The organism is Clostridium punense (genome assembly GCF_017874425.1).
Taxonomy (GTDB): domain Bacteria; phylum Bacillota; class Clostridia; order Clostridiales; family Clostridiaceae; genus Clostridium_J; species Clostridium_J punense.
Genome location: NZ_JAGGLL010000023.1, coordinates 1 through 57,671 on the forward strand (window position 1 = coordinate 1; position 57,671 = coordinate 57,671).

Below are 57,671 nucleotides of genomic sequence, written 5' to 3' on the forward strand. Positions count from 1 at the left end.
TAATCACATATTCATCTTAAACTACTTGTTTATAAATAATAAAATTCTATGAAAATAGAAGTAAATAAAAGATAAATTAAAATTATTGAGGTAGGAGGAATATAATGAAAAAACGTTGTTTTACTTTATCTCTAGTTTTACTTTTTCTTCTTACCTTAATACCATCAATTCCAAGTTATGCAAGTGAAATTTCTCATTCTGCTACTGAACTAAATTGCAAGAAGATCCTTGACTTTAAGTTAGCTAATCACAAGTTATGGGATGATCATGTTACTTGGACAAGAAACTATATTGTAAGTTATTTATCTAATTCAGAAAATAAGGACGAAACCTTGCAAAGGTTATTAAAAAACCAAGATGACATTGGAGAATCCTTTGGAGTTTTTTATGGAATTGAAAATGGGAAAAAAATATCTCAACTTTTCAGAGAACATATCTCTATAGCAGGTCAAGTTGTGGCTGCTGCTAAATCAGGTAATACAGCTGATTTAGAAAAGTACAATTCCCTATGGTTTAAAAATGCAGATGATATTACTAACCTTTTAAGTAGCTTAAATCCTAACCTTTCAAAGAAAGATTTAAAAGAAATGTTTTATAAACATCTTCAATTAGTTACAACTCAAGCAGTGGCTGAATTAAACAAGAACTGGAAGGAATCTATTTCCGCTTATGATGAAGGTGAAATACATATGCTCAAATTTTCAGATATGATTACTGACGCAATGATAAAACAATTTCCAGACAAATTTAGATAATTACTAGTTCTAAGGAGTTTAACCCCTAACTTTTCACAGTTAGGGGTTTCTTTATTACTATAGAAGTAACTCACTTTTTATACACATTTTAAAAATCTTAAAAAACTGTTGACATCATACCTTGTATATAATATAATATTCTTTGTCGGCGGGGTGTAGCGCAGATGGGAGCGCGCGTGGTTTGGGACCATGAGGTCGCAGGTTCAATCCCTGTCACCCCGACCAAAAGAGAATTACTTAATGTAATTCTCTTTTTTATTTTCTCTAGTTGGATTAATTAATATTAATATGGAGCAATATGAGAAGTATAGCTGCCAAAGCTCCTATGACATGGTATTGAGTAAATTTTCCACTCCTATTTCTATACATAAACTTGTTCATTATACCTATAAATATTGCAAACAGTAGTGCTAGAGCTGCTAGAAATCCACTAAGACTAAAGCCTATATTATTATACATTATAGTAGTATGCACCACTAAAGCTAGAAAAGCTCCCATTCCACATAACCCATGATTTTTTTCTAGTATCTTCATCAGTTTTTTAGTATTATCTATCAGTTTCCTACTACCTCTTTTAGATAAACCTCTTATGAAGTTGTGATAAAATATATGCACAATAAACTTTAAAAAACAAATACAACTCAGTACAATGCAAACTATGCCCCAAAACTTTCCCAAAGCTATCACTCTTTGACTCCCCCTCACAGTAACTTATTTTAATATATGTATATTATTTTATTGCAATAAGTTATTCCCATTATTTTTACTGAGATAACTGAAAATAAATAATAAATTAAAGATGTAGAGGATATTTTTGGTGAGTCATCATAAAAAATAAATAGTGAAAAATGCGAAATATATTTTTCCTAAGCCAAGGACACAGAACCTATTTATAGTTGAGCTCTTAATAGATTCTATAGATGTAGTACTACTGAAAATAGGACATTAGCTTGATTAGTTATTTTTCCATAGTGCCTAACCAAGCAAACAGTGGCCCATACTAACTTATTTATCTTTTCAAGATACCTTGTTTAAAATTAGTATAAAACTACTATTGCTTAGGTAAAATAGATAATGTTATAATTTAACAATAATTCGGAATTATATGCCACTGTCTAATATTAAGTCTATGACTGTAATAAATAAATTGTTTTAGGATGTGTTATGTGTGAAAGAACAATATAGTGAACTGTTTCAATGTTTAATAAAGGCTTATTATAATGGAAGATTAGAAGAAAAAGTAACTGAGCTATTTGAAGAAGATAATATAGATAGAGAACATTTAGCTGCTGTTATTTCTAGCCTTTGCGGTGTTGGGGTAAGTCTTAGCGATAATTACATAGAAGAATTAAAGGAAGCCATTAGAGCTTATGAACTTAATCATAAGGTAGTTAATAAGGTTAGAAAATGTGGCATGGACTGTAAAGTAGATAAAGATGGCAAAACCCGTTGCCAAGAATCCTGCCCTTTTGATGCCATATTAGTTAATGAAGAGGAAAACACAACTTATATAAGCAGTGAAAGATGTACAGATTGTGGTTTTTGTGTAGAAGGTTGCCCTACAGGTAGTATTTTAGATAGAGTTGAATTTATTCCTCTTGTGGATTTACTTCAAGGAAATTCACCAGTGGTTGCAGCGGTGGCTCCAGCTATTATGGGCCAATTTGGAGATGAAGTTAGTATTAATCAACTAAGAACAGCCTTTAAAACTATGGGCTTTACGGATATGGTAGAGGTTGCTTTCTTTGCTGATATGTTAACTTTAAAAGAGGCAATAGAATTTGATGCCCATGTTAAATCAAAAGATGACTTTATGATAACTTCTTGCTGTTGTCCTATGTGGGTAGCTATGCTTAAGCGAGTTTATGGAGACTTAGTTAAGCATGTTTCTCCTTCTGTTTCTCCAATGATTGCAGCTGGAAGAGTTTTAAAGCATTTAAATCCTACTGTTAAAGTGGTATTCATAGGACCTTGTGTAGCTAAAAAAGCTGAAATTAAAGAACCTGACCTTTTGGGCGATATAGATTTTGTATTAACTTTTGCAGAGCTTCAAGAAATCTTTAAAGCTTTAGAAATTAGCCCTTCAGTTCTTCCTGAAACTGAATCTGTAGAGTATGCTTCTCGTGGTGGAAGACTTTACGCTCGTACCGGTGGAGTTTCTACTGCCATTGCTGAATGTGTTGAGAGAATGTTCCCTGAAAAGCTTGAACTAGTTTCATCAGTTCAAGGGAATGGGGTTAAGGAATGTAAAGAAATGCTAAACAACCTTCAAAAGGGCATCCTATCTGGAAACTTTATTGAAGGAATGGGCTGTGTTGGTGGCTGCGTTGGTGGTCCTAAAGCAATTATTCCTAGAGATAAAGGTAGAGAAAGAGTAGATGACTTTGCCGAAAACTCTGCTATAAAGGTAGCTTATGATAGTGCTGTTATGAATGCAATGCTAGATAAATTAGGCATATTCACCATAGAGGACTATAAGGATCATAAGAAAACAGAAATTTTCCACAGAGATTTTTAAAAAACATCCCCACATTAAGTAATTCTTAATGTGGGGACTCTTTATATTATAACTTTTCAATGTGCACTCAGTTGCTAACTATGCACACTAAATACATCAATATGAGCTCTTTCTATTATAATTCTTTCAATAATAAGTTAAAGATACCTCAACAAAAGCTGCTAAAAAATCAGTCCTATGATTCCTCTTAATTAATATTAAGTAGGATATTCTATTCACCTACCACAACAACTAATTCATTTGCCATGTTATCAATCTCAATTACTGAAGCTGCAACAGTTTGCATTGCTGCAACCTGTTCCTCTACTGATGCTGTTATTTCTTGCATTTGAGCTGTTCCTTCTTTAGATAAAGTGTCTATATTTTTTATTATTTCTACAATGGTATTGGAATATTCGTTTGCTCTCTTATTTGAAGTTGCTATATTATTTAATTTTAAATACACTTCTTCACTAACTTTAGCTGTATCCTCAAACATTTTTCCAGACTTTTCCACCATTTCAAGACCATTGTCCATTTTGCTTATATTACTTTCCGTAGCTTCTATTGCCTTATTGGTATCTGCTAACACTTGCTCAATTAGCTGAGATATACTCTTTGCAGCTTCTGAAGACTTTTCTGCTAGGTTTCTAACTTCATCCGCAACAACAGCAAACCCCTTTCCCATTTCTCCAGCTCTAGCTGCTTCTATTGCTGCGTTAAGGGCAAGAAGATTTGTTTGGCTAGAAATACCACTAATAACCTGAGATATTTCACTTACTTCTGCTGAACGTTCCCCTAGTCTCTTAATCAAGAGTCTACTATTTTCAAAGTCCTTTTGAATATTTTTCATTTCTTCTACTGTTGCTTGAATTTCCTTTAAACTAATTTTAGAAGACTCAATGGCATTTTTACCTTCTTCATTTGCAAGCTCTGATTCAGTGCTTATATCCTTTAAGTCCTTAGAAATACTATCTATAGTTGTTGAGGCACTGTCAATATAATTTATAGTATCCTCAAAGGTCATTGAAGTCTTCCCTGCATTATCTGCAATAACTTCATTTGCTGCTGTGGTTTCCTCTGCCATAATTTTTAAGCTATCTGCTGATTGGCTTAAATTACCTGATACTGCTTTAACTTTTTCTAGGATAACAGATATCTTATCTAAAAGCTTTTCATTTTCTTCTGCCCCTGCTAACCCATCCATAAGAGCTTTTGATTTATCTACTACCTTTAAAACTGCATAAGTAACTACTAAAAAATTAATAAAGTTAGCTAAAGATGATACAATCCAAGCTTTTGTTAAACTTCTATCCCCAAAAAAACCATTAGTAATCATATCTGCTTGAACAAAGTAATCTACTCCAGTATAAATAATTGTAGAGAATATAAAGGCTACCTTTATGAATCTTATATCAAAATATAAAGAAGATAATATAATTGGAAAAGATAATATTATGTAAGCATTCCACTTAAAAGGCTTATAAATGGCTGCAATACCTATTACGCAACAAAATATTGCCACATATTTAAACCAAGGTTTATAGTGTAGTTTAAGTTTACTTAGTACAAAACTCACATTGAACACTAAAAATGCTACCAATAGTGGTACTTTCGATATTTCTAAAGAAATTGGAAATATCCTAAAGTAAATTAGCCCAAAGGTAATAGGCATAATTACAACTGCAGTGATAAAAAGTATAAATGCTACTTGTTTATTCACTTCATATTCATTCTTTATTAAATATTCTTTTTTCTCCATGATAATTCCTGCAAATGCAGTTCCCCCCTTTTTCTGTATCTTTCAACCTATTATACCATAATATACTATTTTATTCATTATTTTTACATAACTTATATATAAATACTTAAATATCAGCTAACTATAGTCCTAATTTTCTTTATCAATTATAAATCAATTTAATTCTTTATAACTATAAATTCATGAAATCTCAATTAACTTAGCTTAACTTAAGTATATCCACATTATAATTCTTAAAATATTACAATAATGAAAGCTTGCCTACAACTTTGTTAAGCAAATTATGTTTTATAAAATTTGAAGAATAGGATTTCAGCTTTAATTTCTTGTCCTTTTCTGTTATACTACCTCTCAGAGGTGATACTATGATGAATAATATAAAAGCTGCAATTTTTGATATGGATGGAACAATTGTTGACTCCATGTGGGTTTGGGAGCAAATTGATTTAGAGTACCTAGCTAAGCATAATGTAGAAGCTTCACCTTTCTTAAAACATGATATTGCTCACTTAAGCTTTGATGAGGTTGCATTGTATTTTAAGAATGCTTTTAAATTACCCTATGACGTAGAAGAAATAAAAAATCATTGGAATCAGATGGCTTTTGATAAATATAGTAATAGTGTAAAATTAAAACCAGGAATTGAGAGATTTTTAAAAGTGCTTAAAACTAAGGGAATAAAAGTTGCCCTTGCTACAAGTAATAATACTTTACTTTTAGAAGCTTGCTTAAAGGCTAACGGAATTTACGAATATTTTGATGTGATAACTCTAACTGATGAGGTTTCTAGAGGTAAGGACTTCCCTGATGTATATCTTTTAACTGCTGAAAGACTTCAGGTTAAGCCTGAGGAATGTGTGGTTTTTGAAGATATCCTTCCTGCAGTAAAAGGAGCTAAGGCTGCTGGAATGACTGTAGTTGGCGTATATGATGAGCATTCTAAGGATACTCATGAAGATATAAAACTTCACGCCGATAGATTTATTAATGAATATGATGAGATAAATAATGTTGTGTAAACACTCTAATTTAGAGTGTTTTTCTTTATTCAAATATTATAATAAACTCATAAATTTTTCTAGCCCTGCTATGTTGCATATAATTTTGTTAAATTGCTTATCTATGTAATTCATCGGAATACTGTATGAAATTTATTATTTATTACCTGTTACTTTTTAAAATTGTTCAATATTTCTCTCCTTGAAGAATACTATATTAGTAAGGCATCTTCAAAAAATAACTAAGTCAGTATGCTCGTCTATTTTGAGTTATACTGCGTCAACAGAACCCTTAGATAGCTCCACTATCTAAGGAACCTTTTTCCTTGTCAGCACAAGCTTGCTTGTGAACTCAAAATATTCTTCACATCTTTGACTTGTTATTTATTTTCAGATGCCTAATAGTATTTTATGGAGGTAGAAGTTTGACTACTTTTTTAATTTATCTTTTAATATTCACTTGTATTGGTCTTGGGATTTTTAACTATTTAAATATACAAAAGCTGAATACTCAACAGCTTAAGCTTAGAGTGCTAGCTAAGCAAAATAAAGACTTAACAGCTCAAATAAACACTTTAAATAGACCTATAGATAACTTGAAGATACTCTATCATCCTATTAACTGTCTTCATGGAGAAATAGCTAATAGAACTTCCCTATACTTAAGTCCCCTTTACAATAGTCCTGTATTAAGAATTATTCATAGTGGTGTAAGGCTAGAAATCTTAGATCTTTGCGAAAGCTATGATACCCTTTGGTACGAAGTTAGAATAATCTGTGATGAAACTGTTAATATTAAGGGCTTTGTTAGGAAAGAGTTTGTTAAAGAATTAGAAACTGTTGAGACGGGTATTATTTATAAACCTTAAAAAACTTTTAAAAAAGGTGCTATCCTATTTTATTTAGAATAGCACCTTTTTATATAATTTTCTATTAAAGTCTCACCAAGCAAAGTACTTAAGCTTACTACTTAGGAGATAATTTATCCTCAACAAACAGAACTTGTTCCAGCAAAGGGATTTTTAAAAACTGATTTCTCACTTATAGAGCCAAGTAGACTTGCCATTTTAAAAACCTTATTAAATAATAATCACTCCTTCTTGGTTATTAAAGATCTATCTTTTAATACTGTCCTAATACGCCTTTTTTCTTTGCTATCTTTGCACACTGATTAAAAACAATTATCCCTATTAAGAGATAAGCAAGGGAGTTTGCAATTACTAGTCCATAATACCCCAAGGATATATCTGCAAGAGTTTCATTTCCAAGGGTTATGTCATAGACTTTTTCTATAGTTGGTCTAAAAGGTAACACCATTGATAATATTGATCCCATTCCACTTGTTCCTACCATAACCAAACTTATTAAAAAGTATTGAACTAAGTTTAATAGGGATTGAACCTTTTTAAATATAAGAGCTAGCCCTGCAAGGACTAAGGAAATTCCTAACATACTAAAAATTCCTAAAAATATTACTAATAATATTGGTAGTAGATCTATGTTAAGCCAATAATTAGTAGTTGCCATAATGCTAAATAGCACTATAAAGGAAATTATCAAATTCACCAATAAGTTTGCAAGGCTTCTTACCACTAATACATTATGTAGTCCTAAGCTAGACATACTTATTTGTTCTAAGGTTCCCTTACTAGCATCATTTATCACCCCATAAGCAGTATCTGAATAAGCCGATACCATCACAGTCCATAAAAAGTATCCTATAACAAAGCCCTCTAAAGTCTGTCCTAAATCAAGGGGAGCTACCTTCATACTTGTGCCAAACAGCTTCATTCCAAAAAACATAGCAATGAATAAGGCGTAAAAAGTCATTATTTCTGAAAGAGTATTGAACTTATATCTCACCATCTCTTTTATGGATTTTTCAAAAGATACTTTAAACACATAAAATAACTTCCTCATTATTTTTTACCTCCACTAATAAGATTTAAGTACACTCTTTCAAAGTTAACTTCTTTTTGCTTTATTTCCTTAACCATTATTTCCTTTGCCTTTAAAGCATCAATGATATTATAAATTTCCTTTGAACTAAATATATCTATTTCAAGGAGGGAATCATCATTGGTAAAATAAAAGTCATATCCTAGATTTAGTAAGTAATTCTTATGTTCCTGTGAAATTGGCTCTACTAAAACAAATTCGTAGGTCATACTTCTAAACATTTCTAAAAGGTTTGTCATTGTATCTTGTGCTACCAGCTTTCCCTTATTGATAACAACTACATCAGTACAAATATCCTGTACTAAGCTCATATCATGGGTACTTAAAAGCACAGTTTTTTTCATATCTTTAGCTATATCTCTTAAAACTTCTTTTATATCCATAAAGCTTTCAATATCTAATCCTAAGGTTGGCTCGTCCAAAAGAATAATATCCGTATTGCAAATTAAGGTCATAGCTATGGCAGTTTTTTGCTGCATTCCTCTAGATAAATTATTAACTACTACATCCTTTTTTGCTGTAAGATTAAATCTTTCCAGTAGCTCATCTATATTTTTCTCCACAGCTTTTCCGCCTAACCCTCGTAGCCCTGCAAAGTAACGTAGGTTTTCTCTTGGAGTTAATCTCCAATAAAGATTTCTAGTTCCCTCAAACATTGCTGATATTTTATTTATGGATTTTTTATTATCTTGTCCTTCTAATTTAATTTCACCCTTATCTGGAATTAGTAAATTACAGATACTTTTTATTGTAGTAGTTTTCCCTGAACCATTTGGCCCCAGTATTGCACAGATATGTCCCTTTTCTACAGAAAAAGAAATATCATCTACTGCTGTAGTATTCCCATACTTTTTCACTAAATTATTAACTTCTATTGCTTTCAACCCAATACCCCCAGTATAATTTACATAACTTTTTAATTATAAAGAAACTACTTCAACATTAAATTATTACTCCGCAAAATAGTTTATTAATATAAATACAAAAATTTACTTTCCCCTTATTACTTAATTTTAACATTTTAATACACATAGTCAATATATTTACTTATTATGAATCTTATTACATACAGTTTGAATACGCAAGTTCCTTTTGTGATTTTAATAGGTCTATTTTGGTCCAGACATACCTTCATACAGTCTTGTTACTAAAATATAGCCTTTATCCTAAAGTACTTTATAGGTTTGGAAAAAATAAGAGTATAACTTACATATAGTAAAGTCATACTCTTATTACTTTTTATGATTTTGTAACTTTAAACTTAGCTATTTCCCCATTTAATTGCTCTGCTGTGCCTGTAAGTTCTTCTGCTGTTAAAGAAACATTTTGAATTGCACTGATCTGCTCATGCATTGATGCTGTTACTTCTTCAGAAGACGCAGCCGCTTCCTCTGTTATTGCAGATATATTTTGCATAGACTCTACTATAGACTCCTTGTCCTCATTAATCATATTGATAGACTCACTTAGCTGTTTTATAGAATCTGCTATAGTTTCTGTAGATTTATATATATACTCGAAAGAAGTATTAACCTTGTCTACAGATAAGGTTTGTGCCTCTGACATATCTTTTACTTCCTTCATTTTGCTTACAGTATTATTGCTTTGGTTTTGTATATCAACTATTATACTATTAATTTCTTTAGCTGCATTGTTTGAGCCATCAGCAAGTTTTCTAATTTCCTCAGCTACCACAGCAAAGCCTTTTCCAGCCTCTCCTGCTCTAGCTGCTTCAATTGAAGCATTTAACGCTAATAAATTTGTTTGTTGAGCAATTGAAGCTATGGTGTTTATAATATTGGATATTTCCTTACTTCTATCATTTAGTTCAACTATTGCATCTTCAATATTATTTATAGCATCTTCGTTTAGTTTGTTATTACCCATTAACTCTTCTACTACTTGTACAGCATCTTTGTTTATATTTATTACATCTTCAGTAGAATCCAGCATAGCATTAGTATTATACTGTAGATTGTTAAGCTTTTCCGATAGAGTTAACGTAAGGTTAGCAACCTTTTCAGTTTCTAAAGCTTCTTGAGATGCTCCTATGGCAATCTCTTCAACTGCATTGGTTACGCTTTGCGCTGAAGCAGAAGTCTCCTCCGCTACACTGGCAAGACCACTTGCAGATGTACCTAAGTTTTTTGATATATCCTGAATTTTATATATCAAGTTGCTTATTTCATCAAGCATTTTATTGAAACCTTCACCCAACTCACCTATCTCATCTTTAGTTTTTATATTGCACTTTGCTGTAAAATCCCCTTCCTTCATCTTAGTTATGGATGTTAAAAGGGCATTAATAGGTTTAGTTATTCCACTGGCAAATATTATGGAAATTACCATGGCAGCAATAAGTGAAACAACCCCTATTACCAAAGTATTATATAACATTTTACTTGTTTCTCTAGTTATCTCGTCAGTATAGGTAGTCGCAATTACTGTCCACCCTAAATCCTTAACCTTATTATAGGTAGCAATTTTCCTAACTAACCTATTGTCTTCCTTTAAATCGTATTCTTTATACCCCTCTTTATTATTTTTTATAGCCTCTTCAACTTCCTTTTGCTCAAGAGGTTTTCCTATAAGCTCTTGGTTCTTATGAGTCATAACATTTAGGCTATTATCTAAAAGAACTACATAACCTTTTTCTCCAACCTTTATATCATTTATGTTGTTAGATAAAGCTTCTAGACTTATATCAATCCCAACCACACCTATAAACTCATCATTATTAAAAGTGTTATATACAGGAATTCCCACAGAAACTACTAGCTTGCCTGAAGATGCTGCCTTATAAGGCTCTGTCCATATTACAGATTTCTTCTCAACAGCTTGCTTATACCAAGGTCTAGCTGTTGGGTCATAATCGTCAGCCATCTTCTTTTCTGGATATCTGTAAAACTTCTTATCTGTTGTACCCAAATAAATAGCTTCAACTTCTTTATGAGACTCTGAATAAGCCTTAAAAGTTTTCATCATCAGTTCTATGTTGTTTGGATTTGCTTTAATCTGCTGAATGTTGCTATCCTTGCTCATTTGTAAGGCAGAATTATCGTATTGGTTTTTATAGTACAAAATTGATTGCTGAACTTGCTGTACAGCTTCCATATTTGAACCTTTTAAAGCTTCCTCCATTATAGCACTAGACTTTAAAAATGAGGTAACTCCTAAAATTGCAAGTGGCAATAATATAAGTACTGTAATAACTGATATAAGCTTGAATTTTAGCCCACCGCTTTTAACCTTAATCTTTTTCACTTTTTATCCCTCCCTATTTCCAAGTTAATATATGTATCGACATTTTACTTTAATATTTTACACTATTTTTACAATTTTAAAAGTTATTATTTTCACATTAACATTATTGCAAAAAATCCACTATATTGTAAACTTGTTTGTTTTTATTGTGAAAACTAATTCTCAACAGGTATTCACTCTTACTTATATAAATTAATAAAGCTAAATACTTGTTAAGAGTATAACAAAGTAAAATTAAAAGACCTTCACTAAGTACAAGGTCAATATAATCTTACAAGTTACATGTGTCTTGAAATTATTTTATTTCGCCTTAAATTTTCTATAACCCAGCTAATTAGCCCTTTCCAAGAGATATTCAGTAGGGGTACCCTGGCTTTCGGTGTTGTATTAGGTATGAACCAGTATTAAAATAAGTATTATAGAACAAATTGTGAAAATTCACAAAATAAATATGAGGAGGGGAGCTCTTATGGCCTCTCAAAAGCGCAATATAGATATGAGTAGTGGACCTCTGCTTAGTAAAATGTTAGTCTTCGCATTGCCAATCATGGCAATGAATATGTTGCAATTGCTCTTTAATGCTGCAGATATGATAGTTGTAGGTCGTTTTTCTGGTAGTCATGCTTTAGCTGCAGTGGGCGCAACAGGCTCTCTAATTAATCTTATTGTCACCTTATTTATGGGTTTGTCTGTTGGTACAAATGTTATTGTAGCCCAGGATTTAGGTGCTGATAAACAGTTGGAGGTAAGTCAGTCTGTCCATACTTCTATCGCTATAAGTATAATTGGCGGTGTCATTGTCATGGTGGTAGGTCTTATTTTTTGTAGACCCCTACTTAGGCTCATGGGTACCCCTGCAGATATCTTTGACCTGTCAGTACTGTATATGAAAATCTTTTTCCTTGGTATGCCTGCCAGCATGGTGTACAACTTTGGTGCAGCCATACTAAGAGCTGTAGGTGATAGTCGCCGTCCTATGAACTATCTTCTCATTGCTGGTGTGGTGAATGTGGTATTAAACTTGTTCTTTGTAATAGTTTTGCACATGAGTGTTGATGGAGTTGCCTGGGCAACAGTGATTTCCCAGTATATCTCCGTGTTTCTAATTATGTTATGTTTACTTAAAAGTGATGGAGCTATCCGCTTCATTCCTCGTAAGCTACGTATTAACCCTGAGAAACTGAAGGCTATTTTGAAAATTGGGTTACCTGCAGGACTACAAAGTATGTTGTTCTCTATTTCTAATGTGCTTATTCAGTCAGCAGTAAATTCCTTTGGTTCCACTATGGTGGCAGCAAGTTCCGCTGCCAGCAACGTAGAGGGCTTTATTGGTACTACAATGAATGCTTATTACAATGCTGCTCTTTCCTTTAGCGGACAGAACATGGGGGCGAAAAAATACCATAGACTTGACTCCATTGCCAAGGTGTCCGCTATATTTATTTTTGCAACTTGGATTCTTTTAGGCAGCGCTACCCTAATTTTTGGCAGACCATTGCTTGGTTTATATACTGATAATCCTGAGGTTATTGATTTAGGAATGCTACGAATGAAAGTTATGATGGTTGCATACTTTACTTGTGGCACAATGAACGTATTCCCAGGAATAACCCGTGGCATGGGCTATTCAATACTACCTATGCTTTGCACCCTTGTAGGTGCCTGTCTTATGAGAATTCTTTGGCTGGCTACTGTATTTGCTTGGCACCCTACTATGGTTACCCTTTTTGTATGCTATCCTGTAACCTGGGGATTAGCAGGTCTTGGTCAGGTAGGAGTATTCTTCTACGCACGGCATGAGGTTAGAAAAAAGGCTATGGTAGAAGTTGAAGCTTTGCAGGTATAAAGCTTTAACTGAATTGTATTTTCTTACACATAAGTGGTAAATAATAAAGCTCTATGAAGATAGTAAAATTCTTTTTTAAAATAAAATAGTGTATATAAAAGTATGCAAAATACCTTTATATACACTATTTTTATATGATTTGCTATTTATCCTTACTAACTAGTTCCCCATCAGTGAAAATTTCTTTTAATTTACTACTTTCCTTATCATCATAAAAGAAATAGGACTTAATTCCTTCATAACCTGCTTCTCCTGGAATTGTATGATAGCCTATTTCCTCTTTTTCCATCTTGGCTAAACTCATAGAATATTTCATTATATCAGCAGCATTTAAATCTGTTTCAATATACTTTGGAAGCATTGTTAAAATACCTGGAATTTTTGGTATTATTGATGGACTTTGAACCTTACCTATTACCGTATTAAAAAATCCCTGCATATGTTTAATTCTATCTAAATCCCCATTTAAGTATCCTGTGTCATCATTATTTTTTCTCCATCTAATAAAGTCTTCTGCTTGTTTGCCATCAAGTAGTTGTGGTTTATCACTTTTACTAAGGTTTATATGGAGGTTTTGAATTTTGTCATCGTAGAACATATCCCTATCCACAACTACTTCTATACCACCTAGAGCATCTATAAACTTTCTAAAGGCTATAGTATCAACCTTTACATAATGATCTATTTTAATACTTAATAAGTCTTCAACAGTCTTTACAGCTAAAGGAACTTTTCCTAGAAAATGAGCATCATTGATTTTCTTAGTGCTTCCATTAATTTGAACTTTAGTATCCCTTGGAATTGATATAACATCATACTTTTTTTCTTTGTGATTATAGTGAACTACCATCATTGTGTCAGTTCTTCTTGGATCATTTTTATTATTTTCATCTCCGTCTCCATTATCTACCCCTACCACTAGAAAATTAGTAGATTTATTTATTTCATCTTCCTTATTTTTATTACTACTGTCTTCACTATTTTGTCCTAATCCATCAGAAGCCTTTTCTTCCTTCAAGGCAACCGAGTTATTACTAAAGCTTTGTAAATAAGCATATCCTCCTGCGGTGAGTACTGCTAAAGCAACACCTAAGGCTAATACTACTTTAAAAAATATAGATTTTCCTTTCTTTTTTATTTTTACATCTTCTTGATTTTCATCTATATGCTGGTCATTGAAATTATTATGGTTTATATCTTTACGATTCATCTCGCCACCCCAATTATAAAAATTAATTTTCCAAGACTTTTCTCCATGAAAATTACTTCATATAAAAACCTTGAAATAAGAAATATACACTCTACACTAACAAGCCTATCTACCACTTTTAGATAAGCTCCATAATTACTATTTAAATTCTATTTTTTATTTATAATATTTATCCTCTTATACCTCCTCTAATAATTAGACGGTTAACTTGGACAAAAGGTTCCATACTATAAAAAGTTTATTGTTTGTTCATATATATTCATCAGTGATTCTAACTTAGATTTAAAGTGAAAATAAAAAGAGAATATGAAATTAATTCCACATTCTCCCTTAAAGCTCATATCGTAAATTGTTCAATTAACTTTAGCTACAAAACTATTATCGACTGTTATTGTTTATTAATTTACCAAGTTATTGCCTCATTGACTTCAAAACAAAATCACTTCTTAATTCTCCACTTTTAAAGACTTTTTATATTTTTTATATTCTCTTATTGCTGAACTAACATACCATATACCTAAAATCAGCCCAACTGGTCCCCATCCCTCTTTATCCATTAAATCTACTATTCCTGTAGCTAATAATACCAAACCTGAAAACCCATATATCTTCCACATACTTTTACTACTTATCAATTCACTATTACATTTGCCATACTTTTTCATTTGTTTAATCCTAGAATTATAGGCTATATAAGGCATGAAATTGAAAATAAATATAACAAAATTAACTAATAACAATAGCTCAAGAATTATAAATATGGGTTTTATAAAAATAGCAGAAAGTACTAATAAAGCTATTAATACTAGGCCTATTACGGAAGATACAATTGATCCCTTTTTCATTTGGTTTCTCATTTTTATATACTTATCTATTTCAGTTTTGCTATCGCTGTAAATAGGCTTAGTACCTTCCTGTGCTGAAAAAATGTACATTTGATTTTCTACAGAAACCACAGGAGTCCAGCCTGCTTCCTTAAAAATATCAAAATACTCTTCATTTGCTTCATTTTGATAATCTAAACTATACACTATATTTTGAGGCTCAGCTTTTCTTAGTTTATAGAAAAATCCCCCTACTATTTTATCTAGTATCCAGCCTTCCTTTGCATAGTTTTTAAGTTTTTCCATATCACTCTCTTCAGTGAAGGCAAAGCCTCCAATCATTACATATTTATTCTTCATAAAAATACCCCCTTTTTCTACCCTAAAAAATTCTCTGCAAATTTAATCATTTGCTTTTTTCTTTCAATTTCCTTTTTCAGCATTTCTGTGCCCTTGTCCGTAATTTTGTATACTTTTTTACTTTCATCAGTGTCAGAACTTAATTCTACTAACTCTGCTGCTAAAAGTTTTTTTAATGTGGTGTAAAGTGATGCTGGTCCAATGACAACTTCATTATTAGTAAACTTTTCAATAGTTTTCATAATTAAATAGCCATGCTTTTCTTCAATAACACTAGATAGGATGTAAAAAGCTGAATCTGTTAATTCCCCAATATCAATTGAATCTTTTCTTGGCATAAAATTCTCCTTAATCTTTTATATCATTAAATAATATATCATTAAATATAATATATCATTTAATGATATACTTGTCAAATACTTACACAATTGTTTTATTATTATATTTGTTAATTTTTTATAAGATTACTTTTATATTTACCTTTATAAATTAGAACCCACTCACATTATTCCGCAATCTATACAGATAATTATTTTCTAAGTCCAAATTGTTTTGAAGTTATATTGTCTTTTAATTTTAAGACAATTTTATCCATACATTTACAATCCTTAGAAATACTGCGCAACAATTTATCTTCTCCCTTTATTCCCTTGCATCTATTACTAACTTTCTTCATCTTATAAATTTATAAAAACTAAATTGAAGACTTACTTAAATCTAATCCTTGCTTAGTTTCATTAAAATTTTTGAGACTGAAGAAAATTTTTTTGCTTTGGAAGTCTTTACAGTGGGAAAAAATTTGTGGTAAAATTAAGTTAGATATCTAACTATTAGATGTATAACTGTTTGAGGTCTAAGTATTAAATATTATATTTGGAGGTACTTATGAAAGATTTACATAAAGCAATTATAAAACTATCAAAAACTCATAGAAAGCTTGCTTTCAGGGAGTTTGCTAAGATTGACTTAACAGAAGGACAGCCTAAAATACTAAGTTTTCTTGCGAAAAATAATGGATGTATTCAAAAGGATATTGCTGACAATTGTAGGATTAAACCTGCAACTGTAACCAGTGTGCTTTCTAACATGGAAAAAGCAGGCCTTATTTATAGAAGCCAAAATAGCGAAAACCGAAGGATATTAAACGTTTTTTTAACAGATAAGGGAGTAAAGGCTCAAAAGCAGGTTGGAGTGATATTTAACAAAATAGATGATCTTTGTTTTAAGGGTTTTTCAGAAGAAGAAAAGCTTCAGGCTATTGAATTATTAGATAGAATTCAAAATAATTTAGATGGAAGTGAAGATGATAATGATTAAGCTATTAAGATTTTTAAAAGGTAGTGCAATTCTTTGCGCAATTATTGCACCTTTAATGATGCTCCTAGAGGTTTCTATGGATTTAATGCAACCAACTTTTATGTCTCAAATAATAGATGTTGGTGTAGCTGGTAGCAATACCCCCTATATTTTATCTATAGGAGGCAACATGCTTTTAGCTGCATTTCTTGGATTAATAGGTGGCAGTGGCTGCTCCTTTTTTGCGTCTATTGCTACCATGAAGCTAGGGCAAAATTTAAGACAAGGGTTGTTTAACAAAATTCAAACCTTATCCTTTCATGAAATTGATACCTTAAAAACTTCCTCACTAATTACCATGTTAACCAATGATGTAACACAAGTTCAAAACATGATGCTCACTGCCTTAAGAATAATGGTTAGAGCACCCTTTCTTTGCATAGGCAGTATTATAATGTCCTATTACCTTAGCCCAAAACTTGCAACCATATATTTAATAGCCTTACCTATAATAATTCTTGCTATAATTTTTATACTAAAGTATTCTTATCCCCTTTTTCTATTGCTCCAAAGCAAACTTGATAACATAAATCTTGTTATGAGAGAAAATATCTTGGGAGTAAAGGTAATAAAGGTATTCAATATTATAGATAAGCAGCTTCATAGATTTAACCTAGCTAATGAGGAGCTAAAAAATGCAAATATTAAAGCACAAAATGTAAATATGATTCTCTGGCCAATTGTATCCTTTGTAATGAACCTTACTGTAATAGCTGTTATTTGGTTTGGGGGCATTATGGTGAGTAAAGACCTTCTTCAAGTGGGAATTATAATGGCTTTTATAAATTATATTACTCAAACCATGAATTCTCTTATAGCCTTAATAACCATAGTAATCAACTATTCTAGGGCAAAGGCCTCTGCAGATAGAATCAATAAAGTATTTTCCATGGTTCCCTCTATTAAAAATAAGGAGCAGGCTAAAAACTTTGATAACTATGAAATAGAATTTAAAAATGTTTCCTTTAAATATAATGAGACTAGTGAATACGTACTAAAGAATATTAATTTTAATATTAACCAAGGAGAAAAAGTAGGCATAATTGGAAGCACAGGTTCTGGTAAAAGCACTTTAGTAAGCCTCATTGCAAGGTTATACGATGCTACAGATGGGGAAGTGCTAATAGGCGGAATGAATATAAAAGATATAAACCTAACTCAACTTAGAGAAAATATAAGTCTAGTTTCTCAGGAAAACACTATCTTCTCTGGAACCATAGAGGATAACATAAAGTTTGGTAATCTATCCGCGGATGAAAATCTACTCATTGAAACTTCCAAGGATGCAGAAGCTTATGACTTTATAATGAAGAAAGAAAAGGATTTTCAAAGTAATATTGAGCAAAGAGGTCACAATCTTTCTGGTGGCCAAAAGCAGCGTATTTGCATAGCTAGAGCATTGATAAAAAATAGTAAAATCTTCATCATGGATGATTCAACTAGTGCACTAGACATGGCAACAGAAGCAAGGCTTCAAAACTCCATAAAGAAAAGACTTAAGGATAAAACCATGATTGTTATTGCTCAAAGGATTTCAGGAGTTATGGATGCAGATAAAATTATTGTAATTGATAATGGTGAAATTAGCGCCATTGGTTCTCATGACTATTTAATGAATAACAATGAAATTTATAGAAGTATAGCTATTTCACAGCTAGGAGAGGATGTGAAGAAGATTGGCTAGTCAAAAGGAATTTTCAATACAAAGACCTGGAGTTGACCACAGCAGTAGATTCAATAGAAAAAAAGAAAAACTAAAGGATCCTATAGGAACTACCTGGCGAATTCTTCGATATTTAGGTAGTAAAAAGTGGGCTCTAGCTATTATCTTTACCCTTTCTTTCATAGTAACCATAACTTCCATTGTGGGAACAAGGATTAATGGCTATGCCATAGACAAATATATTCAAAATAAAAATTTAACTGGTCTTGCGTATATTTGCTTGGTTTTAAGTATCATATACCTGGTAAACATTGCAGCTACCTTCTTCCAAAATAGATTAATGGTTTATATTTCTCAACTTACCTCTTCAAATATTAGAAAGGATTTATTTGTAAGCATTCAAAGTCTTCCATTAAAATATTTTGATACCCATTCTAGTGGGGATATTATGAGTAGGTTAACTAATGACGTAGACAATATTAGTATGACCCTATCCCAAAGTGTAACTCAATTTTTCTCAGGAGTTATAAATATAGTGGGAATGCTTATTGCTATGCTTATATTAAGCCCTTCTCTTACAGTGGTTACCCTTATTACCACTCCACTTATGCTGATTATTACAAAAGTCCTTGTGGCAAAAACTCAACCTTTCTTTGTAAAACAACAAAGGGAGCTAGGTAATCTTAATGGCTATATTGAAGAAATAATTTCAGCACAAAAAACTGTAATTTTATTTTCAGAAGAGGAAAGAGTAAAGGAGCAATTTGCAGAGATAAATAAAAGATTGACTAATAGTGCAATTTTTGCTCAAGGCTTTTCTGGATTTATGGGACCAGTAAATAACTTTATAAATAATTTATCCTATCTTATAGTTGCAGTCTTTGGTGGGTACTTAGCTATCTCTGGCAAGGGCGGTCTAACTGTAGGAATCATTCTAACCTTTATTATTTATATGAGAAGCTTTACTAGACCAATCAATGAAATATTAAATCTGTTTAACACTATACAAAGTGCCTTAGCAGGTGGGGAACGAGTTTTTGACATTATAGATGAGGATAAGGAAAAAGATGCTTTAAATGCTGAAGACATTAAGTCTCTTGAAGGTAATGTGAAATTTGAGAAAGTAAATTTTTCTTACACTAAGGATAAAAAAATCTTAGAAAACTTGAGCCTAGAGGCAGAAAAAGGGAGCTTAGTTGCAGTGGTAGGACCTACTGGCTCTGGTAAAACCACCATAATAAACTTATTAACCAACTTTTATGACATCGATAGCGGAAGTATATTTATTGATAATAAAGATATAAACACTATTAAAAAGGAAAGCCTACGACGAAATGTATCCATGGTACTACAAGATACTTTCCTATTTTCAGAAACAGTTATGGAAAACATAAGATATGGAAATATTACAGCAAGTGATGAAGAGGTTATAGAAGCAGCAAAGCTAGCAAATGCTCATAATTTTATTATGCAGTTGCCTAATGGATACAACACCGTCTTATCTGACAATGGCAATGATTTATCCCATGGTCAAAGACAGCTTTTAGCTATTGCTAGAGCAAGTTTAGCTAAGTCTTCTATATTAATATTAGATGAAGCCACCTCCTCCATCGACACTCGTACAGAGATGGAAATCCAAACGGCTCTACTGAATCTAATGAAGGGGAAAACTACTTTTGTTATAGCTCATAGATTGAGTACTATTAAGAATGCTAATAAAATAATAGTTCTCATGGATGGAAAAATTGTTGAAACAGGAACTCATAATGGGCTTATTGAAAAGGGTGGCTTCTATGCGGATTTATATAATAGTCAGTTTAGAACAGGGTTAGCTTAAAAAATAGCCACACTTATATTCAAAGTAAAACTTTATATACTAGTGAAAACTTCTGCACTACTTAGTGTAATAAACTTAAAGGAGAAATACGTATGACGGAATTCTGGGAAGCAAGTTTTATAGAAAAGCAAATGATGTGGGGCCTTGAGCCTTCACACTCAGCTATCCTAACAAAAGACCTTTTTCATAAAGAAAAGGCTAAAGATATATTAATACCAGGCATTGGTTATGGAAGAAATGCAAAGATCTTTTCTGATAATGGAATGAATGTAACTGGTATTGAAATATCAAAAACAGCCATTGATTTAGCAGAACAAAATGGACTTGATGCTAAGATTTATCATGGTTCAGTAACAGATATGCCTTTTGATGACAAACTTTATGATGGCATATTCTGTTATGGGCTTATCCACTTACTAAATGAAGATGAAAGAAGTAAACTAATAAAAGATTGCTATAATCAGCTAAAACCAAATGGGTATATGATATTCACAGCGGTTTCAAAAAAAGCTCCAATGTACGGAAAAGGCACACAATTAGCCAAAGATTATTTCGAGACCACCTATGGGGTAAAACTATTTTTTTATGATGCTGACTCAGTAAAACACGAATTTGGAAAGTATGGATTAGTAGAAGTTTCAGAAATTGACGAGCAGGATGGTCATAAAAATCATAAGCCTCCAATGACCTTTACTTTTATAAAGTGTAAAAAGCAAAGCTAAAGATAACTATTTAGTTAGTTTTACTACAGCCCTATGGAGTTTATTACAAGGATTATAAGCTAGGTGCTAGCTTATAATCCTTGTTTCTTTATAAAAAATTATTATCATTAATTCAAATTAGCTAAAGTAAAAAAATCAAAGTTTGTATAAATATCCTATACCCTCACAGTAGACTATAATCCACTATACCTGGCCTATTTGCAATAAATTTCCTTAAATGTTAAAATGCTTATAACACAAATAGTTAATTTGATAGTGTTGAAAGGATGATGAAATTTATGAAGGTACTTATTACAGGAGGAGCTGGATATATAGGAAGTACAATATGTTCTGCAATGGAAGATAAGGGTTACACCCCCATAATATTGGATTCACTTGTAAATGGAAGGATAGAATTCACAAAAAATCGCATATTTTATAAGGGAGATATAGCAGATGAGCAGCTGCTAGAAACTATATTTAAGGAGCATAATGACATAGTATGCACCATTCATTGTGCTGCACTTATAGTTGTTCCAGAGTCTATGGAGAAGCCTTTTGAGTACTACACTGAAAATGTTGCTAAATCAATTAAATTATTTAAAAAGCTAAATGAGCTTGGATGTAAAAAAGTAGTTTTTAGCTCATCTGCATCTATATATGATGATGTTGATAATTTTATGGTAACAGAAAGCTCACCATTAAATCCAAGAAGTCCATATGCAAGATCAAAATATATGATAGAAATGATATTGCAGGATTTTTGTAATGCGTATAATATGAAGGGCATTGCATTAAGATATTTTAATCTTATTGGAGCTGATCCAAAATTAAGATCAGGAATATACATTCAAAACCCTACACACATTTTAGCTAAACTGGTTAGTGTATATACTGGTAGAGAAGCAGAATTTAAACTTACAGGTGTTAACTGGCCAACAAGAGATGGTTCTGGAATTAGAGATTACATACACATTTGGGATTTAGCACAGGCCCACATTTTAGCAGTAGAAAACTTTGATAGAGCCTTTGAAAAACATGATGAGAACACTTCCTATATTCCTATTAATTTAGGTACCGGTGAAGGAGTAACTTCTAAAGAATTAGTAAGTGCATTTGAAAAAGTTACTGATTCTAACTTAAGAAAAGTAGAAACTGAACCTAGACTTGGAGATGTTGGTGGAGCTTATGCCAATATAGACTTAGCTAGAGAACTGCTAGGATGGGAACCTAAGTTATCAGTAGAGGATGGTATAAGAGATACTTTAAGATGGGACGAGTTCCGCAAAGAAATATTAAAATATTAAGATGTATCTATATTCTAATATAGTAAAATAGGCCTTTGTTAGAGATTATTTATATTGCTAATATCATATATCCTACAATGGCATAGCATATAATGTATCACTAAGTATTATAAAAGTTTCTAACTGAATAAAGTTCCGAGAGGCTACCTCAAAATAACTAAAATGGGTGTTTTGAGGTAGCCTCTTTTTGCTTATTATCATATATAAAAGTGAACATCTTCTTAAATTAATACCTTCAGAAAACCTACTCCTTTTCTATCAGTTATGTAGTTTTAATTGTATTCTCTGTAAGTTTTATCTCATTTTAAAAAATATCAGTTATTCTCCCTTTAAATCTGCTAACTTTTCAGACATCTTAAAGCTCCAAAAAACATTATTACCACCTTTTATGATGCTTTTTAAATTGTTAATTTAAACTTAACAACACCAACCTGAATTTATAGCGATAATTATGTTTAAGCACAGTTATAACTCTAAATTTCCACAAAAAAATTGATTATGTGGTTGCGCTAAATGAGTATCAAGTACTCCTTTACTATATAAATGGTTTTTTTGGGGGTATTTGTAATGATTTCACTATATGAATTTATAAAAAGAGCTAAATTTGGGGATAAGGAAAGCTTGGAATATTTAATACTAAAATTCAAACCAATAATTGGTAGTATATCACGGAGGCTTAACATGGAATATGCGAAAACTGATATGATTATATTTTTTATAGAATTAGTTAAAAACATGAACATAGACAACATTAAAAATTTATCTGATGGAGCATTAGTAAAATATATAGAAAAATCTCTACGTAGAAAATACATCAATTTGAATAAAAGAGGATTGATTGTTGAAGTAGAATTAGATGATGTATTTAAGTCAAGTACAGATGAATATACAGAAATTGAATTTAAAATGTTTCTTAATGAAATTAAAAATAAAAGAATTATAAATGAAAAACAAAGTTACGTTTTATTTGCAAAGTATTTCAATTTGAATACAGATCAAGAAATTGCATATGAATTAGAAATAAGTAGACAAGCTGTAAATAAGATGCATAGGTTGGCAATTAAGAATATAAGGGAATACTTATATTCTAGTAAAGGAGTTTGTTAAAATGGAGAATGAAATTATGAGTGCTGCATTAACTCAAGGGGTATGGGCAGTATTAAGCGTATTCTTATTATTTTATATATTAAAAGCACAAGATAAAAGAGATCAAAAACAAGAAGAAAGAGAAAAAAATTATCAAGATATAATTTCAAAACTCACTGATAAACTTGGCATAGTAGATGATGTAAAAAAAGATGTTGAATTTATCAAAGAACATGTAATGAGAAATAAATAAAAACTTTCGAATTTAAGTTTACAAATTAAAATTGAATCTCTCCTTTATAAATGTAATTACTTAATCGATTAGGAAATTAAAATATAAAATAGGGAGGAATTTAATTATGGCTAATATTGATGTAACCTACCAAGTATACTCAGGAGGGAAATGGTTACCAAATGTAACAAATTTAAGTGACTATGCTGGAATATACGGACAAGCAATACAAGGGGTATATGCAAACCTAAGTAGTGGAAGTATTAAATACAGAACACATACTCAAGGAGGAGATTGGCTACCTTGGGTAACTGATAGAAGTGATTATGCTGGTTCTCTTAGCAAAAATGCGGATGGAATACAAATGCAGGTAAGTGGTTTATCTGGATATACTGTTAAGTATAGAGCATATGTAGGAGGAAGATGGCTACCTTGGGTAATTGGATTAGAGGATTATGCTGGAATATTTGGACAAGCAATAGAGGCAATTCAAGTAGAAATAGTATCTGGTAGCTCAACAGGTTCAAGTGGTGGAGCTATTGATGTAACCTACCAAGTATATTCAGGAGGTAAATGGCTACCAAATGTAACAAATTTAAGTGACTATGCTGGAATATACGGACAAGCAATACAAGGGGTATATGCAAACCTAAGTAGTGGAAGTATTAAATATAGAACACATACTCAAGGAGGAGATTGGCTACCTTGGGTAACTGATAGAAGTGATTATGCTGGTTCTCTTAGCAAAAATGCGGATGGAATACAAATGCAGGTAAGTGGTTTATCTGGATATACTGTTAAGTATAGAGCATATGTAGGTGGAAGATGGCTACCTTGGGTAATTGGACTTGAGGATTATGCTGGAATATTTGGGCAAGCAATAGAAGCAATTCAAGTAGAAATAGTGTCTGGTAGTTCAACAGGTTCCGATGGAGGGGATCCAATATTACCACCAGTAACTGGAGCAAGAAAGGTATTTATAGACCCAGGACATGGTGGTAGTGACCCAGGCGCAATAGGAAACGGATTAAATGAAAAAGATGTAGTTTTATCTATCTCAAAGAAAGTTGGTAATATATTAACATTAAATGGCATATCTGTTGCATACTCAAGAACTAGTGATAATTATGTAGGTTTAGAAAATAGAGCTCAACAAGCAAATAATTGGGGTGCCTCACTATTTGTATCTGTTCATGCTAATTCTTTTTCTGGTAGTGCTCGAGGAACAGAATGTTACACTTATCCTAATACAGATGCAAAAAATATAGAATTATCTAGAAATGTTGCGGGTGCTGTAAGTAATTCACTTGGAATTCCAAACAGAGGCCATAAGACTGCCGATTTTGCTGTTTTAAGATTAACTAATATGCCTGCAATACTTGTTGAAACTGCATTTATAAGTGATTCTAGTGATGCATCTTTATTAAGGAATAATCAAGATGCCTTTGCAGCTGCTATAGCAAATCAAATATTAAAGTACTTTGGAGCACCTACTGATGGATCGGGAACTACTGATTATAGTGAATTTTACAAATATGCTAGTAATGCAGGTTTATTTAAAGGATTAGGACTTAGTCTTCAGGGTGATAAAAAAGTATTAATTGCAGATTTAGGATTATCTCCAAGAATAAAGGTAGAAGCTGAACTTGCTCTTAATGCTAAGTTGCCACATAATGGGGCTGCTAATCATATTAAAATCTCAGATGGACCTGAAAAAATATCTCAACAATTAATAAATCAGTTATCAACAGCTAAAGTTAAGATACCATTTACGAAAACAGAGTTAGCACTAACACTAAATAGTCTATGTATGACTAATGAAATAAATGATAATATTTCTTACTCAATAAAAAACACGGTAAAAGAAAATGTAACTATAACAGAAATAACACTAGAAGCCTCAATTAAATATCAAAATATAACTGGTTATCAAAGGTTAATAGTAACACTTGAAAGAAGAAAAGGAATGGATTTTGTTACTATACCTATACTTACCAATATTCCTGTATCAGAATATAATAAACTCCCTTCATATCCTACAAATGGAGATTTAGCAGGGGTCACTGGTAACAGATTTAAAGACGTTGATTGGGGAAAGATAGGAAAGGGAGTACTGACTGGTTTAGTAATAGCATGTATTTCAGTAATCGTGGTTGCAGCAGTTGTGTATTTGGCCCCTATAGTGGCAGGTTTCGGTGCAAGTCTCGGTGTTTATGCATTAATGTTAAAGGAAATTTTTGCACATTAATTTCATCTGAAAAATAAGTTATAAAAATACACCTCTTATATATTATAAGAGGTGTATTTATTTACATCAATACCAATAAGTGGTACTATATAAATAGATAAACATTCTAAAATAGTCTTAGGAGGGATTATGATTTCTATCGAAATAACCTATAATTCAAAGGATACATTTGAATTAACACAATTCATTTGTAAAAAGCTTTATAAAAGTAATATCATTGCAGTAAGAGTAGTTCAAACCATTTTTTCACTTATAATGATGTATATGAGCGTATTATATGTAAAAAATAAAATGATCTTTAGTTTTATTTTAATTATATTATTACTACTTTATATTTTAGTATGGAATATTTTTTTAATTCGGAATTATTTTTATAGCAAAAAATATAGTGCTGCTCATCAAAGTATTCAGATTACATTCGAACAAGAAAAATTCATATTAAAATCTAATAGTAAAGAAAAATATTATTGTTTACAATATAACTATTGTAAAATAAAAGAGATACATGATGAAAAAAATAATTTATTCATCATGCTAAATAATCCAGTTGAATTCATATTAATTCCTAAACGAGAACTTGGTGTAAGAGATTATGATAAATTAATTGATTATTTGACATCAAAAATTGATAATGATCTTATTTATACAATGTAATTAAAATTAGGGGGGCACAATATGAACGAGAATATAAAATTTCAAGTTACTTCGAAAATTGATTTATCTGATATTGTACAACTATTCTTAGTTTCACGTAAAAAACAATATTTAACGCTTAAAATTGCTACTATAATTGGGATGTTTATTATTTCAATATCTTTAATTATAGATTTGCAGGATTGTCTGCTTGGAGATTTCTCTAGACTACCATTCATGATATTTTGTTTGATTTGCTTAATAGTTTTTTCAGTAACCGCTATTAATTTTAATAAAATTCAAATGAAACTTTTTTCAAAAAAATTCTTTGGCAACAATAAGGAAGTTCTTAGTATTAACAAACTGCGCTTTTATGATACTTATTTTACTATTGAAAATGATGAAAATGAAATGACGATGAGTGCTTACATAACAGTAAGCTATACTGATGTTAATTATTTTGTTTTACATAAGAATCTAATTATTTTCGGTGATAAGACTAAAGCAAAATCAGTAACTTGTATTAAACAAAATACACAATTTGAAATAGGCACATTAGAAGAGTTTTTACATTTCTTTAAAAATAAAATTAACATATAGGATAAAGTATGGTTTTAGTCTTAAAATATTGCTAAAGTAAACCCAGCAACAATATTAGCAGATAATGTTGCTGGGTTTTTAACATTTATGATATTTTCCTAATTCATTTAAATCTCTCATCTCAATTTCTGTACCTTTTGGCACTTTAAATTCAAATCAATAGCCTTCTTCAACCTTATACAATACTTCTTCATTTTTTAACTTCAAGCTTATTTTACCCTGATTTTTTTGTTCTATAAATTTGGAAAATAAACATTATGCCTAAACCATATTGTAATGTAAATTGAAAATAATAATAGAATTTCTTCTCATCTAACTTCTTCATAAATATATATCTGAAAACTCTACATTTGTCACCTGTACAAGACGGTTATCCATTAAATTTATCATTTCATTATTATCTTCTTCAATGACAACTTCATCTGGAAGAAGAATAGTAAACGTACTCCCCTTTCCCACAGTGCTTTTAACAGAAATGCTTCCTCCTAATCCTTCAACAAATCTTTTTACTAGGGATAAGCCTATACCAGTTCCTTCAGCCTGTCTTGATAAAGAACTATCTACCTGCCCAAATCTCTCGAAGATAATATTTTTCTTATCCTTAGGTATTCCAATTCCTTCATCCTGTACTTGAATACATATGTTGTTCTTCCTTAGACTAATCTTTACAATTATTGACTTACCCTTTGGCGTAAATTTTATAGCATTGGAAAGCAGATTTAGAAGTATTCTCTCGTATTTTTCATCATCTATTCCTATAACTCTTTCCGTAAATGCAGAGGTAAATTCTACTGCTATTTCTTTTTGAGAAGCATAGGTTTGTACTGATTCTGTTATTGCCTTAGTTATAAAAACTATGTCTAGATTTTTTTTGTTTATTTTAATTCTCCCAGCATCAGCTCTTGTAATATCAAGTAGATTATTTACCAGTCTTAACTGCCTGAAGGTATTAAGTTTTATCATATCCAAATACTTCTTAGCCTTCTCAGGTAAATCATTTATGCAAAAATAATTTATAGCCTGAATAGCAGTATTTATTACATTAAGAGGAGTTCTAAACTCATGTGAAATTAGGGATAGAAATTCGTCCTTGATTTCCAGTGTTTGCTCAAGGGCTTTATTCTTTTCAAGCTCCGTAGCTAAAAGCTTTTCTTGTGCTTGCTTTAATGCTTTCTCACTTTGAATAATATTACTTATATCTCTGGTGCTTATAACCGCATACCTTATATTTCCTTGCTCATCGAAAATGGGGGTTCCGCTAGTAACAATATCTATTTCCCTTTCATTAAATATATAATGATAAACCTCATTTTTTATTGTTTCACCACGAAAAACACTATATGCTGGTAGCTCTTCAATTGTTAGTCTCTTTCCATTTGAGTCATATATCTCAGATAAATTAAAGCTTTGTTCAATTGTCTCAAACACTGTTAATAACCTTTCTTTTGATAGCTTATTAGAGGTTATGTAATTACCATCCCTGTCAACAACGTAAAGGGACTCCTGCATGGTGTCAATTATGGTCTCAAGCAGCTTCTTCTGCTGCTCCAAAGATCTTTGTGTTTCAATATCCTTTGTTATATTTCGGCAGCTTAAAACAATAAACTTTAAATTACCTTCCTTGTCATAAATAGGTCTTCCATTAACACTCATGTGTTTGGTTTCTAAGTCATTTTTAAAGGTCATCTTATAGTTAGTGACAACTTCCCCCCTTGAAACCCTTGAAACAATTAAGTTATCAGCAGTTATCTCATTACCGTTTTCATCATAGTATTTAAATGGATCTTTATTTCTCAAATTTTGAAAGTTACTAAATTCATGGTCTTTATAAAGCTCTTTTGCAGCCTTATTAACTAGATAGAACCTTTTATTGGAATCATAAATAAAAATTGCATCGTCTATACCTTGAATGATTTCCTCAAGTTCATTCTTCTGCTGTTTTATCTGTTCTTCTGCTCTGGCAATTTCAGTTATATCTCGATTTATCTCAACGACAATTTTCTCTGCATTATCATTTGTAACTATTTGGTGACTAGTAGAAACTATAAGCTTTCTGCCATCCTTACAGGCATGCTCAATTACTCCCCTCCAAATTTCATTATCCTTCAAAATCAACTGTAATTCATTAATATCCAATGGGTATTTAGTCTTAAGAAGTTCATGACAGATACTTCCTAAGGCTTCTTCACTGCTGTAGCCATATAATTGTTCTGCGCCCTTGTTCCAAGAAGTAATTTCACCATCTAATTTCCATGTGCATATAACCTCAGAAGAAAGGTTCAATAAATCCGCCTGCCATTTCAGCTTTTCGTTTTGCAGCCTTATAATTTCTGCCTGCTCCTCTATCTTCCTTCTTTGCAGTACCTGCTCTGTTATATCCTTAGTCACTTCAACGCAGTACTTTAACTTACCTTCTTCATAAATTGGGGTAATAGTACTTTTCCAATAGGTGATACCTCTTTCAAACCTATCAAACATATATTCATCGGTATAAAAAGTTTGTCCAGTTTCAACAATATCTTCCCATATCTTTTCTGAGGTACTTCCTTCAAAACCAGTTACAAATTCAGAAACTCGTTTTCCAATACAATTTTCTAATTTATTGAAGGGCTCATCAAAGAAACTGACGAAGGTTTCATTAGCCTTAAGTAGCGTTATATCCGGCAAGCTAAATATCGCAACCCCATCATAATTATCTGAGCAAAACTTGCTTATGAATGGATATTTAGCATCAATACTTGATCCAGGCTGCAACTTAAAGAAAAATAATTTTTCATTTCTTTCTTCTACAACCTCAATATTAACCATCCTCACATCAAGGGATTTGGTGAAAATAAAATAGTCCTTCTCCCCACAAATACTATAAGGATTGATATTAGGACCAGCTCTCAAGATTTTAAATAAATCTTCTATACTTTTACTTAATAAATCATCGCAGGTAAACTCCGTCATATTAATAAATTGCTGATTAACCTCATTTACTATTCCATCTTTCACTAATATGAACGGTAATTTATATAAACTAGCTGATAAACCTTCAGTATTCATAGTTAACCCCCATTGCTTCTAGCTATTTCAATTTTGTTAATATTCTCTAAACTATCTTACCATTTTATGATTACCTCTTCCACATTTTTCTATATTATAAAGTACTTTATAGTTTATATAATTATCTTATGATTTATAATAGAAACCCCTTAAAGCTATTAGCTTTAAGGGGTTTCTTAATTATACTATACTATTTTAGTTGTCCAATCTTCACAGTTCCACACTTCAGTTACTACATCTCTATAGAATTCTGGTTCGTGGCAAACGATTAGTATTGATCCTTTATATTCTTTTAATGCTCTTTTTAGTTCATCTTTTGCATCTACATCTAAGTGGTTAGTAGGCTCGTCAAGTATTAAGATGTTTGTTTCATTGTTTATAAGTTTTGCAAGTCTAACCTTTGCAGCTTCTCCTCCAGAAAGCACCATTACCATGCTTTCAATATGCTTAGTAGTAAGACCACACTTAGCTAGCGCTGCACGAACTTCGTATTGAGTATATCCAGGAAACTCTTTCCAGAATTCATCAATACAAGTGTTATTGTTTCCTTCTCTGCTTTCTTGCTCGAAGTATCCAATGTGTTGGTAATCTCCAAGTTCTACTTCTCCGCTTATTGGTTTTATTTGACCCATTAAACTCTTAAGTAGTGTAGTTTTCCCAAGACCATTTGAACCTACAAGGGCAATCTTTTGACCTCTTTCCATGTAAAGGTTAAGAGGTTTTGTAAGTGGACTATCATATCCTATAACTAAATCCTTAGTTTCAAATATCATCTTTCCTGAAGCTCTTGCTGGCTTAAAGTTAAAGGTTGGTTTTGGCTTTTCTTTTGAAAGCTCGATTCTATCTATTTTATCTAGCTTCTTTTGTCTAGACTTAGCCATGTTAGCTGTTGCAACATTAGCTTTGTTTCTAGCAACGAAGTCCTCAAGTCTTGCAATTTCTGCTTGCTGTCTATCATAGGCAATTTCTAGCTGTTTTTTCTTAACTTCATATATTCTTTCAAACTCTTCATAGTTTCCAACATATCTTGTAAGCTGTCTATTTTCTACATGATATATTAAGTTAATTACTGAATTTAAGAAAGGTATATCATGGGATATTAATATGAAAGCATTCTCGTAAGCATTTAAAAATCTCTTAAGCCACTCAATATGAGCCTCATCTAAGTAGTTTGTAGGCTCATCTAGAAGTAATATATCTGGAGTTTCAAGAAGAAGCTTTGCAAGTAAAACTTTAGTTCTTTGTCCTCCACTTAAATCTGTAACATCTTTATCTAATCCTACATCTAAAATACCTAAGCCTTTAGCTGTTTCTTCAATCTTAGCATCAATAACGTAAAATCCATTATGGTCAAGCATATCTTGAATTACTGCTGTTCTTTCAAGCATCTTCTCAAGTTCTTCAGGAGTTACCTCTCCCATTTTTCCATAAAGTTCATTCATTTCAGCTTCAGCATCAAATAGATACTTAAAAGCACCTCTTAAAACTTCTCTAATTGTCATACCTTTTTCAAGAACTGCATGCTGGTCCATGTAACCTACTCTTACATTGTTTGACCAAATAACTTGCCCTTCATCTGGCATAAGCTTGCTTGTGATAATGTTCATGAAGGTAGACTTACCCTCTCCGTTAGCTCCAATTAGTCCAACGTGCTCCCCCTTTAATAATCTAAAGGAAACATCTTCAAATATTGCTCTATCTCCAAAGCCATGGCTTATGTTCTTAACTGTTAAAATACTCATTTGTTATCCCCCTATCTTCTCTTTTTATATAAATAAACTCTTATAATATAAGTGAATTACACTATCAGTTATTATTTAGTTATTTCTTTTATAAAACCTAAATTTTCTTCAACATTGAACCTAAAAGCTCCTATCTATAATAAATACATTTCAATTTATTGATTATAGCCTTAACTTTAAGTACAAGGTTCCAATTAAAATTCAAAACAATAATATTATACTTGAAGATAAGAATTTTTTCTATTAGAAATTTTATGTATCTACTTTAACAACATTTTGAAAGTTTGAAAGCTGACATCTTCACGAAAGGGAAGTTGCCCAGCACGGGTACGGTGCTTTGATGTAGCAAGTTTTTTATTCACCTAATAGCTTAATTTATATTTCTCTAACGTTCCATTTTACAAATCTAACTACTCCCACACTTAAAATAAAACTTAAAGCTAAAATGATATAAAGGCTTAAGTTTATTTCTATAAGTTGTCCATATATTAGCTGACCAGGTGCAACACTTGCTGTTGCAATAGCAGTAGAGAAGGCACTTACCTTTCCAAGCATGTCTTCCTTTACTTGCTGCTGAATATAGGTTAAAGATACTGTGTTAGATAGGGCTAAGGATAACATTATTCCAAGCCCTCCTATGGAATATAGTCCTAAGGCAAAAAACTTATTTGACCTAGTTAAATAGGTAGCTATGCCCATAGCCATAATAGCTATTACCATAGGATACATAGTTTTATCTATGTTTTTCATTTTGAAAAGTTTAGGTTTAAAGGTTATTAGTAATCCTCCTAATATCATGCCTAAAACAAATACTGCTTCTACAAAGCCATAGATAGAGGCAGACATGTTTAGTTTTAACTTAATAAAATAGGGCGATACCACAGTTAAAATTGGAACTACAAAGATATTAGTTAATCCATAGGATACTATGATTCCAAGTACTATTTTCTTCTTTTCTTTTAAGTATATAAAGCTCCTTTTCATCTCTTTAAAGGATTGTAAAATAGGATTCTTAAATTTCTCTTTTACTTCTAAATCTGGAATACGTAAGAATAGTTCTAAGATAGCTGAAAGTAAAAAGCTAAGAGCATTTATTATTACTATTACCTTTATATCAACAAGGCTATATAATAATCCCGCAGCTATTGGCCCAACTAAGTTCACTATTGATCCAACTTGCTGAATTATGCCATTTGCTGAGGCTAACTTTTCTTTTTTAACGATTTGAGGAATAGAGGCTGTAACTGAGGGACTATATAAAGTATAAATAATAGATAGGATGAACATGACACTTCCTACTATCAGGGTATTGTCCCTTCCATTGATTAGTATTATTGAGTACGCCCCAAGTAAAGCAGCACTGAAAAAATCTAAGCAAACCATTATCTTTTTTCTATTTACTGTATCAGCTAATAGTCCAGCAATTGGGGCAAATAATATGTAGGGAATAGTTGAAATTGCAAGTATAGTTGAAAAAACAGCAGCACTACCTGTTAAGTCTAATATATACAAAGACATACAAAACCTTTGAATTGCATTTCCAAATAAAGATATTATCTGTCCAATGACTACTATAATAAAGTTTTTATTTTTCATTTTATCCCCTTATAAGCTCATAATCTACGCAAATAGGATAGGCTTTATTTTCACTTAATTGGAGTTTACCATCGATTCCATAAATCTCTTTTAAGTTCTCTTTAGTAATAGCCTCCTTTGGAGCACCCTGGCATATGATTTTCCCTTTTTTAAGTCCAATTATATTACTAGCAAATCTACAAGCATTATTTAGTTCATGCAATACCATAACTATAGTAATATTTTTTTCTTTGTTTAATTTCTCTAGCACCTGTAGCACTTCAAGTTGATAAGACATATCTAAATAAGTGGTTGGTTCATCTAGCATAATTATGTCTGTTTCTTGAGCAAGGGTCATGGCAATCCAAGCCCTTTGGCGTTGTCCCCCAGATAAATTTTCAATTTCCCTATTCGCAAAATCCTTAAGACCCGTTTCCTCTATTGCCCAATCAATGATTTCCTTGTCATGGGCATTGAGACCTCCTATAAGTTTTTGATGCGGAAACCTTCCAAAGGCAACTAATTCCTTAACCGTAATTCCACTTGGACAGACAGGTCCTTGAGGTAAAAATGCCACTTGAGTTGCCAAGCTCTTTTCCTTTTGAATTTTTATATTTTTCTCATTTACAAAGATATCTCCACCTAAGGGCTTTATTACCCTTGCTATGGTTTTCAGAAGAGTTGACTTTCCGCATCCATTTGCTCCAATAATTATGTTTATCTTCCCCTTTGGAATGGAAAGGTTCATATTATCTATTATGAGGTTATCTTCATAAGCCACTGATAAATTCTTTACGCTAATAGCTTCCATTTATTTCTCCTTCATCATTAAATAAATAAAATATGGTACTCCAAGAATAGAAATTGTAATTCCTACAGGTATTTCAATTGGAGAAAATAAGTTTCTTGAAATCGCATCTGCAAGCAAAACTATAACTATGCTTATAACTGCAGATACCTTTAAAAAGTTTTTATGATAAGGCCCTACTAGCTTTCTTGCTATATGAGGGCAGATTAATCCAATGAATCCAATGTTTCCTGCAAAAGCTGTAGCCCCACCAGCAAGAACCACTGCATAAAGTAAAAACCTTTTTCTTTCTTTGTTTAAGTTTAATCCAAGGGCAGTTCCATGTTCATCAGATAAATTAAGAACATCCAGCTTTTTATGATTCAATAACACAATAACAAACATTAGTACAACTAACGGAATAATTATTTTTGCATAGCTCCACCCTGCTCCCCAAAGACTACCTGAGGTCCAAGTTAATACTCTATTATAATCTCCAACTCCACTTCTAAAGGTAAAGAAGGTAATAAAAGCATTTAATCCTGCATTTAGACCAAGACCTATAAGAAGCAGCCTCTTTGGCTTAACTCCAGTTCTGCTAGATAAAAAGTAAATTACAAAGGCTGATACTCCAGCACCTATAATAGCAATAAAAGGTAGCACATAAACGGATAGAGTGCCCAGAGCTGTATAGTAATTTACAGTCTTAAATGAAATAAATATAACTGCCGCAACTGCTGCTCCAGCATTGATTCCAATTATTCCTGAATCCGCTAGTTCATTCTTTGTTATAGTCTGTAAAAGGGCTCCTGCAGTAGATAGGGCTATGGCCACAGAAATACCAACTAGCATTCTTGGAAGTCTAAGGTTTAGAATTGCTGCATTTTGAAGCTTTGTACCCTGCCCTAATAGAGTTTTTATACTATCTATTGGAGAGATTTTGTAAGTTCCCCAAGATAAATAAGTAATTAGCGATACTAGTACTAAAATAGCTAATACTACGGTTATTATCTTAAGCCTTTTTCTTTTCATACTACCCCCTCTCCCTTCTTGCTACAGCTATAAAGAATGGAACTCCTATTAAGGCAGTGAATATTCCAATGGGAGTTTCATAAGGCGCATAAACCATTCTTGCAGCTATGTCCGAATAGGTTAAAAGAACAGCCCCTAATAAAAAGGATAATGGTATATTCTTTCTGTAGTCTTCTCCAAAAATCTTTCTTACTATTTGAGGAACTATAAGCCCAACAAAGCCTATATTTTTACCAACTGCAACTGCTGCCGCACACATTGGTATCATCACAAGAAAAGTTATTAATCTTATTCTTTCTGGCTTTTCTCCAAGGCTGATTGCTACATCATCTCCTAGGCTTAGAAGATTTATTTTCTTCGATAACAAAATAGCAATTATTAAACCTAAGCTTCCAATTAGAGCAACCAGTTTAAAATCTTCCCAAGTGGTATTTCTAAAACCTCCTGAAACCCAAAAGGCAATAAATTGAGATTTATTTGATAGAAGCCCTACAATAGTTGTCAATGAAATAAAGAAGGTGCTCATAGCAGTACCTGATAAAAGTATCTTTGCAATAGATCTATTATTTGACTTTCTTGAAGTAAAGCCCATAACTATAAATCCACTAAAGATTGCTCCAAGCAATGAAGCTAACATAACATTTGTAGTATTGATGGAAACTCCTACAGCATAAAATATTGCTATAACCAAAGTAGCTCCTTGGCTTACTCCAAGAAGAGAAGGTTCTGCTATAGGATTCCTTGTAACTCCTTGAATCATAGCTCCCGCAACCCCTAAAATTCCTCCAGTGAAAAGTACACTAAGAGCTCTAGGAATACGTACGTCTCTAATTAACATAAGTTCCAAGGTCTCACTATAATTAAAAATACTATTAAAGATTTCTGAAATCCCAATATGGGTTACTCCTAGACTTATAGCTAGAAATAACCCACTTATCAGAACAAAAATACTACAAACTATAAAAGTTATTGTATTTCTATTATTTTTTTTCATTTAACATCTCCACAATTTCATCTAAAAGTACTTGTCTTCCAATTGAACTATATCCTTGTGTAAAATATGGTGAAGCAGGTAACTTAATAACCTTTCCTTCTTTTACTGCAGGTAAGCTATTCCATATTGCATTAGCTTCTAGTGGCTTTAAATCTTCATCTGTTGCAACTACAAATATATAATCTGCTTTTATTGACGCAAGTCCCTCATAAGTTACCACTGGTAAACTTATATCACTTTGTGCTGGCATTCCTTCTGGTTTCTTTAGTCCCATGTCTTGATATAAAACATTACCAAATCCAGCTCCATCAAACACGTAAAATTGACCGCCACTAGCTAAGAAGGATAAGTAAGTTGTATCATTACCTTTAGCCTTTTTAACTTTTTCTCCAACTTCCTTTGCTTTTTTCTCATAATCTGCTAGCCACTTGTTTGCTGTTTCCTCTTTATTAAATACTTTTGCTAATGACTTAACATCTTCTTTCCAATTTAAAGCTTCTAATTTAACCATTACCGTTGGGGCAATTTCCTTTAATTGATCATACATTTTTTCTTGTACTGTTGATATTACAATTAAGTCTGGCTCTAAACCCATTATTGCTTCAACATCCATGGTATCCTGCATGTTGTATCCTAATATTTTCGCACCTTTTAATGTGTCTTCTAAATATGTAGGGAACTTTGTGTAATCATAGGCATCACTATTGGCAGTTCCTGCTACCTTATATCCTAGAATTGATAAAATATCACTATTTCCACTTAAATCAACAATCATTTTAGGACTTGCTGGAATTTCAACCTGCCCTCTAACATCTGTTACTGTCACTGTTTTGCTTTCTTCTTTTACTGCACTAGTATTTCCACAGCCTACAAGCATAATTGACGCTAAGCAAGTAGCTATTATTGTTTTTAATATTCCTCTTTTTCTCATTATTTATCTTCCTTTCAAAATAATTTAATTAAATTTATGTACCTAGAAACTTACAGCAATATGTGCTTTACATATTGTTTTTTACAAATAACTCTTCTACTGGTTAAAGGGTTCCATGATGAAATTTCAATTTATTCCCTATGAATTTTATTCACCCTAATATGCCTTCAATTTAACTAGGATAGGGCTCATGTATAAGTTAAGTATTAAATCTAGCTCCCTATAAACAGCTAATTGATATTGATTCTTAATATCTCTCATTGAAAGTAATTGTATATGATAATCATTATCATATCAATAGTAGCATCTAATTTAATTATTTTTACATCTGATTAAATTATTCTCTTGAATAAGAATTAAATTCTTTATATAATATTGTTCATTATAAGGAGGGGCTTTATGATAGTAAAATCTAGTGAAGAGTTCAAAGCAGCAGTTTTAAATGCATTATCCTTTAGTAAATATGAAAATGAAAACTACACTTTATATACAAATAAAAAAACACCTGAACTAGGTTATTTCATTAATTACTCACGAGAGGGTTACTACAATTTAGGTATTGCAGACTATACCATACCTAAAAACTTTTCTATTTCTTTTAATAACCCTGAACATTTAGTACGTTTTGGCTTAGTTTATAAAGGCATTACTGAGTTTAAGCTTGAAAATAGTCCAGTATCCTCTTTTACTCCCTCTTCTTTTTTTGTTGTTGAAAAGGATTTAAAAGGTGAACAGCATTGGAAAAAGGGGCAACATTTTCATGGAACAGAAATAACTATTTATGAAAGATACTTTACTGAGGTTATAAAACCTAACTTTGCAAATATCATAGATTTTGAAACCTTTATTAAAAATTATACCTATATCTATCTTCCCTTAAAAATCGTTGAAGTTATTCATGACCTCCAAAGTTTAGCTCATGAAAATTCTTTAAACAGCCTCTATCTGGAGAGTAAGATTTTGGAGTGTCTAGGTATTTTAATAAATGAAGTAACTAAATCTCCTGAAAATGCTTTTACAAATCAAATTAATTATGGAAATATTAATATTGGTACAAACAGAATAATCAAACTAACTTCTTCTGATATAAATGCTATTCAAAAGGCTCATGATATTTTAGAAAAGAATTATGTAAGTCCTCCTAATATTACTGCTTTAAGTAAGATAGTATTTTTAAATGAACAAAAATTAAAAGCAGGCTTTTCAAAGCATTATCATATGTCCATTGGTGAGTATATCAATCATATTAAAATGACTGTTGCAGCTAATCTTTTATCTACAACAGATTTAAGTGTAGAGGACATAGCTAGTAAAGTTGGCTATAATTACTCAGCAAACTTTTCTAAAATGTTCAAAAAAACTTATGGAAAAACTCCGTTGAAATTTAGAAAAACAAAGTAATTATATATTCTATTTTTTTAAATTTGGTATCAACTTGAAAGTTATATGAGTGCTATAGTCTATACAATAAAATTATTATCTATTTAGAAATAAAAAACTGGAGTTTTCCTCTAATTAGGAAAACTCCATTTAAATAATCCAATATTTATTTCTTTGCATTCTTATAAATTTCCCAAGGTATGCTAATATAAATAGGTGCTTTTTCTGTAACCCTTTCATAATTACATTCCTTATGTCTTTCTGTTAATTGCTGAAACATTTTTCAATGCTTAAAACACCAAAGCCTACTTCTTCATTTGGGTAAGTTTTCCCCCGTTCTCTTATAGCTCCTTGAATAAGATAACTTTTTATTTTAGCAGCATATAAACTTAAATCATTCATTTCTACTATACCCCATTGATATAAAAGAGCCACTACGCCAGTTAAAATTGCTCCAGATACTGCTGAACCACTAACTACAATTGGATTATTATTTAAATCTACAGATAATACATTTTTGCCTGGTAATGATATAGTTGGAATTATTCTATTATCTGCTGTGAAGCCTCTTCCTGAGTCCTTCATTATAGTATTTGCTGCTTCATCATAAGAAGATGTAACTATTATGTTGTTTGCTGTGGCTGGTGTCATTAGAGTTGTATAGGGGGTAGACTCCACAAGTCCTGTACTACCTACAGAGAATTCCTTTTGCTGAAGCCAAATATTTACCGTTCCATAAACGGAATACCTCTTTTTTACTTTTATTTTCCATACCCCACCTACCACATTTCTCATTACAAAATTAAACTCCTGGGTTCCTGTTATTCTTCCTTCTAAAAAATACTGAACAAAAATCGAAGTGCCTCCTAGCTCAACAGTTACCTCTTCACCATTAATAGGTTCAAGGGGAATGTTAGATATAGTTTCTCCTGTAGGTGATGTAATTCCAATAGAAACTTTATCTGGTATAGAATAATATATGGAGAAAAATATATTTCTTTGATTCTCATCTACATTTATTGATATTTCCTTTTCTAAATCCTTATCTGAGAGAGTAACTTTAAAACAGATAGGACTTGCCCCCTGATTTGCCGTGCTTGTCACCACTGAAAATGTCCTTCTTTGTGTAAAAAAGTCAACATACCGCTCTCCTAGAGTACTTCCATCATGAGCTCCAAGATTAGTTCCTATGGATAAAAACATAACTAGTGGTTTATTTATCAGTTGCTGCATTTGATTTAAATACCTTCCTGAAGCAGCTATATCAACACTATCATACATGAGTCCTTTATAATCCTCTAACCCCCAATGAATTTTATTTATCATCCGAGACTCCTTCAGTTTTACTACGATAAATTCGCAGTTTGGTGCAACACTTTCTACCAAATCATCACCATTAAGCTTTCTTCCCCCTATTATATTAGCTATAGTGGTGCCATAACCAACTTCATCCTTATGCCTCACTATATCATAGGGATTTTGCCCTATCTGGCTCGCTAGTATTGCTCTGTCTATTTCTTCTCTATTATATTCAGTACCATAAAGGAAGCTTTTAGGAACTGGTCCGACGCTTATACTTTGATCCCAAATGGATATGATTCTAGTCTTCCCTTGCTTATCCATAAATCTTGGATTTAAGTAATCTATCCCTGTACCAATTAATCCTACTACAACTCCTGAACCATCCAAAGGAACATTTCCTTTGCTTATAGCAGTTAAGTCAGGGGTCTCATCACTTTTCTCCAAATTTAATAAAGTATATGGAAAGCTTCTTTCTATGTTTGTTATCTCAGGAAACTCCTTAAGAAGTTGACTCAAAGTTCCTTTTCTTACAAAAATAACTGTAAAAAAAGCATTTATCAAAAAAGCACGAGCATAATCTGTAGCATTAACTTTTCTAGCAAAGTCACCAATGTATTCAGCAAAATAGGTTTCATAGTCTTCGCCATAAAGCAGTTGTTTACCCTCTTCTACAGTAAGTACATTCTCATTAACAGGTTCCCCTGCTTCCCTATAAATTACCTTAGAAAAAGCCCTATCATAATCTTCCATACTTTTCATCACCTCTTTATTTTTTAGCATTGTTTTTAAATCTTTATAGTTTTATCTTATATATGCTATGATGCCTAAGAGGCTTTTGTTCAATATTTATGAAAGTTGCTACCTTAGTGGAAATTCCCCTGTAACTTGAGATAATGGCATTTATTCACACATTTAAAAACCTTTATTAGAGCTCTTTTAAGCAAAAGTCTGCATTTTTAATATAAATAAGAAATACCCATAGGAAAAAGGCATTTACCTTTCCCTATGGGTATAATTTTTCTACATTAATCTATCATTTATAAAAAGTTCATCATAATTGCAAAGCCCTTTATTTAAAGCATTTTGTCTTAGTACTAAATATAACTCTGCTTCTGTAGCATCTTTATATGGATTAACAAATAAACCACCTAGTCCAAAAGCTAATGCACCTAATAGGTACCAACCTAAAAATGAAAGATCAAATACAAATATATTAAACTTTTCACCATCAGTCATTTGTACACTTAGTTCTACTGCACGTTTATATCCGATATTAGGATTATCAGCTAAAATATAAGGTACCATTCTATAAGCATAAGCCTTTATAATTCCCGGAATTATAAGCAGTAAGAACCATAAGAAGTTAAGGAAACCTCTCCATAACATGGTTAGCACTATTCCTTTATATCTTTCACTATTAAAAGCATAGCCGATATTATTCATGTCAGCATTATTTTGTGCCCCTTGCACAAAGTAACGTCTTCCCCCAACCTCAAGTGGTGCTCCAAGAAACACTCTTAAAGCTAACATAACTAAGAAAACGATAAGTCCAACACCTAAAATAATAGCAATTATAGCCATTATATTGCTGTCAAAATCCATATTAAAGTTGAAGTCTCCATTAAAGTCTGTACCAAAGTCTCCAAAATTACTGAAATCTCTTCCATCAAATCTTGACTTAAAGTTTGATTTCATCTTATAGCTGCTGTCTCCTCCAACCACAATAGCAATGACTAAGCTAACTATAAATGCCTTCCAATATGAAAGCTTCAGCACCTGCTTTGCCCTGTCTTTTAAATCTGCTCTAGTCCACATAATTTTCCTCCCCATATTTTTACATGAATATCATTTTATTATATGAATTCTTCCCTTAAGATAGAATAACAATAATCATCATAAGTTTCTCCACTAAAATGAGTACTTGCTTTTCTTAAGATTCCTTCAAATTTAAAACCACTCTTTTCAATAACTCTTTTAGAACGTAGATTAAAAGGATAGTGATAGCAGGAAACCACCTTTACTTCTGTTTCAGTAAATAAATACTGCAAAACTCTTTTTACGGCTTCCACCATAAGACCTTGGCCCCAATAATCCTTTGATAGTACATAGCCTATCATTTTGCTATTCATTCCTCTTCTCTTTGAGTCATCATGATGTCCTAAGGAGCCAATGACCTTCCCACTTTCTTTATCTACTATGGCCCATACTTCCTTTTTTTCTATGAAACTTTTAAGTATGGTTAGTGTAAAATCTTTATTTTCATGAGGTTTCCATCCTGCATTAGGTCCAACTTCTGGATTTCTTGCATACTCATAAAAATCTTCCAAATCCTCTAATTCCCATTGCCTAAGAATTAGTCTATTAGTTTCTAGAGTCTTCATAAATCCTATCCTCCTTTCTTTAGCCATGTTTTAATTGACATGACTTTAAATTTATCTTTAAGTCACATTGCTCATTTTAAAATATAGGGATCCAGAGTTAAAACTTAACTTATACAGGAGTCCTACACTGGTTCCCTTAAGGGTTTATCATGATGAATAAGTTAAAATTCTATCATGGAACCCTATAGCACTTAAAAAAATTAACTATTTACTTGAAAATCATTAACTAAACCTATAGAGATTAAAAATTTCCTACTTACCCTCAAAGCTCTTAAGTACTTCTTCTAATTCATATAAGGATCTTATTATTGGATACTTACTTTCTATAGAATAATCCTCATATCTATCAATAAGTACTGGAATCATTCCAAACTCTTCAGCCGCCACTAAGTTACTTTCACTATCATCAATAAACACAGCTTCATTAGGTGATATACCAAGCTCCTCCACGGCTAGTTTAAATAGCAGTTTTTCTGACTTGTAAGAACCATAAACAGAGGACATTATAAAGGTTTTAAAATGCTCCCGTAAATTCTTATTTATAAAAACTCTCTCTAAGGATGGCCAGGTATCTGATACTATACCTAACAGGTAATTCTCACTTAATTTCTTTAACATTGGTTCTACATCTTCAAAGAATAAGAACTTCTCATCATTTTGTACATTATCTTTAGTTAAGCTATGAATTATGTCCTCTGAAATTTTCTCATAGTTTGATTCCTTTAAAAGAATTGTATAAAACTCTTTAAACAGAGCATATTCCTCTATTTCATCTTTAACTACTTTAACTGAATCAACATAGGCATAAGCTTTATCCATTGCTACTTCAAAGCTGGGCACTTCAGCATCCTCTTCTTTAGTTCCTAAGATTTTGTGAAAGTTTGGTGTTATAAACCAATGTCCTGTTGCTGGCACATTTAAGGTTCTGCCAGAATCAAATAATATCCCCTTAATCATAAATCCCACCCCAAAATTAATTTTTACTTATATTTTTATTTTCTATGTTTTATTTCATATGACTTAAATACCGCATAAGGCAGTAATGCTAGTAGAAAAATAAATTCTTTATTCATGTAGGAATTTACTTTACCATCAAATCCAAATTGTCTTGGGATTTGTGGTGGTAAAAACCCATATGCTATGGCTGCAATTACTATTGGTATAGCTATAACTAGAATGTCTCTTTTATTAATTTTCAAAATACTCCCCTCCAGTAATTATTTAAATCTAGGTTCACTAGAAAATTTACAAAAACTAATTTATAGAATGCACTAAAGGCACTTTATAAATATATGTAGCTCTATTTTTATTCTCTTTAATATAAGCTTCTTAAAACTATCTTATAACTCATAAGTAATATTACAACTTATATATATCATTAATTATTTCCTAAAAAGCTCAGCATCTATATTATTTAAGTTTTAGAATTTGTACCTAATGTAAAATTTCACGGATAACTCTCTAATATCTAAAAGCTTAATAACACATTCTAAAATTCTGCAACTTAAAAATATAAATAAAATTATATACATTATACCATAAATTAACAAAAACTGCATCAAATATTCATTTTATTAGATTATTCTACAATATTTTACGTTTTAATATTTAGCTACCATTTTTCACACTTTTCTAGCAACTCAAATCTATATTATTAATACATTATTATTTTAAATATTGTAGAAATATACAAGTAAACTTTGCATATTGCAATTTTAAAACGTATTTACAGCATATTCCTGTGTTATAATAAGTCTAGTTTGGTTAAAGGGACGGTTCACATTTATGGGGAAATTATTTAATAAGTTGAAGATTAATTTAAATATGTACAATGTGTCAAACTATAAAAAAGAAATTGAAAATATAAACTGTACCTTAGGTTTGCAGCACATAAGAATCCTTTCTTTATCACTGTTAGTTGTAGCCTTACTTTATTTTTATGCAGATTGCGTGATTTTTATTGGTGTTGAAGATAAGATTTTTAAAGTAAACTTATTCTCAATTCATATCATAAGTGTTATTAGCTCTATATTATTTCTGGTTTTTTACAAACAATTATTAGCTCATCGTTGGGGGATAAGATTCTCCATGTTAATTGTAAGAAGCTATATCTTTTTTACCTTGCTCATTTCTGCATTAGCTTCGTTAAACAGTCAAAGGCTTACTGGTAATATAGATGCCTATATAGTTGCTATTCTTGTATTAGCAGTTCTTTTTCCTATTGAGCCTTTATTTATGATTTTTACCTTTACCATAAACCATATTTTGTTTTTAATAGGGCTTACATTTATGAGCCATGATCCTTATAGTTTAATATCAAAGGAAATAAATTCAACGGCTATGATGGTAGGCTCTTTAGTATTTTGTTACTCTTTATATAGATATAGGGTTAAAGAACTTATTACTAAAAATCAGTTATCCCAAAGTGAAGGTAACTTTAGAAAAGTATTTAATTTAAACCCTCTACCTATGTTTATAGCACGATATGAGGATGGAAAAATTCTTATTGCTAATGATAAATGCTCTGAGTTTTATGATTATTCTAAGGAAGATTTTCATCAAATTTATGTTTATGATCTATATACAGATAAGGCTGATAGAAAAATTATACTTAACAAACTAGATAACAACATCAAAGCCGAGAACTACATTGTTGAACACCAAACTTCTTCCGGAGCTAAAAAGTGGGTTATTGCAAACTATGAAATTATTGAATACATGGGCGAGAAGTGTGTGCTTACTAATGTGACAGATATAACTACACTTAAGGAAATGGAGAACGAATTATTATCTCATGCCTCAACTGATGTGCTCACTGGTGTGCTTAATAGAAGAACCGGAGTGGAAGCTCTTAGAACCCTTATTAGCTCAAAAGACTCTTCTAGAATTTCTTCCATATGCTTTATAGATATTGATGGTCTTAAAGAAGTTAATGATAAGTTTGGTCATAATGAAGGAGATTACCTTATCAATAAGGTTTGTTCAGTTATCAAAGAAACCCTAAGTAATGAGGGAAGTATTTTTAGATTTGGTGGAGACGAATTTATTATTTTACTTCCTGATAAAACTGAGAAGGAATCAGAAGCTCTATGGTGTAAAATTCAGGCCAAATTTTTAGAAATCAACAACTTAGGCATTAAGCCTTATAAAGTAGTTACAAGTCATGGAGTAATTGAGTTCACTGGTACCACTAACTTATCAGTGGAGGAACTTCTTGATTTAGCTGATAAAAAAATGTATATAGAAAAGAAATATCATAAAAATAATCCTAGGTAGGGGTAATTCCTTTCCTAGGATTTTTATATTATTATAACTAAATTAATCCGCTTAGTTTTACATAACATTTTTTATTAACAAATAAATTGTTCCGAAGTTATAGGCTTCCTTGGTGAAAGTTTAATTTATTCAGCATGAATGAAATTCATGTCCTACTCATATTCTATTGTTAGTTAAATATTTAAGTAGAACTAAGTTCCTTTTTCTGTTTTATTAGCTGATTAAATCTCATATCTAGCTCTTCATATTCCCTAGACCCCATAGCATATTTTGAAAACTCTCCCAAAACAAAGGCTATCTCATTTTCAATAAGAAGTTTTTCCTCTTTTATTTTTCTCTCATCAATAACCATAGCTTCCTGCTTTTCCTTGTTTATTCCTAGGGTGAAACTGTGCTGTGCTCCCTGATCTAACCCTTCTAGGTATTCCTTGGCACTTCCATTAACTCTAACTATTTTCTTATCCTTAAACACTAGAAGTACATCACAAAGGTTTTGTAACATATATCTATCATGAGATACCACAAGAATAGTTCCATTGTAATCTAGTAAAGCCTCCTCAAGCTTTTCTCTGCTATAAATATCTAAATGATTTAATGGCTCATCTAGAATTAACAGCTCTTCATTGTTTAAAATTAACTTTGTCATTCGAACTCTGGTAAGCTCTCCAAGACTTAATGTTCCAACAGGTTTATTTATCATTTTTTCATCAAAACCCATATTAGCTAAAAGTATTCTTATTTTTCCTTGCTCTTCTCTTGATGCAAAATTGAATAAATCTATTACCTTCATGGTTTTGTCTACATCAAGGGTCTCTTGGCTTAAATACCCCTTTTGTACTGAAGAACTTATGAAAACTTCCCCCTTATCTAGAGTGTCTTCCCCTAGTAAAATCTTTAAGAAGGTAGTCTTACCACAACCATTATCTCCGAAAATACCTACTCTTTCCCCTCTTTTTACGTAGAAGGAACTATCGCTAAAAAGAACTCTGTTTCCATAAGCCTTTTCCATGGACTTACCCTCTAGTATTCTTTTCCCTTTTAGACTAGCCTCCTGAAATCCAAAGTTTATTTTTTTATCTTCCTTTGGTTTTTCAACTCCAGTTACCTCTATTTTTTCAAGTCTTTTAATTTTAGACTTTATCTGCTTATCCTTTTTCTTAGCTTTTTTTCTAAAGTATTCCTTCTTTCCAAGTCCTAACTGTTGCTTTTTCCTTGAATCTCTATGAGCCTTGTCTGACCAATTACCAAGCCTGTCAATCTCTTCTCTGATTTTCTCCTTTGTTTCCTCTTGCACTTGATATTGATGAAGCTGATTTTCATACCTTCTCTTTTTTTCTTCTCTATAAAAACTGTAATTTCCCTTATAGATTTCTGCTGTTCCATCCTTTATTTCAACAATTTTATTTACTGTTTTATCAAGGAAGTATCTGTCATGGGATATGATTAAAATAGTTCCTCTGTACTTTCTAAGCTCCTGAATAAGCCATTGTACTCCACCATAATCCAGATGATTAGTAGGCTCATCAAGAATAAGAAAATCTGGATTTAATGCCCATATACTAGCTAAGGCAATCTTCATTTTCTCTCCACCGCTTAAGTTAGAAAGTCTATTTTCTTCCCACTGACTCACCTTTTCCATTCCTAGTTCACTAGATATTTGATAAAAGTCTTCTTTAAAACTCACTACTTCTTCACTATAGTTGAAGCTACCTTCTCCAAGTTTTTCGCCCCTGCTGTCCTTGGGACTTAAAATTTCTTCCCTACCTTCAAAGGTTCTATGGGAATAATTCCCCTGTTGATGCAAATATCCAATCTCCACATCTTTTTTATACCAAAGAATACTTCCCCCATCTAAACCTAAAGTTCCATATATGATATTAGCCATGGTAGTTTTTCCTGCTCCATTTATTCCTACTAAGGCTAATCTGTCCCCTTCTACTACCTCAAAATTTATATCCTTTAAAATAGTTGTTTCTCCAAACTCCTTTTTAACTTTACTGCAACTAAATAGTACTGCCATATATATCACGCTCCATTACTTCTAAAAATTAAATTATAGTTAAGAACCTAGTTATCTTCTACAGGACAATCTAGCTGCTAAAGAGATTAATTTATGAATTAATCTCTAATAGCCCTCTATAGACTAAAAGTCCACGCAAAAAGACTGTCAATGAACATAGTCCACTAACAGCCTAAAAAAGCGCATAAAAAAACTGTGACAGCACACAGTAAACTAAAGGTTATTCAGACTTTACTATTGTTCTTAACTAATAAGTTTAAAAGACAACAAAAATACAAACAATTTCCCTGGAAATTATTTTACATATTTATCTCCTAAACTCCCATATTCAATTAGGCTAGTTAGTTAAAAACATATTATTCATGTCTTTCTCCCTTCATGTAAAGAATTTGATATTCTAATCTAAATAAATGTTATCACACTATTTCGAAAACTTCAAGTAAATTTTTCTAATTTTAGTTAATTGTATACTTGCATAAAAATAAAACTAGTTTGCCTCTTTTATTGTTGCGCACATTCCATATATCTGGTAAAATTATCTAAGGCACAGATATAATTTTATAAAAGAGGATATCTTATCACAGTCGCGAGCATGACTAAAATATGAATTTATAAAGGGATAATAAATTATTATCCCTTTATTTTATAGGGGGAGACTTATGAAAAAAAAAATAGCATTATCCTTAATTTTCCTTTTATTAATTATAACAGCTACTGGCTGCAATAAAAACTCTAATTTAGTTGCAAATACCATTAATACACTAACTTCTGATAAATATGCAGGCAGGGCAATTGGTAGTGAAGGAAACAAGCTAACAGAAACCTATATAGTAGATAAGTTAACTTCATTAAAAATTGATACCTATAAAGAAAGTTATCTACACAGCTTTGAGGGCAGTAGTTATATTCCAAAGGACCAATCAGTAACTATGAAAATAGTATTAAACAATGGCAAGGATGTTAAAGAGTTAACCTATGGAGATGACTTTTTAGTGAATAGTGCTACGAATCTAAATGCTGAATACTCTTTATCTAGTTCTATAACTAACGAAAAGAATAAAATTTCACTCCTAAAAAGTATTTCGGAAATATTAAATCCTAATATTGGTAATATAGCTATTGTAAAGCAAGATGCCTTAAGTAATGGCGTATTAACTGAAGAGAAAAATAAAATTGTTATATTTGTAAATGAAGAGGTTTATAGTCTATGCGAAAACAATCTCGATGCAAAGATTAAAGTAGACTTTTCTTTTAAAAAATCTACAATTGCAATGAATAATATCATAGGGAAAATCCCTGGAAAAGATTCTAGCAACGCTATAGTAATTTCCTCTCATTTAGACCATGTTGGTTCTATTGGAAATAATATATGGCGTGGTGCTTTAGATAATGCCTCTGGTGTTGCTTCAACCTTATATATAGCTCAGTACTTAAAAGAAAACTTTGAAGCTCCTCAATATGATATAGTTTTTATATTTTTCAATGGAGAAGAGACATCCCTTTTAGGCAGTAACTATCTAGTTCCAAAATTAAAAAAGGACTATGATAAAATACTAAATATTAATATAGATTGTATTGGAACAAAGGCTATAGATACCCTGTTAATTGGTTCAAGTAATGAGGAATTTAGAACCACTACAGTAGACTTTTTTAATTCTCAAACTCTCAATTCAAAGGCTATATCAAATGCTATTGGAGATGGTGGAGCATTTGAAAGTAATGGAATTCCATCAATTTCACTAATAGATAATGAATTTGAAAATAAAATTCATATTCTAGATGATACATCTAAGAATATATCTTTTAATAGAATTGAAGAAATAAGCAAAATATGCAGTAATTTAATAATAGATCAAGGGGATAAGTTACTTGAAAAATTTTCTTTAAAAACTAGTTCCTCACTAAAAGAAAAATCTGAAGTCATTTCTAGTTTTTCAATATCTGAGGATGAATTCAAACAATGGGAGTATAAATATGTACAAAATGGAAAAGTTCTTATTCCTGTTGGTAAGAACTCTTTGAACCTTGACATATCGAACTTTGAAACAGAAAAAAAACATTTAAGTGAAGACTTGTTAAATATTTTTAGTCTTAAGTTTCAATTAAAACCATATACACTTTCTAATAAACTTCAATTTAAAGCTCCAAAAGCATCAAAAGATCATGAAGCTGAAAAGATTTATACTTTTACTCCTTCAGAAAATAACTTTCTTGCTTTGGATAGTAATCTTTTCAATTCTAATACTGAAGAATTGCCACGTTACTTTAGGGCTAATTTATCTAGATATCTAAAATCTATTAATTCTGACGTAAACTTATATAACAAATACTTAAATAACGTCTTAACATTAGATTATGAAAAGCGATCTGATAAGTTTGAACCAATTACAGTTAATGGAATAAATGGTCAAATTCTTTATAATTCTAAAACACCTAATCAACCCACAGGATTAGTATTATTTATTGAGAAAGATAACGGCTTTTATACCATTCATATTAAAGATGACGCCTTTACTTCATCATTCTTTGATTCAAAAGAAGACTTACTAAAATTAATTACTAGTACGGGTATTTTAGAATGGTATGGAGAAATAATTAACAACTTCGAAAAATAAAAAGTTTTACATGCTACCGATCTCCTAAGCATACAAAAAGAACCCCTGGAGTTCTATTTCCAGGGGTTCTTTCTATAATAAACTTTAAACTACTCTAAATCTATTTTTATCTGCTGATCATAAAGTAATTCTACTTCACCATCAACACAAGTTTCTATTTTAGCAATTCCCGAAAACCTCATATCTTTATTATAAGAAGTTATAGTTTGAGTGTACCTACCAGTATTTCTGTCCACAGACTTTGTAATTGCGCCCTTTCCTCCATGAACTTCATTGCCATCCTTATCATAAAACATAAAATCACATCCATCTTCTACATATCCTTCATAGTGGTAAGTAATCTTAACTTTATTTTCAATACACTCCAGGTTATCAATTACTATGGTTGACCCTTCTGATGCTTTTAAGGTTGCAGGAAGTGTAGTTACATCTCCCTTTAATATTTTCATTGGCACTCCCTTTCTAACTTTTACGGGAACTAAAGTAAGCGATTTAGTATCCTTATTTGCTCCTAAAAATTCATAGCCATTTGTGGCCTTACCAACCACTCCTACTCCATCTGTATTTAACACGTGAAGAGAATTCCCTTTATCATCAAACAGCGCAAAACCTGGAAACATGCCCTCCCCTTCTTTTGTTATTTCAGTTAAAAGTATTTGATTTCCTAAGGGTGATATGGACACCTTATTTACAGTTATATCATAGGTTTTATTATCAACATTAATGACCCTATTAGCATTTGGGGTTACAGTTTTAATATCTTTAACTATTTTGCTCTTATCAATAGTAGTAGAAATACTCCAATTACCTTTAGTCTTGAAAATATTAGTAGTAAATATCTCTAGCTCAGAGTATAAACCTACATCTGTTCCTAATATATTTTCCCTTATCATTACTTTAAGCTTATTGTCATTTTCAAAGTAAGCTTCCATGTTATTATTGTTTCGTAGTCCAAGTTCCTTGCCATCTATCTTAAAATTCAATAATGGGGCAGCAGCAAAGGCAGCAAAAACAGGGTTATCAATCTTTGGAATAGGCTTATCACTTTCAACTGTTAAAAATAGGTTTAAAAAGTTGTCATCAGCCGCAAGATTGTCTAAAGTAAATTTAATTCCTTGATCCTCTGAAGTTATTCCTACTGTACTGTTAAACTCCTCTAATACTTCTTTGTCCGCTTCATATTTAAATCCACTATTACTCTTAGAGTCTTTTTCACCAAAATAAGATAAAAGATTTTTAACAGCACTAGCTACCCTTGGTGAATCTATAGCAAATACAGTAGAAATGGTTAAGCAGCTTATTATTGCTACTGCTATTACCATCTTAAAGGGCATTGTCCTTTTAGTTCTAACCTTGGGTAAATTCTTCAGTACATTATTTATTTTATTATCAATGGTTGGAGGAAGCATCCAAGCTTCTTTTTCTATTCTTTCTTTTATTGATTTATCAAAACTATTCATCTATCATCACTCCCCTACTGATTTTCTAATATTGTTTTAAGTTTTGCCTTAGCTCTACTTAATCTGGATTTTACTGTGCCTTGGGAGATATTCAAAACTTTTCCAATATCCTTTATAGTCATATCTTCATAATAAAATAGGGTTAAAATAACTCTAGAATCTTCGTCCATGTTACTTATCAAACTAATTAAATACCCTTCAGTGTTGTCCTCATATCTTAAATTTAAAGCTTCCATATCTTCCTTTAACTCAATTCTGCTACTTTTTCTTATGGTTGAATAACATTCATTTACTAAGATTTTCATTAACCAGGGCTTAAAACTAGCTGCTGACTTTAATTTGTGAAGATTCCCATATGCCTTTAAAATTGTTTCACTAATTATATCTTCAACTTCAAAGTCATCTTTAACAATACTTTTTGCAAGTCTATATAATGCTACTTTATTATCTTCAATAAGGCTTATAAATCTATTTTCATCTATAGTCTCAATACTTTCCTTCTTACTACTAGTCTTGTAAAACTTTAATATGTTATTTGTTAAATTCACTTGCTTCCACCTCCTACACTAATAAGATAATTTTGTAAGGAAAAAGGTTCCATTTAATATAATATTTAATGCAGTTAAGTTAGCTTAAAATTAAATCATGCGTTATTCTATCTTTACAAAAGTTCAAACCATAAGCCAACTTGTTCTTAAAACTCTATCTAATTGCCCTTCCACCTTTAAATTAAATAAAATTACATTCTAGAATCTATAGAAATAATAAGGAGCTAGATTCTAACTTCCTAGCTCCTAAAATATAATTTATAAGTTTCTCATCTTCCTAATTATCTTATTATAAATTTCTTCTATGTAAGGCTCACTGCAATGGCTACTGATCTCCTCAAGAGTAATCCACTTAACTCCACTATTTTCATCTTCCTTAATTACTAAAGCTTCAGTTTCATCACCTTGAATCAAGTAAGTAATGTTTAAATGCAAATGTGCAGACACATATTTTCCTTTTTTAATGTGCCCTAGCACTGGTATGATATCTAAAGAAATAATGTCTTTAACAACAGGCTCTACATTTTTAATTCCTGTTTCTTCCCTGGTCTCTTTTATTGCAACTCTTAATAAATCATCTTCTCCATCAGCATGACCACCTGTCCACCCCCAAGAGTCATATATATTATGATATATCATGAGTACTTTATCTCTAGTTTTATTTAACACAAAAGCAGAACTAGTCATGTGGGCAAGACCATTTTCCCTAGTTAGTATGTTCTTAAAATTATCTATTGCTTCTAAGATTATTTCCTTATCCCTTTTTTCTTGCTCATCATAAGGATTATAATTCTTTATTTCTTCAACCCAGTTCATTTTACCACTCCAATTCATCTATAAGTAACATAACATGTTCACTTCATCTATGCTTTTATAACAGGTAGGACTTCTTGTTTATTAAGCCTTTTTACCTTCATTTTTCTTCTCTTCAACGTGCTTTTTCCATTCATATTGCTCTATGGTTTCCTTAGCAACCTCTCTCATCATTTTCTTTAATTCATCTGAGCTTTCTTTTATAGCACGCTTTACTATGAATTTAATAAAAAGATAAAATAGATAAATAGGTATTGCAATGATTATAACCTTCATAATAAATTCTATCACTTCCTATAACCCCCTCAAAATTATTCACCCTATTATTTAAAATAATCCCCAATATCTCTGGGTAGTTTGTATACAAAAAATTTTTTAAAGTTATTTTACTAATCCTTCTATTTACTACATATATTATAACATACCTTATTAATTTATGGTTAATTTTAAGAGCGTTTTTAATTTATTCTAGTAATTTATATCTATAATTAGGGGAACAATTATACTTATTAATTATTACAACTAAAATCCTTTTATATAAGTTTATATACCAAGTAATTGGAATTTATTTCAATTATTTTGCCTTACAAATATTGTAAAACGATCTAAGTCATGTAATAATATTATTAATACTTTATTTTTATAAGACAAATTTAAGAAATTCCTGTTTTTATGTACTTACTTAGTAAAACCTTAGTTTATTTAAAAAGCCTTAAGAGAACCAAGGTAGATTCCTGTATAAGTTAAGTTCTACCTTCGATTCTTTATATAGACATTTTTATTCAGTGCATAAGATTTTTTCAATTTAATATAATGCATCTTTTAAAAATTTGTTAATTTATTTACTTAAACTTCTGAGGGGAGAATTTTTTTATGAGTAAGAGTACGAGAAATTTAATTATTGGTTTTTTTGTAGTACTAATTTGTGCCTTTGGTATATGGCGAGCTTATGAATTTGGCTTTAATGACCTTTTAGGTATTGTAGAGAAAAAAGCTGAAGAAAAGAAAACTGAAGAGCAGAAAAATGAAGAAGCAGCAACTCAGCCTCCAGTGCTTTCTGAAGCCATGTCAAAAATCAAAAGTGAAGAAGATATATTAAATGCTATGCATTCTATGGCTAATACTTTAATAGTTCCTGTTGATGGTCAAATATGGGGAAAAGAACCAATCACTAAGGATAAAATATCTCAACTTATTAGTATAGTTGACAATAGTAGCTCTTCACATAAGGAAGAACTTTTATCTATTTTAAACAAATGGAATAGCGGTGACTTTAGCACTGCGGTAGAGGATCATAACAAGGTTTGGAAGCTTCTTGGTGGCACAGTTGGCAAAGCTGCTAATGTTAACGAAGAAGGAGTAAAGGAAACCCTTGCTAACCTTGGCAACTAAGCTTCCACAACTCCAAAACATTTATTTTATAGCCATTGAGGAAAGCTCTAGGTTAACGCCTAGAGCTTTTATGACATATTATGCGCACCCCTGGGGTAAAAAAAATTATTGCATTATAACCTTCATATCATTATACTAGAATAAGTCAAATTAGTTAGGTATCTTTTAAAATACTATCAGGTATTTCATATATATTCAGGAGGCGCTATAATGTCATGTAAATTTTATTTATATAAAGGAAAAGGTAAAAACGCAGAGAATGGACATCTTTGGATTTATACCACAGAAATAGAACAGTATGATGGTGAATATGAAAATGGAGACATAGTTGAAGTTTATAACTTCAGAGGAGATTTCATAGGAAAAGGATATATAAATGATGCTTCAAAAATTACTATAAGAATTATGACAAGAGACATCAATGAAGAAATAGATGAAGAGTTCTTTAGAAAAAGACTTCATGCAGCTTGGGAATATAGAAAAAAAGTAGTTGAAACTTCTAGCTGCCGTTTCTTATTCGGAGAAGCAGACTTTGTTCCTGGACTTATCATTGATAAGTTTGAAGACTACTTTGTTATTCAATCTCTAGCCCTTGGAATAGACAAATATAAGGATATAGTTGTCAAGCTACTTGTGGAGGAGTTTGGAGCTAAGGGTGTTTATGAGAGAAGTGATGCTAAAGTTAGAGAACTTGAAGGCATGGAGCAAACTAAAGGCTTCTTAACTGAACCTTTTGATACCATGATTACAATCACTGAAAATGGTGTTAAATATTACGTAGATATTGAAAATGGTCAAAAGACAGGGTTCTTCCTTGACCAAAAGGAAAACAGAGCAGCAATTCATAAGCTTTGCAAGGATGCTACGGTTTTAGATTGCTTTACTCACACTGGTTCTTTTGCCCTAAATGCAGGTGTTGCTGGAGCAAAATCTGTTCTTGGAGTGGATATTTCTGAGCATGCAGTAGATTTTTGCAGAAGAAATGCAGAGCTTAATAACCTTCAAGATACAGTAAAATTTGAGTGTCACAATGCTTTTGATGTGCTTAGAGAATGGTCAAAGGAAGGCAGAGAATTTGATGTTGTTATCCTTGACCCACCAGCCTTTACAAAATCTCGTTCTACAGTACAAAGTGCTACTAGAGGTTATAAGGAAATTAACCTTAGAGGAATGAAGCTGGTTAAAAGAGGGGGATATCTTATAACTTGTTCTTGCTCTCATTTTATGAATCCAGATTTATTTAAAGAAACCATTGCAGATGCTGCAAGAGATGCAAGAGTAACCTTAAGACAGGTTGAATTTAAAACTCAAGCCCCAGACCATCCAATTCTTTGGAACAGTGATGAATCTTATTACTTAAAATTTTACATATTCCAAGTGGTTTAACAACGTTTTGGAAGCTGTAAGTCTGCCATCTTCTAAGGTGTCTGCTTAGCAAACTTGCAGTTGCTCAGCCTAGTCAAGTTAATTTGGTGTAACAAACTGTGTTTGTTATATCTAAATCTGCTTCCAAAGTTGTTAAACAAAATGAACTTGTTCATTATTTAATTCAACTATAAAACCCTGCTAGGTTTAATTATTCTAGCAGGGTTCTTATTATTAATTACAATTATTATTCTTTTATAATGTTATCATATTTAACCATAGCCAATGGTGAAATCCTAATATTAAATATATTTTCCTTACTGCACACCGCATTTTGTGGATGCAGCACTGGTATTACAGGAATATCCTCATGGATAATTCTTTGAATTTGTTCATATAAGGCCTTTCTCTTGATTGGATTTGCAGTAGATTTAGCCTCATTTAAAAGGCTCATTAACTCTTTATTGTCATATCCACTAAGGTTTGAAACACTTCCTGGAGAGAACAATGGTTCAATGAAGGCAGATGGGTCTAAAGTATCGGCATACCATCCATAGTAGAACATGTCCCCGTACTTATAGGCCTCTTCTGAGGCAAAGACTTTAGACTCAACAATTTTAAATTCACAAGGTATTCCAACAGCCTTCAAATCTTCTTCTACGTATTTTAATATGGCCTGTACATTGTTAGCACATAAAATCTTTAGTGGTTCTCTAAAAGAAATATTCTCTTTTTTCAATAACTCCTTAGCCTTATTAACATTATATTCATACTCACTTATATAATCGTTACCTACCAGGCCTGCTGGAATAACAGCTTTAGCCCTAGAAGCTAGTCCCCCTTGTAATTCCTTAATTATTCTATCCTTATTAATTGCATGACTTATAGCTTTTCTAATATTCTTTCTCATGTATACGGAAGAAGTATTCTTTAACTTAAACCCTAAGTAAAAAGTAGCTAGTAGGTCATAATTTTTCATAGTTTTAAAGTAAGGAGTTTCCTTAATTCCATCTACTTCCTTCTTCCCTTGTACCAAGTAAAAATCACGATTTCCTTCTATAAACTCTTTTAAGTTTTCACCTTTATTAACCACTAACTCTAACTTATCACAATAAGGTCTTCCTCCTATATAATTTTCAAAGGCCTTTAACTTTATTACTTCATCATTAATATCCTCGATGATATAAGCACCACAACCAACAATCTTTCCTTGTTTTAAGGCCTCACTTTCTAGAATAGCGCAACAAGCTTGAGGTAAACTTAAGAGAAAACCACTGAAAGCAAAAGCTAGTTTTATTGATAATTTAAAGTCTCCCAAAACTTTTATTCCGCTTAAACTAGTTGTCTCACCATTCATGAATTTATCTGCACCCTCTATAGCATTAATAAACCACCCGTTAGGAGACTTAACCTTTGGTGATAGCAATCTTTCTAAAGAATTTTTCACATCATTAGCTGTGACTTTTTTGCCATTATGGAATGTTACATCATTTCTTAAGTTAAAAATCCAAGTTACTCCATCATCCTCTACATACCAACTCTTGGCAATGGCAGGAAGAACCTCTCCAGAATCACTAGATCCTAATAACCCTAAATGAACATTGGACAATATTCTTATCTCTTCCATTACGGTAATCATTGCTGGATCTAAAGTTTTTAGTGGATTATTTACTCCAAAAGTCAACTGGGTTTCAGGTGACATACTCTCGGCATCATTTATTACTAAAGCTTTTCTAGCTTTATCTAATAATTCAGATACCTGTAATAAAGCTGTTATGGATGCCTTCATAAATTGAGTATTCATAAGAGCACTTTCTACCATAGTCATTGACTTTTCCGAGCTTTCCATCATCTCCCTTGAAGATGAAATAA

46 protein-coding genes and 1 tRNA gene (1 of these 47 running past the window's edge) are annotated in these 57,671 nt (G+C 31.6%); 21 read left to right on the forward strand and 26 right to left on the reverse strand.

Annotated features, from left to right (window positions below; genetic code table 11):
- Positions 1-104: 104 nt before the first annotated feature.
- Positions 105-755: a hypothetical protein gene (locus J2Z44_RS14255; RefSeq protein ID WP_021282541.1), complete on the forward strand. Its 651-nt coding sequence runs from the start codon at positions 105-107 to the stop codon at positions 753-755.
- 149 nt (positions 756-904) lie between these two features.
- Positions 905-980, forward strand: a tRNA-Pro gene (locus J2Z44_RS14260).
- A 48-nt stretch (positions 981-1,028) separates the two neighbouring features.
- On the opposite strand, the gene J2Z44_RS14265 is transcribed toward J2Z44_RS14260, so the two are convergent.
- The gene (locus tag J2Z44_RS14265; RefSeq protein ID WP_021282542.1) at positions 1,029-1,442 is read right to left on the reverse strand and encodes a hypothetical protein; all 414 of its coding nucleotides are present in this window, start codon (positions 1,440-1,442) and stop codon (positions 1,029-1,031) included.
- 481 nt (positions 1,443-1,923) lie between these two features.
- Between J2Z44_RS14265 and J2Z44_RS14270 the strand changes: the two genes are divergently transcribed.
- Positions 1,924-3,273 (forward strand): [Fe-Fe] hydrogenase large subunit C-terminal domain-containing protein, encoded by a 1,350-nt coding sequence (locus J2Z44_RS14270; protein WP_021282543.1) that lies wholly within the window; start codon positions 1,924-1,926, stop codon positions 3,271-3,273.
- Between the two features lie 211 nt (positions 3,274-3,484).
- Here the strand turns inward: J2Z44_RS14270 and J2Z44_RS14275 are convergent, their stop codons facing one another.
- Complete coding sequence (locus J2Z44_RS14275) at positions 3,485-5,014, reverse strand: methyl-accepting chemotaxis protein (protein ID WP_021282544.1); 1,530 nt, start codon at positions 5,012-5,014, stop codon at positions 3,485-3,487.
- A 365-nt stretch (positions 5,015-5,379) separates the two neighbouring features.
- Here J2Z44_RS14275 and J2Z44_RS14280 point away from each other — a divergent pair, with 365 nt between their 5' ends.
- The gene (locus J2Z44_RS14280; protein WP_031271157.1) at positions 5,380-6,033 is read left to right on the forward strand and encodes an HAD family hydrolase; all 654 of its coding nucleotides are present in this window, start codon (positions 5,380-5,382) and stop codon (positions 6,031-6,033) included.
- 404 nt (positions 6,034-6,437) lie between these two features.
- A complete protein-coding gene (locus J2Z44_RS14285; protein WP_021283164.1) occupies positions 6,438-6,881 on the forward strand; it encodes a hypothetical protein in 444 nt (147 codons plus the stop codon).
- A 253-nt stretch (positions 6,882-7,134) separates the two neighbouring features.
- Here the strand turns inward: J2Z44_RS14285 and J2Z44_RS14290 are convergent, their stop codons facing one another.
- From J2Z44_RS14290 to J2Z44_RS14300, 3 genes are all read right to left on the reverse strand, one after another.
- Positions 7,135-7,932 carry an ABC transporter permease gene (locus J2Z44_RS14290; RefSeq protein WP_021285160.1) on the reverse strand — a complete coding sequence of 266 codons (798 nt, stop codon included), beginning with the start codon at positions 7,930-7,932 and terminating at the stop codon, positions 7,135-7,137.
- Positions 7,932-8,855 (reverse strand): ABC transporter ATP-binding protein, encoded by a 924-nt coding sequence (locus tag J2Z44_RS14295; RefSeq protein ID WP_021285159.1) that lies wholly within the window; start codon positions 8,853-8,855, stop codon positions 7,932-7,934. Before J2Z44_RS14295 ends, J2Z44_RS14290 begins: the two co-directional genes overlap by 1 nt.
- Before the next feature lie 355 nt (positions 8,856-9,210).
- Positions 9,211-11,235 (reverse strand): methyl-accepting chemotaxis protein, encoded by a 2,025-nt coding sequence (locus tag J2Z44_RS14300; protein ID WP_021285158.1) that lies wholly within the window; start codon positions 11,233-11,235, stop codon positions 9,211-9,213.
- 451 nt (positions 11,236-11,686) lie between these two features.
- Here J2Z44_RS14300 and J2Z44_RS14305 point away from each other — a divergent pair, with 451 nt between their 5' ends.
- On the forward strand, positions 11,687-13,081 hold the full coding sequence (locus tag J2Z44_RS14305) for an MATE family efflux transporter (protein ID WP_152513296.1): 1,395 nt from the start codon (positions 11,687-11,689) through the stop codon (positions 13,079-13,081).
- A gap of 142 nt (positions 13,082-13,223) precedes the next feature.
- Here J2Z44_RS14305 and J2Z44_RS14310 read toward each other — a convergent pair whose 3' ends face one another.
- The 3 genes from J2Z44_RS14310 to J2Z44_RS14320 all read right to left on the reverse strand — a co-directional run bounded on the left by J2Z44_RS14310 (position 13,224) and on the right by J2Z44_RS14320 (position 15,813).
- Positions 13,224-14,291: an LCP family protein gene (locus J2Z44_RS14310; RefSeq protein WP_021285156.1), complete on the reverse strand. Its 1,068-nt coding sequence runs from the start codon at positions 14,289-14,291 to the stop codon at positions 13,224-13,226.
- A gap of 446 nt (positions 14,292-14,737) precedes the next feature.
- Positions 14,738-15,475 carry a DUF2812 domain-containing protein gene (locus tag J2Z44_RS14315; RefSeq protein WP_021285154.1) on the reverse strand — a complete coding sequence of 246 codons (738 nt, stop codon included), beginning with the start codon at positions 15,473-15,475 and terminating at the stop codon, positions 14,738-14,740.
- Positions 15,476-15,492: 17 nt separating this feature from the next.
- Positions 15,493-15,813 (reverse strand): PadR family transcriptional regulator, encoded by a 321-nt coding sequence (locus J2Z44_RS14320; RefSeq protein ID WP_209649715.1) that lies wholly within the window; start codon positions 15,811-15,813, stop codon positions 15,493-15,495.
- A 547-nt stretch (positions 15,814-16,360) separates the two neighbouring features.
- Here J2Z44_RS14320 and J2Z44_RS14325 point away from each other — a divergent pair.
- The 10 genes from J2Z44_RS14325 (at position 16,361) to J2Z44_RS14370 (ending at position 27,138) form a co-directional block, all read left to right on the forward strand.
- Entirely contained in the window at positions 16,361-16,792 is a 432-nt protein-coding gene (locus J2Z44_RS14325) for a MarR family winged helix-turn-helix transcriptional regulator (RefSeq protein WP_021285152.1), read from the forward strand.
- A complete protein-coding gene (locus tag J2Z44_RS14330) occupies positions 16,785-18,515 on the forward strand; it encodes an ABC transporter ATP-binding protein (RefSeq protein WP_031271903.1) in 1,731 nt (576 codons plus the stop codon). Before J2Z44_RS14325 ends, J2Z44_RS14330 begins: the two co-directional genes overlap by 8 nt.
- On the forward strand, positions 18,508-20,331 hold the full coding sequence (locus J2Z44_RS14335; RefSeq protein ID WP_021285150.1) for an ABC transporter ATP-binding protein: 1,824 nt from the start codon (positions 18,508-18,510) through the stop codon (positions 20,329-20,331). The genes J2Z44_RS14330 and J2Z44_RS14335 overlap by 8 nt, the downstream gene beginning before the upstream one ends.
- Before the next feature lie 92 nt (positions 20,332-20,423).
- Entirely contained in the window at positions 20,424-21,053 is a 630-nt protein-coding gene (locus J2Z44_RS14340; protein WP_021285149.1) for a class I SAM-dependent methyltransferase, read from the forward strand.
- Positions 21,054-21,331: 278 nt separating this feature from the next.
- Positions 21,332-22,339, forward strand: coding sequence for a UDP-glucose 4-epimerase GalE (galE, locus tag J2Z44_RS14345; protein WP_021285148.1), 1,008 nt, complete (start codon positions 21,332-21,334; stop codon positions 22,337-22,339).
- A gap of 567 nt (positions 22,340-22,906) precedes the next feature.
- Positions 22,907-23,446 carry a sigma-70 RNA polymerase sigma factor region 4 domain-containing protein gene (locus J2Z44_RS14350; RefSeq protein WP_209649717.1) on the forward strand — a complete coding sequence of 180 codons (540 nt, stop codon included), beginning with the start codon at positions 22,907-22,909 and terminating at the stop codon, positions 23,444-23,446.
- Between the two features lies 1 nt (position 23,447).
- Positions 23,448-23,678, forward strand: coding sequence for a BhlA/UviB family holin-like peptide (locus J2Z44_RS14355; protein ID WP_021285145.1), 231 nt, complete (start codon positions 23,448-23,450; stop codon positions 23,676-23,678).
- A gap of 106 nt (positions 23,679-23,784) precedes the next feature.
- Complete coding sequence (locus J2Z44_RS14360) at positions 23,785-25,905, forward strand: N-acetylmuramoyl-L-alanine amidase family protein (protein ID WP_209649718.1); 2,121 nt, start codon at positions 23,785-23,787, stop codon at positions 25,903-25,905.
- Between the two features lie 129 nt (positions 25,906-26,034).
- Positions 26,035-26,559, forward strand: a complete 525-nt coding sequence (locus J2Z44_RS14365; protein ID WP_209649720.1) for a hypothetical protein — start codon at positions 26,035-26,037, stop codon at positions 26,557-26,559.
- Positions 26,560-26,580: 21 nt separating this feature from the next.
- Entirely contained in the window at positions 26,581-27,138 is a 558-nt protein-coding gene (locus J2Z44_RS14370; protein ID WP_021285140.1) for a hypothetical protein, read from the forward strand.
- A 321-nt stretch (positions 27,139-27,459) separates the two neighbouring features.
- Here J2Z44_RS14370 and J2Z44_RS14375 read toward each other — a convergent pair whose 3' ends face one another.
- From J2Z44_RS14375 to J2Z44_RS14405, 7 genes are all read right to left on the reverse strand, one after another.
- A complete protein-coding gene (locus J2Z44_RS14375; protein WP_021285139.1) occupies positions 27,460-30,186 on the reverse strand; it encodes a PAS domain-containing sensor histidine kinase in 2,727 nt (908 codons plus the stop codon).
- A 185-nt stretch (positions 30,187-30,371) separates the two neighbouring features.
- Positions 30,372-31,928 carry an ABC-F family ATP-binding cassette domain-containing protein gene (locus J2Z44_RS14380; RefSeq protein WP_021285138.1) on the reverse strand — a complete coding sequence of 519 codons (1,557 nt, stop codon included), beginning with the start codon at positions 31,926-31,928 and terminating at the stop codon, positions 30,372-30,374.
- Positions 31,929-32,303: 375 nt separating this feature from the next.
- The gene (locus J2Z44_RS14385; protein ID WP_021285137.1) at positions 32,304-33,524 is read right to left on the reverse strand and encodes an MFS transporter; all 1,221 of its coding nucleotides are present in this window, start codon (positions 33,522-33,524) and stop codon (positions 32,304-32,306) included.
- Between the two features lies 1 nt (position 33,525).
- A complete protein-coding gene (locus J2Z44_RS14390; RefSeq protein ID WP_021285136.1) occupies positions 33,526-34,314 on the reverse strand; it encodes an ABC transporter ATP-binding protein in 789 nt (262 codons plus the stop codon).
- Positions 34,315-35,322 carry a FecCD family ABC transporter permease gene (locus J2Z44_RS14395; protein WP_021285135.1) on the reverse strand — a complete coding sequence of 336 codons (1,008 nt, stop codon included), beginning with the start codon at positions 35,320-35,322 and terminating at the stop codon, positions 34,315-34,317.
- A gap of 1 nt (position 35,323) precedes the next feature.
- Positions 35,324-36,316: a FecCD family ABC transporter permease gene (locus J2Z44_RS14400; RefSeq protein WP_021285134.1), complete on the reverse strand. Its 993-nt coding sequence runs from the start codon at positions 36,314-36,316 to the stop codon at positions 35,324-35,326.
- On the reverse strand, positions 36,303-37,247 hold the full coding sequence (locus tag J2Z44_RS14405; protein ID WP_021285133.1) for an iron-hydroxamate ABC transporter substrate-binding protein: 945 nt from the start codon (positions 37,245-37,247) through the stop codon (positions 36,303-36,305). Before J2Z44_RS14405 ends, J2Z44_RS14400 begins: the two co-directional genes overlap by 14 nt.
- A 399-nt stretch (positions 37,248-37,646) precedes the next feature.
- Between J2Z44_RS14405 and J2Z44_RS14410 the strand changes: the two genes are divergently transcribed.
- A complete protein-coding gene (locus J2Z44_RS14410; protein WP_209649722.1) occupies positions 37,647-38,648 on the forward strand; it encodes a helix-turn-helix domain-containing protein in 1,002 nt (333 codons plus the stop codon).
- A gap of 243 nt (positions 38,649-38,891) precedes the next feature.
- Here J2Z44_RS14410 and J2Z44_RS14415 read toward each other — a convergent pair whose 3' ends face one another.
- From J2Z44_RS14415 to J2Z44_RS14435, 5 genes are all read right to left on the reverse strand, one after another.
- Positions 38,892-40,679, reverse strand: a complete 1,788-nt coding sequence (locus tag J2Z44_RS14415) for a S8 family peptidase (RefSeq protein ID WP_021285129.1) — start codon at positions 40,677-40,679, stop codon at positions 38,892-38,894.
- Positions 40,680-40,949: 270 nt separating this feature from the next.
- Positions 40,950-41,744 (reverse strand): DUF975 family protein, encoded by a 795-nt coding sequence (locus tag J2Z44_RS14420; RefSeq protein WP_021285128.1) that lies wholly within the window; start codon positions 41,742-41,744, stop codon positions 40,950-40,952.
- Positions 41,745-41,782: 38 nt separating this feature from the next.
- On the reverse strand, positions 41,783-42,310 hold the full coding sequence (locus J2Z44_RS14425) for a GNAT family N-acetyltransferase (RefSeq protein WP_021285127.1): 528 nt from the start codon (positions 42,308-42,310) through the stop codon (positions 41,783-41,785).
- 252 nt (positions 42,311-42,562) lie between these two features.
- On the reverse strand, positions 42,563-43,267 hold the full coding sequence (locus J2Z44_RS14430) for an HAD family hydrolase (protein WP_021285126.1): 705 nt from the start codon (positions 43,265-43,267) through the stop codon (positions 42,563-42,565).
- Positions 43,268-43,302: 35 nt separating this feature from the next.
- Positions 43,303-43,509 (reverse strand): DUF1648 domain-containing protein, encoded by a 207-nt coding sequence (locus J2Z44_RS14435; RefSeq protein ID WP_021285125.1) that lies wholly within the window; start codon positions 43,507-43,509, stop codon positions 43,303-43,305.
- Between the two features lie 586 nt (positions 43,510-44,095).
- Between J2Z44_RS14435 and J2Z44_RS14440 the strand changes: the two genes are divergently transcribed.
- Positions 44,096-45,586, forward strand: a complete 1,491-nt coding sequence (locus J2Z44_RS14440; protein WP_021285124.1) for a sensor domain-containing diguanylate cyclase — start codon at positions 44,096-44,098, stop codon at positions 45,584-45,586.
- Between the two features lie 181 nt (positions 45,587-45,767).
- Here J2Z44_RS14440 and abc-f read toward each other — a convergent pair whose 3' ends face one another.
- Positions 45,768-47,606 (reverse strand): ribosomal protection-like ABC-F family protein, encoded by a 1,839-nt coding sequence (gene abc-f, locus J2Z44_RS14445; protein ID WP_209649724.1) that lies wholly within the window; start codon positions 47,604-47,606, stop codon positions 45,768-45,770.
- Positions 47,607-48,265: 659 nt separating this feature from the next.
- Between abc-f and J2Z44_RS14450 the strand changes: the two genes are divergently transcribed.
- Positions 48,266-50,221, forward strand: coding sequence for a M28 family metallopeptidase (locus J2Z44_RS14450; protein ID WP_209649726.1), 1,956 nt, complete (start codon positions 48,266-48,268; stop codon positions 50,219-50,221).
- Between the two features lie 89 nt (positions 50,222-50,310).
- Here the strand turns inward: J2Z44_RS14450 and J2Z44_RS14455 are convergent, their stop codons facing one another.
- The 4 genes from J2Z44_RS14455 to J2Z44_RS14470 all read right to left on the reverse strand — a co-directional run bounded on the left by J2Z44_RS14455 (position 50,311) and on the right by J2Z44_RS14470 (position 53,333).
- Positions 50,311-51,681: a DUF4179 domain-containing protein gene (locus J2Z44_RS14455; protein ID WP_021285119.1), complete on the reverse strand. Its 1,371-nt coding sequence runs from the start codon at positions 51,679-51,681 to the stop codon at positions 50,311-50,313.
- 14 nt (positions 51,682-51,695) lie between these two features.
- Positions 51,696-52,229, reverse strand: a complete 534-nt coding sequence (locus J2Z44_RS14460) for an RNA polymerase sigma factor (protein ID WP_021285118.1) — start codon at positions 52,227-52,229, stop codon at positions 51,696-51,698.
- Between the two features lie 258 nt (positions 52,230-52,487).
- Complete coding sequence (locus J2Z44_RS14465; protein WP_021285117.1) at positions 52,488-53,045, reverse strand: NUDIX hydrolase; 558 nt, start codon at positions 53,043-53,045, stop codon at positions 52,488-52,490.
- Positions 53,046-53,126: 81 nt separating this feature from the next.
- The gene (locus tag J2Z44_RS14470) at positions 53,127-53,333 is read right to left on the reverse strand and encodes a hypothetical protein (protein WP_021285116.1); all 207 of its coding nucleotides are present in this window, start codon (positions 53,331-53,333) and stop codon (positions 53,127-53,129) included.
- A 582-nt stretch (positions 53,334-53,915) separates the two neighbouring features.
- Here J2Z44_RS14470 and J2Z44_RS14475 point away from each other — a divergent pair.
- Positions 53,916-54,434, forward strand: coding sequence for a DUF6241 domain-containing protein (locus J2Z44_RS14475; RefSeq protein ID WP_209649728.1), 519 nt, complete (start codon positions 53,916-53,918; stop codon positions 54,432-54,434).
- 210 nt (positions 54,435-54,644) lie between these two features.
- Entirely contained in the window at positions 54,645-55,820 is a 1,176-nt protein-coding gene (locus tag J2Z44_RS14480) for a class I SAM-dependent rRNA methyltransferase (RefSeq protein ID WP_021285113.1), read from the forward strand.
- A 226-nt stretch (positions 55,821-56,046) separates the two neighbouring features.
- On the opposite strand, the gene J2Z44_RS14485 is transcribed toward J2Z44_RS14480, so the two are convergent.
- A protein-coding gene (locus tag J2Z44_RS14485; protein ID WP_021285112.1) for an ABC transporter substrate-binding protein crosses the window boundary here: on the reverse strand, positions 56,047-57,671 show its 3' portion. It continues 820 nt past the right edge of the window; 1,625 of the gene's 2,445 nt are visible here — the last part of the coding sequence; its start codon lies beyond the right edge, outside the window; it ends in the stop codon at positions 56,047-56,049.

What these genes read in the sequence shown, in the direction of transcription:
- J2Z44_RS14430 (WP_021285126.1), bottom strand. Translation starts at nt 43,267, where the DNA reads ATGATTAAGGGGATATTATTTGATTCTGGCAGAACCTTAAATGTGCCA.
- J2Z44_RS14480 (WP_021285113.1), top strand. Translation starts at nt 54,645, where the DNA reads ATGTCATGTAAATTTTATTTATATAAAGGAAAAGGTAAAAACGCAGAG.
- J2Z44_RS14415 (WP_021285129.1), bottom strand. Translation starts at nt 40,679, where the DNA reads ATGGAAGATTATGATAGGGCTTTTTCTAAGGTAATTTATAGGGAAGCA.
- J2Z44_RS14290 (WP_021285160.1), bottom strand. Translation starts at nt 7,932, where the DNA reads ATGAGGAAGTTATTTTATGTGTTTAAAGTATCTTTTGAAAAATCCATA.
- J2Z44_RS14380 (WP_021285138.1), bottom strand. Translation starts at nt 31,928, where the DNA reads ATGAGTATTTTAACAGTTAAGAACATAAGCCATGGCTTTGGAGATAGA.
- J2Z44_RS14305 (WP_152513296.1), top strand. Translation starts at nt 11,687, where the DNA reads ATGAGGAGGGGAGCTCTTATGGCCTCTCAAAAGCGCAATATAGATATG.
- J2Z44_RS14340 (WP_021285149.1), top strand. Translation starts at nt 20,424, where the DNA reads ATGACGGAATTCTGGGAAGCAAGTTTTATAGAAAAGCAAATGATGTGG.
- J2Z44_RS14395 (WP_021285135.1), bottom strand. Translation starts at nt 35,322, where the DNA reads ATGAAAAGAAAAAGGCTTAAGATAATAACCGTAGTATTAGCTATTTTA.
- J2Z44_RS14355 (WP_021285145.1), top strand. Translation starts at nt 23,448, where the DNA reads ATGGAGAATGAAATTATGAGTGCTGCATTAACTCAAGGGGTATGGGCA.
- J2Z44_RS14280 (WP_031271157.1), top strand. Translation starts at nt 5,380, where the DNA reads ATGATGAATAATATAAAAGCTGCAATTTTTGATATGGATGGAACAATT.
- J2Z44_RS14410 (WP_209649722.1), top strand. Translation starts at nt 37,647, where the DNA reads ATGATAGTAAAATCTAGTGAAGAGTTCAAAGCAGCAGTTTTAAATGCA.
- J2Z44_RS14360 (WP_209649718.1), top strand. Translation starts at nt 23,785, where the DNA reads ATGGCTAATATTGATGTAACCTACCAAGTATACTCAGGAGGGAAATGG.
- J2Z44_RS14440 (WP_021285124.1), top strand. Translation starts at nt 44,096, where the DNA reads ATGGGGAAATTATTTAATAAGTTGAAGATTAATTTAAATATGTACAAT.
- J2Z44_RS14370 (WP_021285140.1), top strand. Translation starts at nt 26,581, where the DNA reads ATGAACGAGAATATAAAATTTCAAGTTACTTCGAAAATTGATTTATCT.
- J2Z44_RS14400 (WP_021285134.1), bottom strand. Translation starts at nt 36,316, where the DNA reads ATGAAAAAAAATAATAGAAATACAATAACTTTTATAGTTTGTAGTATT.
- J2Z44_RS14275 (WP_021282544.1), bottom strand. Translation starts at nt 5,014, where the DNA reads ATGGAGAAAAAAGAATATTTAATAAAGAATGAATATGAAGTGAATAAA.
- J2Z44_RS14365 (WP_209649720.1), top strand. Translation starts at nt 26,035, where the DNA reads ATGATTTCTATCGAAATAACCTATAATTCAAAGGATACATTTGAATTA.
- J2Z44_RS14330 (WP_031271903.1), top strand. Translation starts at nt 16,785, where the DNA reads ATGATTAAGCTATTAAGATTTTTAAAAGGTAGTGCAATTCTTTGCGCA.
- J2Z44_RS14315 (WP_021285154.1), bottom strand. Translation starts at nt 15,475, where the DNA reads ATGAAGAATAAATATGTAATGATTGGAGGCTTTGCCTTCACTGAAGAG.
- J2Z44_RS14385 (WP_021285137.1), bottom strand. Translation starts at nt 33,524, where the DNA reads ATGAAAAATAAAAACTTTATTATAGTAGTCATTGGACAGATAATATCT.
- J2Z44_RS14390 (WP_021285136.1), bottom strand. Translation starts at nt 34,314, where the DNA reads ATGGAAGCTATTAGCGTAAAGAATTTATCAGTGGCTTATGAAGATAAC.
- J2Z44_RS14450 (WP_209649726.1), top strand. Translation starts at nt 48,266, where the DNA reads ATGAAAAAAAAAATAGCATTATCCTTAATTTTCCTTTTATTAATTATA.
- J2Z44_RS14455 (WP_021285119.1), bottom strand. Translation starts at nt 51,681, where the DNA reads ATGAATAGTTTTGATAAATCAATAAAAGAAAGAATAGAAAAAGAAGCT.
- J2Z44_RS14465 (WP_021285117.1), bottom strand. Translation starts at nt 53,045, where the DNA reads ATGAACTGGGTTGAAGAAATAAAGAATTATAATCCTTATGATGAGCAA.
- J2Z44_RS14310 (WP_021285156.1), bottom strand. Translation starts at nt 14,291, where the DNA reads ATGAATCGTAAAGATATAAACCATAATAATTTCAATGACCAGCATATA.
- J2Z44_RS14325 (WP_021285152.1), top strand. Translation starts at nt 16,361, where the DNA reads ATGAAAGATTTACATAAAGCAATTATAAAACTATCAAAAACTCATAGA.
- abc-f (WP_209649724.1), bottom strand. Translation starts at nt 47,606, where the DNA reads ATGGCAGTACTATTTAGTTGCAGTAAAGTTAAAAAGGAGTTTGGAGAA.
- J2Z44_RS14425 (WP_021285127.1), bottom strand. Translation starts at nt 42,310, where the DNA reads ATGAAGACTCTAGAAACTAATAGACTAATTCTTAGGCAATGGGAATTA.
- galE (WP_021285148.1), top strand. Translation starts at nt 21,332, where the DNA reads ATGAAGGTACTTATTACAGGAGGAGCTGGATATATAGGAAGTACAATA.
- J2Z44_RS14350 (WP_209649717.1), top strand. Translation starts at nt 22,907, where the DNA reads ATGATTTCACTATATGAATTTATAAAAAGAGCTAAATTTGGGGATAAG.
- J2Z44_RS14255 (WP_021282541.1), top strand. Translation starts at nt 105, where the DNA reads ATGAAAAAACGTTGTTTTACTTTATCTCTAGTTTTACTTTTTCTTCTT.
- J2Z44_RS14475 (WP_209649728.1), top strand. Translation starts at nt 53,916, where the DNA reads ATGAGTAAGAGTACGAGAAATTTAATTATTGGTTTTTTTGTAGTACTA.
- J2Z44_RS14420 (WP_021285128.1), bottom strand. Translation starts at nt 41,744, where the DNA reads ATGTGGACTAGAGCAGATTTAAAAGACAGGGCAAAGCAGGTGCTGAAG.
- J2Z44_RS14320 (WP_209649715.1), bottom strand. Translation starts at nt 15,813, where the DNA reads ATGCCAAGAAAAGATTCAATTGATATTGGGGAATTAACAGATTCAGCT.
- J2Z44_RS14405 (WP_021285133.1), bottom strand. Translation starts at nt 37,247, where the DNA reads ATGAGAAAAAGAGGAATATTAAAAACAATAATAGCTACTTGCTTAGCG.
- J2Z44_RS14375 (WP_021285139.1), bottom strand. Translation starts at nt 30,186, where the DNA reads ATGAATACTGAAGGTTTATCAGCTAGTTTATATAAATTACCGTTCATA.